The 57,671-nt window shown below is 51.5% G+C and carries 56 protein-coding genes (2 of these 56 running past the window's edge); 13 read left to right on the top strand and 43 right to left on the bottom strand.

Features of this window, described 5'->3' with window-relative positions:
- Positions 1 to 1,884: the 5' portion of an endonuclease MutS2 gene (locus tag EDM59_RS16865; protein ID WP_092274308.1), read on the bottom strand. Its footprint begins 474 nt before the window's first position; 1,884 of the gene's 2,358 nt are visible here — the first part of the coding sequence; it begins with the start codon at positions 1,882 to 1,884; its stop codon lies off the left edge, out of view.
- Positions 1,885 to 2,092: 208 nt separating this feature from the next.
- Here EDM59_RS16865 and EDM59_RS16860 point away from each other — a divergent pair, with 208 nt between their 5' ends.
- A complete protein-coding gene (locus tag EDM59_RS16860; RefSeq protein ID WP_092274311.1) occupies positions 2,093 to 2,467 on the top strand; it encodes a phage holin family protein in 375 nt (124 codons plus the stop codon).
- A gap of 134 nt (positions 2,468 to 2,601) precedes the next feature.
- On the opposite strand, the gene EDM59_RS16855 is transcribed toward EDM59_RS16860, so the two are convergent.
- The 7 genes from EDM59_RS16855 to pheS all read right to left on the bottom strand — a co-directional run bounded on the left by EDM59_RS16855 (position 2,602) and on the right by pheS (position 9,263).
- Complete coding sequence (locus EDM59_RS16855) at positions 2,602 to 3,117, bottom strand: DinB family protein (protein ID WP_122924660.1); 516 nt, start codon at positions 3,115 to 3,117, stop codon at positions 2,602 to 2,604.
- Between the two features lie 29 nt (positions 3,118 to 3,146).
- A complete protein-coding gene (locus tag EDM59_RS16850) occupies positions 3,147 to 3,542 on the bottom strand; it encodes a VOC family protein (RefSeq protein ID WP_122924659.1) in 396 nt (131 codons plus the stop codon).
- 166 nt (positions 3,543 to 3,708) lie between these two features.
- Positions 3,709 to 4,455: a nickel pincer cofactor biosynthesis protein LarB gene (gene larB / locus EDM59_RS16845; RefSeq protein ID WP_122924658.1), complete on the bottom strand. Its 747-nt coding sequence runs from the start codon at positions 4,453 to 4,455 to the stop codon at positions 3,709 to 3,711.
- Positions 4,448 to 5,293, bottom strand: coding sequence for an ATP-dependent sacrificial sulfur transferase LarE (larE, locus tag EDM59_RS16840; RefSeq protein WP_122924657.1), 846 nt, complete (start codon positions 5,291 to 5,293; stop codon positions 4,448 to 4,450). The genes larB and larE overlap by 8 nt, the downstream gene beginning before the upstream one ends.
- 140 nt (positions 5,294 to 5,433) lie before the next feature.
- Entirely contained in the window at positions 5,434 to 5,709 is a 276-nt protein-coding gene (zapA, locus tag EDM59_RS16835; RefSeq protein ID WP_092274322.1) for a cell division protein ZapA, read from the bottom strand.
- 80 nt (positions 5,710 to 5,789) lie between these two features.
- On the bottom strand, positions 5,790 to 8,213 hold the full coding sequence (gene pheT, locus EDM59_RS16830) for a phenylalanine--tRNA ligase subunit beta (RefSeq protein ID WP_122924656.1): 2,424 nt from the start codon (positions 8,211 to 8,213) through the stop codon (positions 5,790 to 5,792).
- A 15-nt stretch (positions 8,214 to 8,228) separates the two neighbouring features.
- Positions 8,229 to 9,263 (bottom strand): phenylalanine--tRNA ligase subunit alpha, encoded by a 1,035-nt coding sequence (pheS, locus tag EDM59_RS16825; RefSeq protein WP_122924655.1) that lies wholly within the window; start codon positions 9,261 to 9,263, stop codon positions 8,229 to 8,231.
- A 545-nt stretch (positions 9,264 to 9,808) separates the two neighbouring features.
- Here pheS and EDM59_RS16820 point away from each other — a divergent pair.
- The gene (locus EDM59_RS16820) at positions 9,809 to 10,519 is read left to right on the top strand and encodes a DUF2225 domain-containing protein (RefSeq protein ID WP_122924654.1); all 711 of its coding nucleotides are present in this window, start codon (positions 9,809 to 9,811) and stop codon (positions 10,517 to 10,519) included.
- Here the strand turns inward: EDM59_RS16820 and EDM59_RS16815 are convergent.
- Positions 10,516 to 11,343 carry a TrmH family RNA methyltransferase gene (locus EDM59_RS16815; RefSeq protein ID WP_122924653.1) on the bottom strand — a complete coding sequence of 276 codons (828 nt, stop codon included), beginning with the start codon at positions 11,341 to 11,343 and terminating at the stop codon, positions 10,516 to 10,518. The two genes, EDM59_RS16820 and EDM59_RS16815, sit on opposite strands and share 4 nt — an antisense overlap.
- Before the next feature lie 4 nt (positions 11,344 to 11,347).
- Positions 11,348 to 12,001, bottom strand: a complete 654-nt coding sequence (locus tag EDM59_RS16810) for a potassium channel family protein (RefSeq protein ID WP_122924652.1) — start codon at positions 11,999 to 12,001, stop codon at positions 11,348 to 11,350.
- A 158-nt stretch (positions 12,002 to 12,159) separates the two neighbouring features.
- On the opposite strand from EDM59_RS16810, the gene sspI reads away from it, so the two are divergent.
- Positions 12,160 to 12,396, top strand: coding sequence for a small acid-soluble spore protein SspI (gene sspI / locus EDM59_RS16805; protein ID WP_122924651.1), 237 nt, complete (start codon positions 12,160 to 12,162; stop codon positions 12,394 to 12,396).
- Positions 12,397 to 12,447: 51 nt separating this feature from the next.
- Here sspI and EDM59_RS16800 read toward each other — a convergent pair whose 3' ends face one another.
- The 9 genes from EDM59_RS16800 to EDM59_RS16760 form a co-directional block, all read right to left on the bottom strand.
- A complete protein-coding gene (locus tag EDM59_RS16800; RefSeq protein ID WP_122924650.1) occupies positions 12,448 to 13,599 on the bottom strand; it encodes a GerAB/ArcD/ProY family transporter in 1,152 nt (383 codons plus the stop codon).
- Between the two features lie 12 nt (positions 13,600 to 13,611).
- Complete coding sequence (locus EDM59_RS16795; protein WP_122924649.1) at positions 13,612 to 14,778, bottom strand: Ger(x)C family spore germination protein; 1,167 nt, start codon at positions 14,776 to 14,778, stop codon at positions 13,612 to 13,614.
- Positions 14,771 to 15,931, bottom strand: a complete 1,161-nt coding sequence (locus EDM59_RS16790) for a GerAB/ArcD/ProY family transporter (protein ID WP_122924648.1) — start codon at positions 15,929 to 15,931, stop codon at positions 14,771 to 14,773. The genes EDM59_RS16795 and EDM59_RS16790 overlap by 8 nt, the downstream gene beginning before the upstream one ends.
- Positions 15,928 to 17,463, bottom strand: a complete 1,536-nt coding sequence (locus EDM59_RS16785) for a spore germination protein (protein WP_122924874.1) — start codon at positions 17,461 to 17,463, stop codon at positions 15,928 to 15,930. Before EDM59_RS16785 ends, EDM59_RS16790 begins: the two co-directional genes overlap by 4 nt.
- Positions 17,464 to 17,588: 125 nt before the next feature.
- The gene (locus EDM59_RS16780) at positions 17,589 to 17,945 is read right to left on the bottom strand and encodes a DUF1294 domain-containing protein (protein ID WP_122924647.1); all 357 of its coding nucleotides are present in this window, start codon (positions 17,943 to 17,945) and stop codon (positions 17,589 to 17,591) included.
- Positions 17,946 to 17,952: 7 nt separating this feature from the next.
- Complete coding sequence (locus EDM59_RS16775; RefSeq protein ID WP_092275999.1) at positions 17,953 to 18,570, bottom strand: DedA family protein; 618 nt, start codon at positions 18,568 to 18,570, stop codon at positions 17,953 to 17,955.
- A gap of 170 nt (positions 18,571 to 18,740) precedes the next feature.
- Complete coding sequence (locus EDM59_RS16770) at positions 18,741 to 19,412, bottom strand: DNA alkylation repair protein (protein ID WP_122924646.1); 672 nt, start codon at positions 19,410 to 19,412, stop codon at positions 18,741 to 18,743.
- Positions 19,409 to 21,187: a B12-binding domain-containing radical SAM protein gene (locus EDM59_RS16765; RefSeq protein WP_122924645.1), complete on the bottom strand. Its 1,779-nt coding sequence runs from the start codon at positions 21,185 to 21,187 to the stop codon at positions 19,409 to 19,411. The genes EDM59_RS16770 and EDM59_RS16765 overlap by 4 nt, the downstream gene beginning before the upstream one ends.
- 191 nt (positions 21,188 to 21,378) lie before the next feature.
- Positions 21,379 to 21,885, bottom strand: coding sequence for a MogA/MoaB family molybdenum cofactor biosynthesis protein (locus EDM59_RS16760; RefSeq protein WP_122924873.1), 507 nt, complete (start codon positions 21,883 to 21,885; stop codon positions 21,379 to 21,381).
- Between the two features lie 158 nt (positions 21,886 to 22,043).
- Here EDM59_RS16760 and EDM59_RS16755 point away from each other — a divergent pair, with 158 nt between their 5' ends.
- On the top strand, positions 22,044 to 23,486 hold the full coding sequence (locus EDM59_RS16755; protein ID WP_122924644.1) for an aminotransferase-like domain-containing protein: 1,443 nt from the start codon (positions 22,044 to 22,046) through the stop codon (positions 23,484 to 23,486).
- Between the two features lie 103 nt (positions 23,487 to 23,589).
- Positions 23,590 to 24,936, top strand: coding sequence for a TrkH family potassium uptake protein (locus tag EDM59_RS16750; RefSeq protein WP_122924643.1), 1,347 nt, complete (start codon positions 23,590 to 23,592; stop codon positions 24,934 to 24,936).
- A 62-nt stretch (positions 24,937 to 24,998) separates the two neighbouring features.
- Here the strand turns inward: EDM59_RS16750 and EDM59_RS16745 are convergent, their stop codons facing one another.
- The 14 genes from EDM59_RS16745 to EDM59_RS16680 form a co-directional block, all read right to left on the bottom strand.
- On the bottom strand, positions 24,999 to 26,414 hold the full coding sequence (locus tag EDM59_RS16745; RefSeq protein ID WP_122924642.1) for a sodium:solute symporter family protein: 1,416 nt from the start codon (positions 26,412 to 26,414) through the stop codon (positions 24,999 to 25,001).
- A gap of 115 nt (positions 26,415 to 26,529) precedes the next feature.
- Positions 26,530 to 27,624, bottom strand: coding sequence for a 3-isopropylmalate dehydrogenase (leuB, locus tag EDM59_RS16740; RefSeq protein ID WP_122924641.1), 1,095 nt, complete (start codon positions 27,622 to 27,624; stop codon positions 26,530 to 26,532).
- Between the two features lie 81 nt (positions 27,625 to 27,705).
- A complete protein-coding gene (locus EDM59_RS16735) occupies positions 27,706 to 29,241 on the bottom strand; it encodes a 2-isopropylmalate synthase (RefSeq protein WP_122924640.1) in 1,536 nt (511 codons plus the stop codon).
- 56 nt (positions 29,242 to 29,297) lie between these two features.
- Positions 29,298 to 30,320: a ketol-acid reductoisomerase gene (gene ilvC, locus EDM59_RS16730; protein WP_122924639.1), complete on the bottom strand. Its 1,023-nt coding sequence runs from the start codon at positions 30,318 to 30,320 to the stop codon at positions 29,298 to 29,300.
- A 57-nt stretch (positions 30,321 to 30,377) separates the two neighbouring features.
- Positions 30,378 to 30,884 (bottom strand): acetolactate synthase small subunit, encoded by a 507-nt coding sequence (ilvN, locus tag EDM59_RS16725; RefSeq protein WP_122924638.1) that lies wholly within the window; start codon positions 30,882 to 30,884, stop codon positions 30,378 to 30,380.
- Position 30,885: 1 nt separating this feature from the next.
- Positions 30,886 to 32,622 (bottom strand): biosynthetic-type acetolactate synthase large subunit, encoded by a 1,737-nt coding sequence (gene ilvB, locus EDM59_RS16720; protein WP_122924637.1) that lies wholly within the window; start codon positions 32,620 to 32,622, stop codon positions 30,886 to 30,888.
- A gap of 592 nt (positions 32,623 to 33,214) precedes the next feature.
- Positions 33,215 to 34,354: a sulfate adenylyltransferase gene (sat, locus tag EDM59_RS16715; protein ID WP_122924636.1), complete on the bottom strand. Its 1,140-nt coding sequence runs from the start codon at positions 34,352 to 34,354 to the stop codon at positions 33,215 to 33,217.
- Complete coding sequence (locus EDM59_RS16710) at positions 34,336 to 35,037, bottom strand: phosphoadenylyl-sulfate reductase (RefSeq protein WP_122924635.1); 702 nt, start codon at positions 35,035 to 35,037, stop codon at positions 34,336 to 34,338. The genes sat and EDM59_RS16710 overlap by 19 nt, the downstream gene beginning before the upstream one ends.
- A 140-nt stretch (positions 35,038 to 35,177) precedes the next feature.
- Positions 35,178 to 35,390: a hypothetical protein gene (locus EDM59_RS16705; protein ID WP_122924634.1), complete on the bottom strand. Its 213-nt coding sequence runs from the start codon at positions 35,388 to 35,390 to the stop codon at positions 35,178 to 35,180.
- A gap of 212 nt (positions 35,391 to 35,602) precedes the next feature.
- On the bottom strand, positions 35,603 to 36,490 hold the full coding sequence (locus EDM59_RS16700; protein ID WP_122924633.1) for a R2-like ligand-binding oxidase: 888 nt from the start codon (positions 36,488 to 36,490) through the stop codon (positions 35,603 to 35,605).
- Positions 36,487 to 37,308, bottom strand: coding sequence for an alpha/beta fold hydrolase (locus tag EDM59_RS16695; RefSeq protein ID WP_183192933.1), 822 nt, complete (start codon positions 37,306 to 37,308; stop codon positions 36,487 to 36,489). The genes EDM59_RS16700 and EDM59_RS16695 overlap by 4 nt, the downstream gene beginning before the upstream one ends.
- A 42-nt stretch (positions 37,309 to 37,350) precedes the next feature.
- Positions 37,351 to 38,598, bottom strand: coding sequence for an LLM class flavin-dependent oxidoreductase (locus tag EDM59_RS16690; RefSeq protein ID WP_122924631.1), 1,248 nt, complete (start codon positions 38,596 to 38,598; stop codon positions 37,351 to 37,353).
- 18 nt (positions 38,599 to 38,616) lie between these two features.
- Positions 38,617 to 39,552 carry an alpha/beta hydrolase gene (locus EDM59_RS16685; RefSeq protein WP_122924630.1) on the bottom strand — a complete coding sequence of 312 codons (936 nt, stop codon included), beginning with the start codon at positions 39,550 to 39,552 and terminating at the stop codon, positions 38,617 to 38,619.
- Positions 39,549 to 40,769 (bottom strand): iron-containing alcohol dehydrogenase, encoded by a 1,221-nt coding sequence (locus tag EDM59_RS16680; RefSeq protein WP_122924629.1) that lies wholly within the window; start codon positions 40,767 to 40,769, stop codon positions 39,549 to 39,551. Before EDM59_RS16680 ends, EDM59_RS16685 begins: the two co-directional genes overlap by 4 nt.
- A 361-nt stretch (positions 40,770 to 41,130) precedes the next feature.
- Between EDM59_RS16680 and EDM59_RS16675 the strand changes: the two genes are divergently transcribed.
- Positions 41,131 to 41,817, top strand: a complete 687-nt coding sequence (locus tag EDM59_RS16675) for a helix-turn-helix transcriptional regulator (RefSeq protein WP_092276049.1) — start codon at positions 41,131 to 41,133, stop codon at positions 41,815 to 41,817.
- 52 nt (positions 41,818 to 41,869) lie between these two features.
- On the opposite strand, the gene EDM59_RS16670 is transcribed toward EDM59_RS16675, so the two are convergent.
- The 8 genes from EDM59_RS16670 to EDM59_RS16630 form a co-directional block, all read right to left on the bottom strand.
- Positions 41,870 to 43,252, bottom strand: a complete 1,383-nt coding sequence (locus EDM59_RS16670) for an MFS transporter (protein ID WP_122924628.1) — start codon at positions 43,250 to 43,252, stop codon at positions 41,870 to 41,872.
- Between the two features lie 167 nt (positions 43,253 to 43,419).
- Complete coding sequence (locus tag EDM59_RS16665) at positions 43,420 to 43,845, bottom strand: hypothetical protein (protein ID WP_122924627.1); 426 nt, start codon at positions 43,843 to 43,845, stop codon at positions 43,420 to 43,422.
- A 315-nt stretch (positions 43,846 to 44,160) separates the two neighbouring features.
- The gene (gene rplT / locus EDM59_RS16655) at positions 44,161 to 44,520 is read right to left on the bottom strand and encodes a 50S ribosomal protein L20 (RefSeq protein ID WP_092276058.1); all 360 of its coding nucleotides are present in this window, start codon (positions 44,518 to 44,520) and stop codon (positions 44,161 to 44,163) included.
- Positions 44,521 to 44,611: 91 nt separating this feature from the next.
- Positions 44,612 to 44,809, bottom strand: a complete 198-nt coding sequence (gene rpmI, locus EDM59_RS16650) for a 50S ribosomal protein L35 (RefSeq protein ID WP_092276061.1) — start codon at positions 44,807 to 44,809, stop codon at positions 44,612 to 44,614.
- A 30-nt stretch (positions 44,810 to 44,839) separates the two neighbouring features.
- The gene (infC, locus tag EDM59_RS16645; protein WP_183192932.1) at positions 44,840 to 45,343 is read right to left on the bottom strand and encodes a translation initiation factor IF-3; all 504 of its coding nucleotides are present in this window, start codon (positions 45,341 to 45,343) and stop codon (positions 44,840 to 44,842) included.
- 266 nt (positions 45,344 to 45,609) lie between these two features.
- Positions 45,610 to 46,629, bottom strand: a complete 1,020-nt coding sequence (moaA, locus tag EDM59_RS16640) for a GTP 3',8-cyclase MoaA (protein WP_122924625.1) — start codon at positions 46,627 to 46,629, stop codon at positions 45,610 to 45,612.
- A gap of 59 nt (positions 46,630 to 46,688) precedes the next feature.
- Positions 46,689 to 48,608: a molybdopterin biosynthesis protein gene (locus EDM59_RS16635; protein WP_122924624.1), complete on the bottom strand. Its 1,920-nt coding sequence runs from the start codon at positions 48,606 to 48,608 to the stop codon at positions 46,689 to 46,691.
- A gap of 59 nt (positions 48,609 to 48,667) precedes the next feature.
- Positions 48,668 to 49,900, bottom strand: a complete 1,233-nt coding sequence (locus EDM59_RS16630; RefSeq protein WP_122924623.1) for a molybdopterin molybdotransferase MoeA — start codon at positions 49,898 to 49,900, stop codon at positions 48,668 to 48,670.
- Between the two features lie 79 nt (positions 49,901 to 49,979).
- Here EDM59_RS16630 and EDM59_RS16625 point away from each other — a divergent pair, with 79 nt between their 5' ends.
- The gene (locus tag EDM59_RS16625) at positions 49,980 to 50,255 is read left to right on the top strand and encodes a ubiquitin-like small modifier protein 1 (RefSeq protein ID WP_122924622.1); all 276 of its coding nucleotides are present in this window, start codon (positions 49,980 to 49,982) and stop codon (positions 50,253 to 50,255) included.
- Between the two features lies 1 nt (position 50,256).
- Positions 50,257 to 50,529 carry a MoaD-like domain-containing protein gene (locus EDM59_RS16620; RefSeq protein ID WP_122924621.1) on the top strand — a complete coding sequence of 91 codons (273 nt, stop codon included), beginning with the start codon at positions 50,257 to 50,259 and terminating at the stop codon, positions 50,527 to 50,529.
- 81 nt (positions 50,530 to 50,610) lie between these two features.
- On the opposite strand, the gene EDM59_RS16615 is transcribed toward EDM59_RS16620, so the two are convergent.
- Complete coding sequence (locus EDM59_RS16615) at positions 50,611 to 52,419, bottom strand: aldehyde ferredoxin oxidoreductase family protein (RefSeq protein WP_122924620.1); 1,809 nt, start codon at positions 52,417 to 52,419, stop codon at positions 50,611 to 50,613.
- 239 nt (positions 52,420 to 52,658) lie between these two features.
- Between EDM59_RS16615 and EDM59_RS16610 the strand changes: the two genes are divergently transcribed.
- Genes EDM59_RS16610 through EDM59_RS16590 form a run of 5 tightly spaced genes read left to right on the top strand, consistent with a single transcriptional unit; the run spans position 52,659 to position 56,954 of the window.
- Positions 52,659 to 53,588, top strand: a complete 930-nt coding sequence (locus EDM59_RS16610; protein ID WP_122924619.1) for a substrate-binding domain-containing protein — start codon at positions 52,659 to 52,661, stop codon at positions 53,586 to 53,588.
- A 30-nt stretch (positions 53,589 to 53,618) separates the two neighbouring features.
- Complete coding sequence (locus tag EDM59_RS16605; protein WP_246011079.1) at positions 53,619 to 54,482, top strand: ABC transporter substrate-binding protein; 864 nt, start codon at positions 53,619 to 53,621, stop codon at positions 54,480 to 54,482.
- Between the two features lie 12 nt (positions 54,483 to 54,494).
- Positions 54,495 to 55,157 (top strand): ABC transporter permease, encoded by a 663-nt coding sequence (locus EDM59_RS16600; RefSeq protein ID WP_122924617.1) that lies wholly within the window; start codon positions 54,495 to 54,497, stop codon positions 55,155 to 55,157.
- Positions 55,158 to 55,161: 4 nt separating this feature from the next.
- Entirely contained in the window at positions 55,162 to 55,902 is a 741-nt protein-coding gene (locus EDM59_RS16595; RefSeq protein WP_122924616.1) for an ABC transporter ATP-binding protein, read from the top strand.
- Between the two features lie 20 nt (positions 55,903 to 55,922).
- A complete protein-coding gene (locus EDM59_RS16590; RefSeq protein ID WP_122924615.1) occupies positions 55,923 to 56,954 on the top strand; it encodes a ThiF family adenylyltransferase in 1,032 nt (343 codons plus the stop codon).
- An 82-nt stretch (positions 56,955 to 57,036) separates the two neighbouring features.
- Here EDM59_RS16590 and thrS read toward each other — a convergent pair whose 3' ends face one another.
- A protein-coding gene (gene thrS / locus EDM59_RS16585; RefSeq protein WP_122924614.1) for a threonine--tRNA ligase crosses the window boundary here: on the bottom strand, positions 57,037 to 57,671 show its end. It continues 1,279 nt past the right edge of the window; the window shows 635 of its 1,914 coding nt (coding positions 1,280–1,914); the start codon falls outside the window, past its right edge; the stop codon is at positions 57,037 to 57,039.

Raw genomic sequence — 57,671 nt, 5'->3', positions numbered from 1 at the left:
CTTCACTTTTTCTTTGTCCAGCTCGAGGACGGCATTGCCGAGGCGCTTCTTGGCATCGATCAGGCGATGCTCTTTGATTTCCACACCTTCTGCCATCATCTCACGCAGCTCGCGGATAATGGTCTCTGCTTCTTCCTTGGCCAGTTGAACGGCGATGCGCGCCTCGTCTTCTGCCCGCTCCATGCGCTTGTTTTTCTCTTCGGCAAAACGCGCGCGCTCTTCTTCCAGCTCACGTTGCAGTCTTTCTGCTTCCCGTCTGATTTCGGCTGCTTTTTGTCGATCTTCCTCCGCTGTCTTGCGGTTGCGTTCCAGGGAGGCAATCATGCTTTCGACCTGGTTGTCTTCTTCGCTGATGGAGCCGCGTGCAGCGTCGATGATCGCTTCCGGAAGCCCGAGACGTCTGGCGATGGCAAACGCATTGGAGCGACCTGGCACACCGATCATGAGGCGGTAGGTTGGCCGTAGCGTCTCCACATCGAATTCCACACTCGCGTTGATGACCTCCGGCTTGTCGTACGCATACGCCTTCAGCTCGCTGTAGTGTGTCGTCGCAACCAGACGAGCACCCGACTCGATGACGTGGTCGATAATGGACATCGCCAAGGCAGCACCCTCTGTCGGGTCTGTACCTGCCCCCAGCTCGTCAAACAGAACCAGGCTTTTCTCATCCATCGTTTCCAGGATGTGAATGATATTTTTCATATGGCTGGAAAACGTCGACAGGCTCTGCTCGATGGACTGTTCGTCTCCGATGTCGGCAAAAACGGAAGAAAATACCGTCATCTCGCTCTCTTCCTCGGCTGGCACATGCAAGCCCGCCATCGCCATCAGGGAAAGCAGGCCGATCGTTTTCAGGGACACGGTTTTCCCCCCGGTATTGGGACCAGTCACGACGATCGCCTGATACTCTCCACCAAGCTCTACATTGACCGGTACGACGACATCGCGGGGAATCAAAGGATGCCGCGCTTTTCGCAAATTCAAATAACCACGGTCGTTCATGCGCGGACAGATCGCCTTCATGCTCCAGGACAGCTGCGCTTTGGCAAACAGAAAGTCAAGCTCTGTCAAAGCCTCTACATTTTCCAGAAGCGCTTCTACAGCAAACGCTACCTGTTCAGTCAGCAAGTACAGGATGCGCTCTACCTCACGCTCCTCGCGCAGACGCAGCTCGCGAAGCTTGTTGTTCATGGAGACGATGACCTCTGGCTCTATGAAGAGCGTAGCTCCCGAAGCGGACTGATCGTGGACGATCCCTCCGAAAACGTGACGGTATTCCTGTTTGACCGGAATGACAAACCGGTCTCCGCGAATCGTCACGATGCTTTCCATCAGCATTTTTTGGTACGAGGAAGAACGGGTCATCTGATCCAGCTTTTCCCGTATTCTCGCTTCCAGCTGACGAATTTCTTGACGGACGGAACGCAGCTCTACGCTGGCACTATCCAAAATGTCGCCGCTCTCATCGACACAGCGGCGAATCTCCATCTCCAGCTCTCGCAAGCCCTCGATCCGCTCTGCCTGATCGCGCAGCAGCGGCAGCTCATGGTCGTCGCACATATCCAGCAGGAAATGCTTGAGCTTGCGTCCTGCCGCAATGGTACTGGCCGTATCCATAAGCTCCAAAGGCGCCAGCATCGCGTTGAGACGAGCGCGTTGAACAGGGCCACGGATATCCCGGATTCCTCCGAGGGGTACGCTGCCTTTCAAACGCAGCACGGTAGCAGCCTCAGACGTTCCTCTTTGGGCGATGCTCACTTCCTCCATACGTGTAAACGGGAGCAGCTCTGCCGCTTTTTCTTTTCCATATGTGCAAGTCGCTTTATCCACCAGGAGAGCAACGATTTTATCGTATTCCAATGTTTTTAACACCCGTTGTTCCACTTACATCCTCCTTACTTTCCGCCAATGGCTCTCCCTACAGGAACCTGCTGATCATGGGGAATGATAAACACAGGCTGTGTGAGCCATTCGTTCTAACCATTATATCATGCTAGCCGTTCCAAGGATAATTTTACACGCCCTTCTGTAGCATAGTTCGACACCCAAAGAGCCAGAATGAGTATGAAACAATTTAAAAGGAGGAGTACACATGACGATCATGCGCCATATCGTCCGCTTTATCGTCGCTGCCGTAGTCCTGATGTTTGTCGGATTTCTCGTACCTGGCTTTTCCGTTAGCAGCTTCTGGACAGCTCTTCTCGCAGCTGTTGTCATTGCCCTGCTGGGCTGGGTCATCGAAGCGATGTTTGGCGATCGTATCTCCCCTTACAATCGGGGGATCGTCGGCTTCATCGTCAGCGCCGTCGTTATCTACCTCACCCAGTATATCGTTTCCGGTTTCCACGTAACGATCTTGGGGGCGCTGCTCGCTTCGCTTGTCATCGGGATTATCGACCTGTTCATCCCGATCAAGACCCATATGGATCTGCACAACGGAGACGCTGGGAACAAGCAAGAGACGTAGCTGAAATGAAAAAAGAGCCAACTCATCATGGGTTGGCTCTTCTTCTGTTATTTCGTGCACTTTCGCCGGCTTATTGAACAAGCGTTTCCCGCTTTGTTTAAACATAAGTGAGTAAAAAGCTTTAGAAAATCTGGCTAGCTTATGCCTGCCTCTGCCAGCTTCTCGTCCAGCTTCGCCTTCTGGCGCAAATGGTGCCTGCTGTGCATACCAACCATCTCAAACCAATCACGCGCGTTGAGCCAACCAAACCAGCCATGGCGCACCTTGCAATCCGGATTCGCCTCATCTACACGACACTCCCAGTGGGCTAACTTCTCTAGCACCTGCTCCAGGCCGGCTATGATTTCATCCTTGCTTTCGGGGTTTTTTGTCGCGCTTGGCGGTTGCTCAAGTTTCACACTGATGTTGGGCCACTCTTTTTCGGCAAGTGCCTTTGTTCCGACTTCCGTCTTGCCTTCAGGCTCTTCGTTTGTTGCCTTGGTACAAGTTTCAATATGCCCGATGTACTCTTTCGCCACATCGATCACGTGAATATACATTTGTCCGACCGACCATACGTCTTCGTCGGAATTAAATCGCAGCTGCCCTATCGAATATCCGTCCAGATCCCGTATGTATTGCTCGATAATTGCCGAAGAATTATTCAACATCCAGATCCTCTCCCCGCTATTTCAATTCATTACAGTACCTGCGCGATCTCCCACACATGCCCGTCCGGATCAGCTAAACAAGCCGTCCGCCGCCCCCAGGAACGCGTTATCGGTCCATTCAATAACGCAGCGCCCCGCGCTTTCAGCTCATCGCATACCCGGTCAACGTCCGGCACTTGGATCGTGAACTGAAACCGCGCTCCATCTCCGCCGCGACCAACCTTCGCGGGCTCAATCAACTCGCGGGCATTCGATTGATTTAACAGATTGATGCATATATTGCCATAATCGAACACCGCGCAGTTCTCATCTTCATACATGACCGCAAGTTTGAAAGTTTCTTGATAGAAGGCTTTCGACCGATGCAAATCTTCCACAAACAATGTGATTTCGGTAATTTTGTTTACCCAATCGGCTGTCGCCATCTGCACACGACCTCATTTTCAATTTTTTTACAATTCTAAATTTGATCATACGAATTGCCAGTTCCATTGTCAATGTTAATAGGAAGGCTACGCACGTCGCGCGAACTGCGCGTAACTGCTCGTTAACGCCCACGCCAGTCTAATCCTATATTTCCCAGTCTAAAACTTATTTCGTCGAGCACCTATGTATCATTCCCGCCATGTAGCCGGCGCCAAAGCCATTGTCAATGTTGACGACAGCCACTCCGGTAGCACACGAATTGAGCATGGACAACAAAGCAGAAACGCCGCCGAAGTTTGCTCCGTAGCCAACGCTGGTCGGCACTGCAATTACCGGGATATCCACCAGCCCCGCGAGCACACTGGCAAGCGCACCTTCCATGCCGGCCACACAGACGACCACGGACGCTCCCCTGATTTCCTCCAATCGCTCGAACAAGCGGTGAATGCCTGCCACTCCTACATCTGCGATGACTCTCGCTTCACTGCCAAAGCAACGTACAGTCCAGGCAGCTTCTTGCGCCACTGACCAATCAGACGTTCCTGCAGCCACCACTGCCACATAACCTTCGCGCACGGGCTTTAGCGGTTCTCGACTGGAAATGAGCAGAGCCGCCTCCTTTTCATACTGAATGTCTGGCCAACGCTCCTGGACATGCTGTGCCTGATTGTCGTTCACTCTCGTCACCAGCACCAGCTCTTGATGTTCGCGAAGCCGCTCCATGATCCCGATCAGCTGCTCCACACTTTTCCCAGCCCCGTACACCACTTCAGGAAATCCGGTTCGCTCGGCACGCTCCAAGTCCAATGTAGCGTAATCAAGCTTACTCGTTGCTTGCAAAAGCTCACTCGCCCGCTCAATATCCAGACGGCCAGCCTGCACTTCCTGCAAAATCCGCTTCACATCAGCCATGCTGTTTTTTCACGTCCGATCCCAATACAGCGTTCATACTACCTGTCTGGTAGCCAAACAAATCCAGCGTCACGTAGGAAAAACCGATATCTCGCAGAACCTTGTTTATTTGTGCATGATGAGACAGCAAGCGGCTAAAATCATCCGGGGCAACCTCAATCCGCGCAATCGTATCGTGATGTCGGACCCGCACCTGATGAAATCCGAGACTGAGCAAATAGCCCTCAGCCTTGTCGATTTGATCGATTTTTTCCAAAGTGATGTGAGAGCCATAGGGTATTCTGGAGGACAAGCAGGCAAAAGACGGCTTGTTCCAAGTGGATAAGCCCATTTCCTTGGAAAGCGTGCGGATGTCTTCCTTATAAAATCCTGCCTCCTGCAGCGGGCTTCTTACTCCCCTTTGTGCAGCAGCGACCCGGCCCGGCCTGTAATCCCCCTGATCATCCATGTTTGCTCCATCGCAAATGATCGCCTGCCACTCGTTTTCCTCCGCCATTTTTCCCAGGTGTTCGTACAAACCGTCTTTGCAAAAAAAGCAGCGATTTACTGGATTTGAGACAAAATTCAGATTTTCCATTTCGCGTATTTCCGTGGTCACAAACCGTGCACCCAGCTGCGCTGCCAGCTGTTTGGCTGCTTCGAATTCTCTTGTCGGAAAGGTCTCGGATGCAGCGGTAACCGCAATCGCTGATTCGCCAAGCTCTTGTACCGCTCTCGCCAGCAAAAAGGTGCTGTCAACGCCGCCAGAGAATGCGATCAAGACAGCTTTCATCTCACGCAAAATACGTCCAAGCTTTTCGTCTTTTTCCGCCAATGCTTCATTCGCAAGCACGCTCATTCCTCCGTCTCCCCTGTTTTCTTATTGGAAAACTTGGCTCCGCTATGCTTTTGTGGTGGAGCCTTACTTCCACTTATATGGGCCAAGAATTTTATACATGCTTTCTGTACAACGTGAAAAGAGGGGCAGCCGCCCCTCTTTTAGTCTATCTCTTTTCCATTTGCATCTTCCTGAAGAATCTTCAGCAGCTCTTCGTACTCCTGACGCAGGCGGAAGTATTCATCCGCAATATTTACTGCCGAAAGTACGGCGATTTTGGCCGTGTCCAAACGATGGTTACCGTTGGCGATTTCGTTCATCTTATCATCAACGAAACCGGCCACCATGCGTATGTGATTGACACTAGCTTTCCCACTGAGCCGGTATTGTTGGCCAAAGATATCCACCGTCAAACGATTTTTCCCATCACCTTGCACGAGGGGTTCCTCCCTACTGCGACCTTTGCTCTACTTTTCCATTTTAGGTTACTGAAAATGTCAGATTTCGTCAAGCTATCTTACATGCGAAGCTCAGCACCTGTATTGACTTTCAGAGCTTCGATAACAGCATTCGTCACCTGCTGGATCTCTTCATCCTGGAGAGTACGCTCGGCATTGCGCAGAACCAAAGCAAACGCCATACTTTTCTTATCCGAAGCAATCCGTTCGCCTGTGTATACGTCGAACAAGGTCACGGACTCGAGCAGCTCCCCTGCCGCCTCGCGGATTGTCGCTTCCAGTGCACCTGCTGGAACAGTGCGATCTACGACAAGAGCAAGGTCGCGGGTCACAGCCGGGAATTTTGGAAGCTGGTTATAGAAGCCCATACCTGTTGCGGCCTCAACCAGTTTCGCTACATCCAGCTGGAATACGTACGTTTCGTTCAGATCGTACGCCTTTTCCGTACCTGGATGGGTTTGACCCACATAGCCCAAACGAAGCTCCTGCGCCCACACTTCTGCCGTACGGCCTGGATGCGTGCCCTTCAGATCGGATACAGCCTTGTATTGCACATTTTGGATACCGAGGCGCGCCAAGAGAGATTCTACAATCCCTTTCGCCTGATAAAAATCTACCGCCTGTTTTGCACCCATCCAGTTTTGAGGAACCCATTGGCCTGTCACGGCACCGCCGACATACAGACGCTCTTCTGGCAACTGTGTTAGTGTTTCTTCTGTGCTGAGGAATACGCGGCCCAGTTCAAAGATCCCTACATCGTGGTTTTGGCGGTTTTTGTTATAGGCGATTGTCTCCAGCAAGCTTGGAATCAAGCTCGTGCGCAAGACGCTGCGCTCTTCGCTCATTGGCATGAGCAGAGCAACCGGTTTTACCTGCTCCTGATGCAAGCCTGCCGCATCCTCTACGCGGTCTGGATGCAATAGCGCGTAGGAGATCGCTTCGTTCAGTCCGACTCCGATCAAATGGCGGCGAATGGTACGGCGCAGCTGCTGCTCAGGTGTCAGGAAGCCTTGACTGGTCATTCCGCTCGGCAAGCTGGTCGGGATGTTGTCGTAGCCGTACAAGCGAGCCACTTCCTCTACCAGATCCTCCGGCAAGGTGATGTCGCCACGGCGGGTCGGCACGGTTACCGTCCAGCTGTCGTTTGCGGTCTCATAAGGGAACTGCAGACGATCAAAGATAGGAGATACCTCAGAAGCAACCATCGATGTCCCCAGATGCTGATTGATTTTTGCCAAAGTAACGCTAACTACGGCAGCTTGCGGTTCCTTTTCAATTGCAGACGCAATTCCTTTGGAAATAGTTGCACCGGACAGCTTTTGAATCAAGGATGCAGCACGCTCGCCCGCTTCCTGTACACGCTTCTGGTCTACGCCTTTTTCCCAGCGAACGCAGCCCTCTGTACGCATCCCGAGCGAACGCGCTGTGCGACGAACGGTTTTCGGCGTGAACCAGGCTGCCTCCAAAATGATCTCGGTCGTTTCACCTGTGATTTCGGAGTTGGCTCCACCCATTACCCCAGCGATCGCCAAGCCTTTGGTCGGATCCGTGATCAACAGGGTTTGCGCGTCCAGCTTGCGCTCCTGATCATCCAGCGTCACCAGCGTTTCGCCTTCCTGAGCAAGACGTACGATGATGGAACGATCTGCTACCTGGCCTGCATCGAAAGCGTGGAGAGGCTGACCGTATTCGAGCAGTACGTAGTTGGTTACGTCCACCACGTTGTTGATTGGGCGTACACCAGCGGCCATCAGACGGTTTTTCATCCATTGCGGAGAGCTCGCAATCTTCGCGTTCTTGAAATGACGTCCATGGTATTGGTAGCACTCTGCACTCGCATCGATTTTCACGCGAAGCGGATTTTGCTCCTCGCTCTCTACGAGGTCGATTTGCGGCAGCAGCACTTCTTTCCCTAGGATCGCGCCTACCTCATAGGCAACACCCAGCATGCTCAAGCAATCGGAGCGGTTCGGCGTGAGGCCCAGCTCCAGAATAGAATCGTCCAGTCCCAGATAAGATACGGCATCCATTCCGATTTCCGCATCTTCTGGCAGGACCATGATGCCTTCTTGCTGATCTTTTGCCAACAGCTTATCGTTGAGGCCCAGTTCCTTTGCCGAGCAAATCATCCCTTGGGATTCTACTCCGCGCAGTTTCGAGCGCTTGATGTTCAAGCCGCCTGGCAGTTTGGCACCGATCAGCGCGACGATTACCTTTTGTCCTTTGTCTACGTTTGGCGCACCGCAAACGATTTGCAGATCCTGCTCTTGGCCCGCATCTACGATACATACGTTCAAGCGATCCGCATCCGGGTGCTTGCTGCGCTCCTTCACATAACCGATCACACAGCCAGAAACACCTGCATTGCGCGATTCAACTGCATCTACCTCTACCCCACTGCGAGTCAGCTTTTCCGCCAGCTCTTGAGGCGTGCAATCACTCAGATCCACGTATTCCGATAACCATTGGTACGATACCTTCATCTTTGCCTCTCCTCTCTACTCTCGATTGAACTGACGCAAGAAACGAACGTCGTTTGTATAAAAATGGCGAATGTCTTCTACGCCGTATTTCAGCATCGCGATGCGTTCTACACCCATACCGAATGCAAAGCCGCTCACTTCTTCCGGGTTGTAGCCCGCCATCTCCAATACGCGCGGGTGGACCATACCGGAGCCGAGGATCTCGATCCAGCCTGTTTGCTTACAAACGCGGCAGCCATGTCCTCCACAGTTGAAGCATTGCAGGTCAACCTCTGCGCTAGGCTCTGTGAACGGGAAGAAGCTCGGACGCAGACGAACCTGCTGATTCTCACCGAACATTTGACGAGCGAAAGTCAGCAAGATGCCTTTCAAATCACTCATCCCGATGTTTTTATCGATGACCAGACCCTCGATCTGCGTGAATTGATGGGAGTGAGTCGCGTCGTCGTCATCACGGCGGAACACTTTACCCGGGCAGATGATTTTCACCGGTGTTTTGCCTTCTTTTTTCAGCATCGTACGCGCCTGTACAGGGGAGGTATGCGTGCGCAGCAGGATCTCATCGGTCACGTAGAATGTATCTTGCATGTCACGGGCCGGGTGATCCTTTGGCAGGTTGAGCATTTCGAAGTTGAAGTGATCCATCTCCACCTCAGGACCCTCTGCTACCTCAAAGCCCAGACCCACGAAAATGTCTTCAATTTCTTCAATGATGCGGGAGAGAGGATGCATGCTTCCTGCTGGGACAGGACGGCCTGGCAGGGTCACGTCTACTGTCTGCGAAGTGAGCTTTGCGTTCAATGCCGCTTCTTCGAGCTGTTGCTGTTTACCAGAAAAAGCAGACTCCAGTGCTTCCCGCACTTCGTTGACCAGTTGGCCTACCAGTGGACGCTCTTCTGCGGAGAGGCTTCCCATGCCGCGCAAAAGCTCTGTCAGCTCCCCTTTTTTCCCCAGGTACTTGACTCGCAATTCCTGAAGTTGTGCACTTTCCGTCACTTGGCCGATCTGGCCCAGTGCGGCGTCTTTCATCTCTTGCAACCGAGTTTGCACTTCGTATCGCTCCTTTATTGGTTTTTGGTAAGTAAACCCTTTATCGAGGCCTATTCAAGGAGGAGCGACCGCGTTTTTGCGGTAAGTTTCCATGCGCTCCGGAATTCATAAGCGTAACGCTTATAATTCCTATACGTTGAAAAAAAAGAAAAACCCGCCCCTCAAAAGGGACGAGTTACTTTTTTTCTCGCGGTACCACCCTTGTTAGACAAGTCCACAAGCCTACTTTCCGGCGTGACTATTGTCTCACTCAAGACCACTGGTAACGGGCGTGACCCGGCTGGCTCCTACTGCGTAAAAACGGTTCAGAGTGCGGCTATGGAGTGAATTCGGCAGCTACAGTGCTAAAGATGCTCTCAGTCTGTGGCATCCTCTCCCTGAAAACATGTAGGACCTGCGTACTATTCTCCGTCATGGCTTTACGTTATAATTAGACGTAGGGAAATTATAGCGCAAGAAAAGCAAACTTTCAATTGCACAAATCGTACATATAGATCAGCATTTCCAGACCGATCGATTTTTATAAGAGAAAGGGGACTTTTGCCATGATCGAAAAGGTTTCCGCATTATACGACAGGTCTTGCACATGCCGGCACTGCCAGACTCCCTTTTCAACCAAGCGAATTCGCGGCGGTTCGCTCGCAATGGCACATCGCGATTCCGATTTTTATACCCGTTTCAAGGAACAGTCACTCAACCCCATTCTCTATACGGTAAACGTTTGCCCGGCATGCGGCTTTGCCTTCACGGACCAGTTCAAGCCCAAGCTCAGCCCGTGGGAAAAGCAAGCGGTGGACGAACAGATCTCGTCGAAATGGACACCCAAAGACTTTGGTTCGATCCGGCAAGTCCCGGAAGCGATCGTCAGCTACAAGCTCGCGATCTACGCGGCAGAAATAACCGATCAGCCCCACTCCGTGAAAGCAGGTCTATACCTGAGGCTGGCTTGGCTGTACCGCTCCCTGGAGAGAGCAGAGGAAGAGCTGCGCTTTCTGGGTATGGCCGTCGATGAGTACGAACTGTCTTACATACACTCCGACTATGCGCAGGGTGACAAGGAAATGTCCGAGGTTCGCCTCTTGTACTTGATCGGTGAGCTGTATCGTCGTCTGGAAAAATATGATCTCGCCATCAAATACTTCGGCAAAGCTCTCGCCTTTCGAAATACGACCATGGAAAGCGGGATTATCCGCATGGCCCAGGATCAATGGCAGCTGGCTCGCGAAGAATATAAAGACAAGCAAAAGATCGGCTAAATGAGCCGATCTTTTCTTTTTCGCTGGGCCTCATACACAAACACACCGGCTGCCACAGCGGCATTCAATGATTCCGCTCGTCCGTAAATCGGGATGTGGACCAGGTAATCCGCCCGCTCTACCATTGCGTCAGATACACCTCGTCCTTCATTGCCGATCACGATAGCTGCTTTTTGCGCGTAGGGAACCGCATCGTATGAAATACTTTGCTCATGGAGGGTCGACACGAGCAGCTGCCCGCCCTGCGCCTGCCACTCATCGGCTACCTCAGGCAAGGAACGTGTGAACACCGGCAGCCGGAATAATGCTCCCATCGTCGAACGCATCACTTTCCCATTGTACAGATCGACACTGCCTTTTCCTAAAACGACGCCATCGACTCCCGCAGCTTCCGCCGTGCGCAAGATCGTCCCCAGATTGCCCGGATCCTGGATTTCATCAAGCAGCAACAGCAGCATCCCCTCTTGCCCTGCCGCCTTTTCCGTCATCCAGTCATCCCAGTTGACCTGCTTCTTTTTTACTTCCGCCACAATTCCTTGCGGGGACTTCGTTTCCGAAAGCTTCGCCAATACGGCAGCGGAAGCAGCAATCACCTGTACGCTGTGCGGATGGTTGTTCAAAGCTTGTCTACAGCCCGCGTCCATATCCCGCTCACTGTCGTACAAAACCGTCAGAACCTCCGCCTCGCTCTTCAGCGCCTCCTCGACCAGATGCGCTCCTTCCACGAGAAAACGCCCCTGCGCTTCTCTCCCTTTTTTCTCCAGCAATTGATGCAGCCGCTTGATCAGCGGGTTTTGTACCGAGGTAATGCTTTCATGTGCCATGTCTCTATGCCCGCTCCTCAAATGCCTTCAAATCCTTGTTGTTCCCGATGACGACGAGGACATCCCCGTACTGGATCACTTCTTCTGGATTTGGTGCGATATTGAATTTGTCACCACTCTTGATGGCGATTACGTTGACTCTGTAATTTTTCCGGATGTCGAGCTGCCGCAGGTTCTTTCCGACAAACTTGGTGGATACCACGACCTCTGCGACGCTGTAATCGTCTGCCAGCTCGATAAAATCCAGGACGTTCGCCGAGATCAGATTATGAGCGACGCGCACTCCCATATCACGCTCAGGGAAGACGACCCGGTCAGCGCCAACTTTGTACAAAACTTGCCCGTGCCGTTCGTTTTGCGCCTTGGCGACGATTTTTTTCACGCCCAGCTCCTTCAAAGTCAGCACAGTCAGAATGCTTGCTTGTATATCTACGCCGATCGCGACGACTACCACGTCAAAGTTGCGGATACCGATTTCTTTCAGCGCCCGCTCGTCCGTGGAATCGGCTGCCACAGCGTGGGTGACAAATTGTATGTTTTCATTAATGCGTTCCTCGTTCTCATCGATACCCATGACCTCATAATCCATTTCGTACAAGGTCCGAGCTACACTGGAACCAAAGCGCCCCATTCCAATAATGGCAAATTGCTTTGACATCCTGATCTACTCCTTCATACCGCTCCCTAAGGGGCTTTTTCCAATACCTTGCATTATAACACAACCCCTTCCCCACCTACAAAAGACGTATGAGGCATGACTGCGGGACAAATACTAAGTGCGATTTCATTTTCCCCAAGAGAGGTGTGCGGTCCGTCATGAACATTGCCTCGCTCAATCTTCGTCAAGCCATCATGTACAAAATGCAGGGCTCAGACCCATCAGCGGTCGAAGAGACGATCACCGATGCGATTACCAGCGGTCAGGAAAAGACATTGCCCGGACTCGGCGTGTTGTTTGAAGTGCTGTGGCAAAACAGCGATTCCTCATCTCGCCAGGAAATGGTGGAAACCATCGCCGGTCATTTGCCGGAGACGACGGAAAAACCGATGTAGAAAAGCGCTGACTGCTTGCGTTGGCAGCTTCTAACAGAAAGGGAGCGACGATTATGTCACTCCCTTTTTGCTGTCTTGCGTCTCATCGACAGTCTTCTTTCGCAGCCAATGAATGATCGCTAAAAGCACAGGAATCAGCACCGTGCTGATATATCCGTAATAGGTCAGGTACCTGGCATAGGCAAAGAACTCCACAATGCTCTGCGGCAAAAGCGTGACGTACAGTAACGGAATGAGCAGTACGAACGAAAGAATTCGCTGAAACCGCATGCTTTTCCCGAGCAACAATCGGATCCCGTACACCGTGGAATAAAACATATTGCCCAACGTCGTAAACACCGATGCGACCCAGATCGCCAGAAACGCAGATTCCAGCCGCTCCAGAAACCATCCGGTGCGGGTTGCGGTCTTGACCAGCTCCAGTGTCGGCCAGATCATATTTTGCAATTCTTCATAGCCAAACACGACGATGCCCGCTACTGCCGTCAGCGCGTAAGAAAGTATCGTGAACACAAGTCCAATCCAGGTAGCCAGTCCGATTTTTGCCCCTGGCATCGCCAACCCAAAAAAGATCATCAACAGCTCATATCCGGTATAAAGCGAGAAGGTATTGATTCCGGTTTCAACGAGCGACTCAAACGAATCCAGATGCAGCGGCAGCAAATTGTTCCAATCCGCGCTGGTCAAAGAGACATAAGGAATCAGGAAAACCGGGATGAGCATGATGGGAAACAGGAGCTCGTTGACCCGAATCAGCACATCCACTTCATGCATACAGAGAAACAATACGATCAAAAATAGGCTGATCAGGATGGCTTCCAACGGCGTTTCCAAGAGAACTGCTGTCACAACGACTTCTCCAAACCCCCTGGCAACCATCCCAGCATTTAAGAATTGGAACGAGAAAAAGAGAAAGAACCACGGGATACAGAGAATTTTCCCCCATTTTACGTGCTTCTCTCCACATAGAACCAAAGGGCTGTACTCAATAAAGGTAAGTCCGGGATACTCCTTGCTTAAGTACACCATCCCAAGCAACGGCAGCAGCGCGATGAGCCCCCCAACGATCGGCCCCATCCATCCCATTTCATTTAAAGTTTCACTGACTGTGCGGGGCATCGACAAGATCCCGACCCCAATCATCGAGCTGATCAGAAAACTGATTAGTTGCCAAGTGCTGACGACTCTCCGTTGACTTTTCATTCTCACTCGCTCCTATTGCATTTCCATACCCAACCGGCGAATCTTGATGGTATAGACAGCCTCGACCGGAAAGTCTTTAAATTCCTTTTTCCAGTCGTGTTTTTCCCAATAATCGCGGTAATGATGGGCACGCAATGCGAGTCCAATTCGCAAGATATCGCTGTTGTAGTCCTTCTGCAGCTGGGTGAACAGTTTTTTCGCCCGATTTTCCATTTCCTTCTTGATCAATGTCTGCATTTTCTTGATGAATTCTTCGGGCGGGATATTCAGGTCTTTTGTGACTTCGACGATATCTCCCTGAAGCTCGCAATAAAACGTGGCAGAATGCTGATGCCCTGATTTCTTTTGCATACCCGCAGCATGACTTTCGTTCAGCTTTAGCTTGGTCTTGACAAAATGCGGGCGAAATGTGACGAAGCCCCCTTCCGTACCTGGTAGCGGGATGATGACATCTCCCCCCCGCTGCCTGTTTCGCAGCTGCAGCAAGGACCAGGATTGGATATCATTGATCGCTCCTATCATTTTGTGACCGCGAAAGACGGCTACGCCCTTCCATCTCACTTCACTCTCGCTGGCCTGTACGTAATTGAGGAACGGCTCCATCGACTTGTTCGAGGTTTGATTAAAATAGTCTCCTAACGTCTGATCCGGGATCGTCCCCATCTTCGCGCCATTTTCGATGAGATCCATCAAAAACACCACCGGGATCTGCGCTAGCTGCGGCTTGATTTTCAAAAGTGTAGCTGCTTCGCCCTTCACAATGATCGGCCACATCAGCCGGCGGATCTGTGGTTCGCGGCGATAGCCGTCCATGATGTCCTGAATCCCTCTTTTTGCCACCTCTTCACTGATGGCAAGAACGCGGGTATGGCCAAGAAACAGCTTTTGGTTGAGCCGCAGCTGCAGATTATTGGCTGCGTCTGTCACAGTCCTGCCTGTCACGCTCATGATTTTGACGGCGTCCGAGTTCCCTCCGCCGCCTTGTCCGCTACTCCCCGCAATCTTGATCGGAATGGGAATCTGGACAGTCATTTTATAAAGATCCTCTCTGCCCTCCACGATATCGACCGCGACGGCTAATACAGAGGTACGCTCCTCCAGCTCCCTCCGATCCCAGCAGCCCGTCAGCATCGTCACGAAAACCAAAAGAACAGCGAATCGGCACCAGTGTTTAGCCACCCGCTTTCCTCTCCTTCGCCTTGCTCCCCATTCCTCGAGCAAATACTACGAGTAAATAGAGAAGCGGAATACCCAGGTTGAGGTAAAGGCTAAAGATCCCTAAATAAGAGCTGGCTCGAAAAATATCGACGATGTTTTGCGGCCACAGCGCAATAAAAAAAAGAGGAATAAAAAGGAGGGCAGAGATAATTCGCTGGAACTGTATCCCTTTATTAAACAGCTGTCGCAAGCTGTACACAAAGGCATAATAGACATTAGCCACCGTAGTGAACACGGCGGCTACCCATACGGCCAAAAAGGCGGATTCCAGACGCTCCAGAATCAGGCCCGGGACTTGAGTCGTTTTCACAAGCTCCAAAGTCGGCCATGAAACTCTCTGCAGCTCCTCGAAGCCAAATACTACGATGCCAGCCAAGACAATGAGCGTATAGACAAACGTAGCAATGCCAATTCCATAAAACCCCGCCTTCACCTTACTCTGGTTTTCATGGGCGTACGCGTAGAAAATCAGCATGATTTCATAGCCGGAAAAGGAGTAAACCGTTTCATAGATTCCTTCAAAAAGCGCTTTCCCCGGAACGCGATACAAAGGGAGCATGTTGTTCCACTCTGCTTTTTGAAAAGACGCGATCGCAATGAACAGGATTGGAAACAAAATCAGAGGAAACAGCAGTTCATTAATACGGGCAAGCACATCGACCTCATGCATACAGAGCATTTGCGCGAGCAGAAACATCGTGATGATGATAACCTCCAGCGGGGTATCCAAGAGGACAGAGGTCACGACCACCTCACCGAATACACGGGCGACAATACCCGTAGATAAATACAGGTAGAGCAAATAGCTGAGCACCCAGGGAAGACTCAGCCATTTCCCCAGCCGCGGATTCTTTGGAGAACCCCAAACAATGGAACTGTATTCGATAAATGTCTTCCCCGGGAATCGATCGCTCAATTTGGCGATCATCCACACGGACAAAAAGACCCATAAGGAACCGATAAGAGGAGCGACCCACCCCGCCTCATACAGCTTGGCGCTTGTCGTCCTCGGCAGTGTCAAGACACCTACTCCAATCAGCGTGCTTGCAATCAGGGAGGTTTGCTGCCACAGCGAAAAGGTATTGATATCGCGGCTCACCTGCTTCTGGCTCATGGTTTATCCTCCTCTCGCATCCGGACTTTATCATGAACATGAAACATGCTAGGGCGCGTTTTCATTAAATGATGCGGAACACGTACGAACAAATCGCGCATGCCGAGCAAATTCAAAGGACTGAGTGGTGACATATACGGGACACCAAACGACTTGAGAGACGAAAGATGCACGAGAATGACAATCAAGAACAGCATGATTCCGTACAAGCCGAACATTCCCGCCAAAAGCATCACCGGAAAACGCAGCATGCGAATGGCGATCGCGGCACTGTAGCTCGGTGACGCGAATGAACCGATCGTGGTCACAGCGACGATAATGACCATGACGGGACTGACGAGTCCTGCAGAAACCGCCGCTTCCCCTACCACCAAAGCTCCGACGATCCCAATCGTAGGACCGATCGGACCAGGCAGACGCACGCTCGCCTCCCGCAGGATCTCAATCGCCAGCTCCATGAATAGCGCTTCCACAAGGGAGGGAAACGGCACGGTGGAGCGTCCGGCCGCCATCGCGATCACAAGCCGTGAGGGGATCATCTCCGGATGAAAGGAGCTGAATGCGATATACAGAGAAGGCAGCAGCAAGGCAATGGAAATACTGATGACGCGGATGAAGCGAATCAATGTCGCAATGTAAAACCGTTCATAGTAATCTTCCGGGCTTTGATAGAACTGAGAAAAGACAGCAGGCGCAATCAATCCGAACGGAGTTCCGTCGACCAAAATCCCCACTTTTCCCTCCAAGAGATTGGCGACAACTTTATCAGGCCGCTCGGTATTTTGGATCTGAGGAAAAGGAGACCACCTGCGATCCTGAATCATTTGCTCGATATAACCGCTCTCGAGTATTGCATCGACATTGATCTTTTCGATCCGGCTCATAATTTCTTCGACGATCGGCTGATGAGCCAAGCCCTCAATATACATGACGTAAATGTCGGTTTGCGTCCTCTGCCCTACGACCATATGCCGTACTCGTAGATTCGGGTCTTTCAGCCGAAACCGAATGAGGGCTGAATTGACACAGAGCGTCTCGCAAAAGCCGTCACGAGGTCCACGCACGACGGACTCTGTCTGTGGCTCTTCTACGCTGCGACGATCCCAGCCCCGCGTATTATTGAGATACGCCTGGCTGTTGCCATCAACCAACAGAACGGCAGTACCGGACAAGATATTGCGGATAACCTGCCTCAAGCTGTCGGTCCCTTCCAGCTCATTCGTAGCCGGTCCCTCATAGGTGACATCCGTCGTCGTCGTATAGCGAATAATAAAGTCGCTGATGATGTTTCGGTCAACCATTCCATCCAGGAAAAAAATCGCGCAATCCTTATTATCTTTGTTTTGAAAGCGGCGAATGACCAGATCGTCGCATTTTCCAAGCTCCTCGCGAATGAGCGAAACATTTTCACTCACATCTTCACTGAGAATCAGGTCAGAGACGCTTTCCATACTTTTATCCGCATGCAGATTCAAGGATTGTGACTGCAGGGTTTCCTTCCGTCTCTGCCACGCCTTCCAAAACTGGCTCAACGCTCTCCCCCCTTGGATTCGCTCTTTTCGATAAAGATGTACGGATAGTGTGCCCAAGAAAGGAAATGAAAACCCAATAAAAAAAGGACCTCGCACGCCATTCATGCGAAATCCTTCGTTATCTCCTAGGTAAGTGACTGTAAAAGCATGAACAGTTGCAAGATACAGAAAACAGGGACGACAATCATAAACGAGATATGCTTCGTCTTGTGGCGAAGCGTCAGCATCCCGATCAAGGCACCTATTCCTCCACCCAAGATCGCCGTCAGGAAGAGACTCGCCTCCGGAATGCGGAAGCTTCGTTTGGGAGCGAGCCGTTTGTCGATTGCCATCAAATAATACGCATACCCATTCAGGAGCAAACCGCCAGCTCCCCATAGCCACAGGATCGACGAGACGCAGCCCGCGATTACCAATATCCACCCTACTACAAGCAGGAGATTGCGGTTTCTCCGATGTGCGTGCAATTGCTTATGAAACATGACCGACCTACTCTCCTTTTGCCCGATAGGCCCGATTCCCCATGACGTATTTGCGAATGACCAGGCCGATCACGAGCAAGGCAACCAAAACGAGCAGCGTGTAGAAGCCGTAATGACGAATCATGACCACAATGGCCTCCACGTGATTCCCAAACACGTAACCCAGCAGGTAAAACGCGATCGTCCATACCAAACCGATCGGGTAGGAGAGCAGGGCATAACGGCGATAGGTCATGCCCCCCATCGCTACCAGATAAGGAACGACATGTCGTACGACTGGAAACAAATAACTAATACAAAGCGCCGAAGTCCCGTACTTTCGCAATAGCTCCGTCGAGCGTTCTACGGCGTGCCTCATTTTCTCGCTTTTCGACAGCCACTGTAAGATAGGCTTGCCAAAAAATTTTCCAAGCAAAAAGCCTATTGTCAATCCGGAGGCCACACCTAGATACCCTGCCAAAAAAGAGTACACCGGGTCAAGCAGGCCAATCGATACCAAAAATCCTCCTGTCGCCACAACAAGCTCGTCAGGAATTGGCAATCCTACGATACCCAGCCAGAGCAAGAAGAAAATGGCCAGGTAACCGTATTGCTCTATGATTGACATCAGCAGGTTGATTTCCATGAGCAACTTCCCCTATCCTCGCCACTTTGCGGCTGTTTCTAGGATTGCATGTGAATCATTGTCCTTCCGATCGTTACCCCTTCTAATACGAAACAATCCTCCAAAAAGGTACTCGTCTATTTTGCAATAGAAGCCTTCTTTTTATCAAGCGAAGAAAATATGTCTGCGAGCTAGAAATGCTTGAGCGCTTCTCTTCTGCTCAGACTCGCCAGCGGCGTCTGCTCGACAAAACGGAGCACCACATCGGCATCCGTTTTTGCATACTCCCTTAATGACCAGCCTATCGCTTTTTGGATGAAAAATTCCTGGGAGTCTTTATAAATTCGAATGTTGCTGAAGAGCAGCTCCTGATCCGTCTTTTCCTTGTAAGAAAGCTGAAACAGGATCGTCGCCCGTTGCAGCCACAGATTCCCGCTGGCGATCCATCCTTCATTTGTCGGAGCGATCAGTGCAGGAAACAGACGAAACAGAGTCCCGACGGAATGAGCTGCCAAATAATCGACGGTGTCCCACCAGGATTTTGTCGTGATCAGCTCTTCCACCAGTCTCAAATGGCCCGTTTCGAGCCTTTTTTTCACCTTTTCAAGCAGGTCCATGGCCGCATATTGAAACTCGCGCTCTGGCATCGTCCAAAGCTGCCGGACGACCGTCTCCCAGTCGTCCGGAATTCCCTGCTCTTTCAACAGCCTTTTGCTCAGTTCTTTTCGCAAGGGAGCCTTGATCCCCAGGAAAGGAAAATGGTCCTTCATATATTTTCTCATCGGCCCAGCAAGCTCCGGGTTTGCATGCTCATGGAACAGACGGAGCGCTGCCTCTACGAATGGATGGAACCTGGTTGTCATGCGCTTGCAATCGTATTGGCATCTACCATCGTAAAGGCATTGTGCTCGCCCTCCACGTATGGATAGTAGACGACCAGTGTATAGTCTCCCTCGATCACGTCTCCGGTTTTGATCCAGGTCTCAATGTCAAAGGATACTTTGGCTGTGAGCGTATGCTTGAAATAATCCTTTTCTAAGGAAGCATGGCGGGCGAAGTCTTCCCGCAGCTGGTCCCTCTGTTCAAAGACCGCCGTGAATGTAGCCTGCATCTCCTGCTTCTCCATGACATCTTCCCACCATAGCTTGCGCGGCCGATGCTTCTGGTTGTGCAGGAAGTCGAATTTCATCAGGCTGATGACATGCTCGAGCTTCTCCACCTGCTGCGTTTGCAAAAAGCTTTGCAGGCGGGTGAACAGGTCCTCCAGCTGGTGTCCAATCCGGCTCCAGCCTTTTGATTCCCAGTAGTCGCCAAATGACTGGAAGAAGTCGAACGGCGATTCGAACACGTGCTCCAGCAACCATTCCAGCGTATGGTCCATCCGATGGGCATTCCAGTATTTCTCAAGTACGTCTTCTACGCGTTTGATTTTTTGCATGTCGCCAAATGACAGGACGTTGTTTCCGAGAATCTCATACGGGGATTCATCCATGAAGACGTAGCCATGATCTTTTGCACGAGCACGCACACCGGTTCCGCGCAGCATTTTCAAAAAGCCCAGCTGGAGCTCTTCTGGCCGCAGGGCGAATACATCGTTGAACGTTTTTCGGAAGGACTGATAGTCTTCTTCCGGCAGTCCGGCGATCAAGTCCAGATGCTGATCGATTTTGCCGGAGTTTTTGATCTGCGTAACCGTCCGAGACAATCGGTCGAAGCGCTGAATGCGTTGAACGAGTCGGTTGGTCTCGTCATTGGTCGACTGTACGCCGATCTCAAAACGGAAAACTCCCGGTGGGGCATTCTCAGTCAAGAAGTCGAGGACATCCGCGCGCAAAATATCAGCGGTAATTTCAAATTGAAAAACCGTTCCATTGTGATTGTCGATCAGAAATTGAAAGATCTCCAATGCATACTTTTTATTGATGTTAAATGTACGGTCAACGAATTTGATCGTCTTGACCCCGTGGTTGATCAAACGCAGCAAATCTTCCTTTACCCGCTCCAGACTGAAGTAGCGAACCCCGTCTTCAATGGACGACAGGCAGTACTGACATTTGAACGGGCAGCCTCGGGACGCTTCGAAATACACGACCCGGTTGTTTAGCTCATCCAAATGATCCTGATACGGAGAAGGAATGGTGTCCATCTCCTCGATCTGGGCACGAGGCATGGAGAAACGGACGTGCTCCTGGTCCCGATAGGCGATCCCGGCTACGTCCCGCAAGCGCGGAGGCTGTCCCGTCTCTTTCGCCTCCTGATAAGCCTGGAGCAGCTCCAGGAAGGTCTGCTCCCCCTCACCGATGGCAATGACATCAATCTCCGGATGCTTTTTCATCCAAAAATCAGCGTCGTACGTGACTTCCGGTCCCCCTAAAATGACAGGTACATCCGGGCAAACCTTTTTCAGATTGCGAATCACGTCCAACGTTTCACGGATATTCCAGATGTAACAGGAAAACGCCACGACATCCGGCTCACGCTTGTAGATGTCCGCCACAATGTTTAACGTCACATCATTAATGGTATATTCGACCAGCTCAATTGTAGGAAAGGAAGCCTGCGCATAGCTGCGCAAATAGCGTAGGGCCAATGAAGAATGGATAAACTTTGCATTTAACGTCGATAACAAGATATTCATGTTTCTGTCTACTCTCCTTGCACGATCTGGCTCATGCATTACTTGTGTTTTGACTGCATGAGTCATATTCCTTTGGTAACAGTACCATAAGCGGACAGAATACGGCAAATCCCGTCCACTCTCCCTGCGAACCATCTGCATGAAAAAAGGGCAACATGCGCGCATCGCCACGTCGCCCCACTCCCTATCTTTTAGCGGTTCAGCTCTCGTACCACATGGCCAAGCTCGGGTACGATCAGCTTGTTCATCGCCAATCGAACTGCTCCCGTCGATCCCGGTGTGGAAAAGATCGCCTTGCCGGCTCTCGTTCCTGCGATCGCTCTGCTGAGCATTGCGGCAGGCCCGATGTCTTCGGTGTAGCTCAGCATCCGAAACAGCTCGCCAAAGCCTGGCAGCTCTTTTTCCAGCAAAGCAGAAACGGCCTCAAACGTGTTGTCGCGCGGTGAGATACCTGTTCCTCCGTTTAACAAAATCACTTGTACGTCAGCATGATTCATGCCGTTCTCGATAGCAGCGCGTACCTCAGCAGGTTCGTCCTTGACGATTTGATACAGAGCGATAGCATGTCCCGCTTCTTCAAGCAGCGCTCTCATCAGCTGACCGCTTTTGTCTGTCTCCTCTGTTCTCGTATCAGAGACAGTGATGACCATGCACGTTACCTGTTTGGGCGATAGTGCTTTATGTTCCTGCGTACTCATGTCCCTTTTGTCAGCTCCCATCCGTAATCTCTTTGGTTATCATACCATGCACGCGAATGGCAACGGGAGTTTTTCTAATTGTTCGCTACCTACATCCGCTTCTTTTCCTATATAATTCTTTTGACTGCTATTTTTGACAGACAAGGAGGCGCAGCCGAATGGCAAACCGCCCTTTTTTCGCGTTTCACTTTCACAAACAAGCACATACGCCCATGTACATACAGCTTGCCGAACAATTACAGACAGCGATCCTCCACGGCGCTTTTCTCGTAGACGGGCAGCAGCTGATTTCCTTGCGTGACATGAAAACCGTCAGTGGCTGCTCGCTGGAAACTGTAAAAAAAGCCTATGATCATCTGGCTGAAGAAGGCTGGCTGGAAGCGGTCCACGGCAAAGGCTACTATTTGACGCAAAGGGCCAAGGAAGCTCGGCTGGAGAGCCGGCTGCCGCTCACCGATATCCCGATCGCCTCGCTCGCCGACTCCTCTCCCCGCCCTGGCGAAGAGCTGGTAAAGCGGCTGCGCAGTGCTTTTAACGACAGCCTTGCTGTATTGGATGAGCCATCTGCCCAAAAGAAAGTCCGACTCGCTCATGCCGCCAAAGTGTTTGCCGACCATTTGAGCCGCAGAGGACTCCCCCATTTCCCGGAGCGTGTGCTGTCATTTAACCGCAGCACCAGCGGCTTTGCTTTCCTGGCACAGCGAGTCATGAATCCTCGGGATGTGGTTTACGTCGAAGAATACAGCTATCCGGTATTTTTGCGGCTGCTCAGTCAATGCGGCATTACCGTCCGTCCCATTCGCATGGATGAGGAAGGCATCTCCATGCAGGCGCTCGACGAAGAGCATGAGCATTACCCTGCCAATTGGCTGCTCATCAACCCGCACTATCACTTCCCTACAGGGATCAGCTATTCGCACCAGCGAAAGGAAGAGCTGCTGCAATGGGCCGCGCAAAAGAACGTGCGCATGGTAGAAAACGACCACTACGGAGACCTGTGGTTTTCTGAGCCCAGCACTCCCCTGTACCAGATGGCCATCGATGCGAAAATCTCCGTCCAAGTCTACTATCTGCACTCTTTGTCCAAAACACTCGCGCGGGATCTGCAGCTCGGTGTCCTGATGCTGCCAGCTGAGCTTAGCAAGGAAGAGCTGGAAAGATTCCGTCAAATCGTATCCATGACAGGCGCTGAGCCCTCCCTGGTCGTAGTTGAGGCTGCGATCAAGCTCCTGGATGATCCGTGGTTTTCGGATGTGTACCTATCTGACAGGCGCGCTCTTTTTCATTCGCGTTTTCAACGTCTGTGGGAGGAGCAGCGCCACTCTCTGCCTGCCCATGCCCGCATGTATCCGATCTCGGGAGGCTTAAACACGTGGATCGAATGGGGAGTAGCATCTGCCAGAGCGGCTGAAAACGAGGACAGAATCGTCGCCATCCTGCTCGAGGAAGGCCTGGAGCTTACCCCTGGGCACGCTTTTCGGGTAGCCGACGAGCCGGACGACACTGTGCGCCGCCCCGCCGTGCGCTTCCCGCTCGCTCCCATGGAGGAACGCGAGCTCAAGCACTGGCTGTCTCGTTTGGGAGCAGCCTTGATCCGGTAAACGCATCTCGTTATATTTCCAAGCATTCCTACCATACTAACTGGAAGCGAACGCCTAGATCGTCCCTACTTTGAAGCATCGAAAAGTCGAGGTCATCCCTATTATGATACGGAAAGTCGTTGAGAAGCTCCGTCTGGACCCGCCCAAGACACTTGTCATCGGGTTTGCTCTCATTATTCTGATCGGCTCCTTCTTATTAACCCTCTCTTCTGCTACTGTGGATGGCAGGGGGCTAGATTGGCTGGATGCCTTGTTTACCGCCACTTCTGCTACCTGTGTCACCGGATTGGTAGTCGTAGATACCGGTACTACTTTTACCGTTTTTGGACAGATCGTCATTCTTGCGCTCATCCAAATCGGCGGACTCGGATTTATGACACTCGCCACTTTTTTTGCCTTACTCATGCGAAAAAAAATCTCTTTGCGTGAGCGCCTCATCCTGCAGGAATCGTTGAACCAGCTTTCCATAGAAGGAGTCGTGCGGCTGGCAAAAATGATTCTGATCTTTACTGCTTTAGCTGAGCTCATTGGCGGGATTTTGTTGTCCATCCGCTTTGCTTTTGATTTTCCTTTGGGGAAAGCCATTTACTTTGGCTTCTTCCATGCGATCTCCAACTTTAACAACGCCGGCTTTGACTTGATGGGGGATTACGCTAGCCTGACTGCCTACGTAGATGATCCCCTCGTCACACTCGTCGTCTGCGCCCTGATTATCGTAGGCGGGATCGGGTTTATGGTCGTAAGCGAGGTATATGACTATCGCCATACACACCGGCTATCCTTGCATACAAAAGTCGTTCTTTCTACGACCGCCCTCCTCGTCGTCTTAGGAACGGTACTGATTTTCGCACTGGAATACACGAATCCAAAAACGCTTCAGCCGCTGTCCATGCTAGGAAAAGTACTCGGCTCCCTCTATCAGTCCGTGACGGCGAGGACAGCCGGCTCCAATACGCTCAGCATTGGCGATATGCATCAATCTTCCTTGTTCCTCATCATCTTGTTGATGTTTATCGGGGCTTCTCCCGGATCAACAGGCGGCGGGATCAAGACGACCACCTTTGCCACCCTGATAGGTGCTGTTGTGGCCCAAATCAAAGGGAAGGAAGATGTCATCTTCTTCCGTCAGCGCATTCTGCCTCACATGATCTACAAGTCTTTGACTGTTACGATGATCGGGCTGTTCATCGTGATCGCCGTCACGATGATCCTTGCCATTTCGGAACCTGGTGCACCGTTTCAGATGATCTTGTTTGAAGTCACCTCTGCCTTTGCTACTACTGGCTTATCGATGGGGTTAACGCCTGAGCTATCGCCTTTTGGCAAGATTCTGATCGTGCTCACGATGTTTGCAGGCAGATTGGGGCCACTGACGATCGCCTTTGCCCTGGCTCAGCGCAAGCAGAAAGAATACATCCGCTATCCAAAAGGCAAGATCACAATTGGATAGCATCGTGCGAAAAACCCCGTACTTCCTTCGTGAAAGGCAAGTACGGGGTTCGCTTTTTTCCACTAATGTGTATCCACGTGCCGTAAAGACATGTCATTTTGCCGCGGCTCTTTGCGCACTAGCCACCAGCCAATGAGCAGTGCCAAAGCGCTCCAGAAGCCGCTGATGACAAGCGGGTCAATCCCGGTGATCGGCAAGAACCATCCGCTCCACACCAGGGAAAAGATGGGCGCTCCCCATATCGCAGCAACTGCCCATTTGGATTGAACAGGAGAGATCCGCAGCAAGTAAAAAATGACGGGGAAAAAGATCGTCACACCGCGCAAGGTCATGGCCAGGAATGCCCAATGCAGGATTTGCCCTCGATCGTCCCAGCACACTATCGCGTAGGATATGCCGATAACGGCCAGGATCATAAGCCTTGATACAGCCAGCTTGCGGGTCTCTTCACCAAATCGGGTAGAATAGCGCTGGAGCACGTCCCGATTTAAAATCGTTGCAATACTGAGCGTCAAAGCAGCTCCTGTCATGACGACTGATAGCAGGATAATCGCATAGGCAGCACCCGCCAGCCATGCAGGTGAATGCATCAGGAAAAACTGCGGAATCGCTTCACGCGGCAGCAATTCCGGGTGAACATCATGCATGAACATCCCGATCCACGCACTGACCAAACCGATCAGAATGATTAGGACGCCCGCTGTGATCGCACCGGTTTTCGCTGCATGTGTGCTGCGGCTGGCAAAGATCGGCTGCAGGTAGGTTTGGGTGGAAAAGATTCCGATGAGCATGGATAACCCTTGCGCCCATCCCATCCCCGCTTCCGGGACGATGAGCTGAAAGCGCCCTTCCTGCCACCATTTCACATACGTCACACCATCGATAGTAGCCCAAAGCCAAACGCCCGTCCCAAGCAAAAGCGCCACGAGCATCACAGTCTTGAGCGTGCCAACTAGGCTCGCCCCCATAAATCCTCCAGCGAAGACGTACGCGATGATCAAGAGCGACGGGAGCAAAGCGAGCACAGGCAGATTCGTCTGCCAAAAGACAGAGACGAACGGCAAGGCGGCGAGAATCTGCGCAATCACCTGAATAAACATTCCCAGTGACAAAAACAGGCTGCTCCCTAGCTGAGCCTGCGGTCCATACTGCAGCCCGATCAGCTCTGGCAGCGTCTCCACCTGCATTTGACGAAAGCGTCGCGCTGTAAATCCGAGCAGGATCACCGCAACACCGCCACCCAAGGTAAACCAGAGCGAAGCGAGTCCATGCGAAAAGGCCAGCTCTCCTGTACCTACGATCGACGTCCCGCCGACAAATCCGCCTACCAATGCCCCCGCGACCATCCCTGACGTCAAGGAGCCGCTTGCGTTGGTAAAATCACTCGCTTCCTTCACTCTTCGTTTTGCAGCCAATCCGGCAATCACCGTGAGGAACAGAATGAGTAAGAAACAGATGAAAAACGGTATGGAAGCCACAGCTTGTTCCCTCCAAGATTACCTATCTATAGTATATTATAATACTCAGTACAGTTATTTGGTCAAACAAAAACCCTGCCATTCTTCCCGAGGGAAAACGGCAGGGTTTGCTTGTTTACTTCTGTACCAAAGTTTTGGACAGCTCGTCGCGAACCAGTTGCCCCATCTCCACTGTGCCGATAGCTTTGCTGCGATCGCTGGCGATGTCACCTGTACGATGACCAGCTTCCAGAACCGACCAGACAGCATTTTCCACTGCATTAGCTGCCTCATCCATCCCGAGGGACAGGCGAAGCATCATCGCTACAGACAGGATGGTTGCCAATGGGTTGGCAATTCCTTTTCCTGCGATGTCAGGCGCAGAGCCGTGAACAGGCTCGTACAGCCCGAAGCTGCCTGCAGCCAGGCTTGCAGAGGACAGCATACCGATGGATCCGGTCAACATCGCTGCTTGGTCACTGAGGATGTCCCCAAACATGTTCTCGGTCACAATGACGTCGAACTGCTTCGGCTCACGTACCAGCTGCATCGCGCACGAGTCAACCAGCTGGTGCGACAGCTCCACATCTGGATAATCCGCAGCGACACGCTCAGCAACTTTGCGCCAGAGGCGGGAGCTTTCCAGAACGTTTGCTTTGTCAACAGAAACGAGGCGCTTTTGACGCTTGCGAGCAATGTCAAAGCCGACGCGAACGATTCGCTCGATTTCTGCCTCATGATAAATGCATTGATCTTCCGCTACTTCCCCATTCGGGCCATCGTAGCGTTTTTTCTCTCCGAAATAGATACCGCCTGTCAGCTCACGAACGACGATCAGATCCACACCCGATACGACTTCAGGCTTGAGCGAGGAAGCTTCTACCAGGGAGCTGTGCATCGTTGCTGGGCGGATGTTTGCAAACAGTCCCAGCGCCTTGCGGATACCCAAGAGACCCGTCTCTGGACGCAAATGACCCGGATTTTGATCCCATTTCGGCCCGCCAACAGCTCCCAGCAATACAGCATCTGCTTGTTTTGCCAGCTTCACCGTTTCTTCCGGCAACGGCGTTCCGTCCGTATCGATGGCGATCCCACCGATGCGGCCTTCTTCACACGTAAAGGTGACTCCTTCGCGTTCTCCTACAAGAGTGAGGACTTTGACCGCTTCCTGCATGATTTCCGGTCCAATACCGTCTCCTGGAAGAACGGCAATACGATACTCTTTTTTCATCGTCTATCCCGCTTTTCTATTCTGTAATGGTTTCCGTTCTCTACTGGTTCCCTCATCCTACCCAAAGGGGGAATGCGGACGTTAGTTGACACCTACTGGCACGGATTCGCCCCGACGCTCCAGAATCTTGTTGATGGCACGTACATAGGCGATCGCACTCGCTTCCAAAACGTCTGTGCTCACACCGCGGCCAGTCACCGTGAGTTCACCTTGCTGCAGACGGACGAACACTTCACCTAATGCGTCCTTCCCTTGTGTAACGGAAAGGATCTTGTAGTCAACAAGCGTCACATCTTCGCCTGTCGCACGGTCAATGGCTTTGTAGATCGAATCGACGGAGCCATTCCCGACCGCTGCTTCTTCCACTGCGGAGCCATCTGCGCACATCAGCCGCACACTCGCTGTTGGCACGGAGAGGTTTCCGTAAGTGAGCTGGACAGATTCCAGCTGGAAGGCTTCCTGGCCTTTTACCATTTTGGTATCGACCAGCGCGAGAATATCGTCGTCGCTGATTTCTTTTTTCTTGTCGCACAGTACCTTGAAGGCAGCAAAAGCTGTGTTTACTTCTTCCTGCTCCAAATGGTAGCCGAGCTCAATCAGCTTCTCTTTAAACGCATGGCGACCCGAGTGTTTACCGAGCACCAGTTTGTTCGACTTGAAGCCGACCGACTCTGGACGGATGATTTCGTACGTGGTAACTTCCTTCAGCACGCCGTCCTGGTGAATGCCAGATTCGTGTGCAAATGCGTTTGCTCCCACGACGGCTTTGTTCCCCGGAACGATCATCCCTGTCAAACGGCTAACCAGTTGGCTGGTACGTGCGATTTCTTTCAAATGAAGCTTGGTCGTCGCCTGGTAGTAATCCTTGCGCGTTTCCAGAGCCAGTGCGACTTCTTCGAGGGCCGCGTTACCGGCACGCTCGCCGATCCCGTTGATGGTTCCCTCTACTTGCGTTGCTCCTGCTTCGACAGCAGCAAGGCTGTTGGCTACCGCCATACCCAGATCGTCATGGCAGTGGCAGCTCAGGCGAATGCCTTCCGTTGCCGGTACGAGGCGTCTTAAGTCACTGAAGATCTGTCCGTACTGGATTGGCGTCATGTAGCCAACCGTATCCGGAATATTGACCGTAGTAGCCCCGGCCTTGATGACTGCCTCGACGACCTGTGCCAGAAAGTCGATTTCTGTACGAGCCGCATCCTCTGCGGAAAATTGTACCTCTGTGAAGTACTTTTTCGCGTAGGTGACCGCTTCGACGGCGCGCTCCAGCACTTGCTCCTTGCTCATATTCAGCTTGTACTGACGGTGAATCGGAGATGTTGCAAGAAAGACGTGGAGGGATGCGTTTTGCGCGTCGCGAAGCGCTTCGTATGCTTTATCCATGTCGTCTTTAACGGCACGTGCCAGGCTTACGACAGTCGAGTTTTTCACCCGCTTCGCCACTTCGGCCACCGACTTTTGGTCACCAGGGGAGGCAGCTGCAAAGCCTGCCTCGATCCTCGTTACGCCCAACTTTTCTAGTTGAAGGGCAATCTCCACCTTTTCGTTCGTGCTGATATTGACGCCAGGAGACTGCTCTCCATCCCGCAGGGTCGTATCAAAAATCTCAATGGTCCGCATGAACTTTTCACCTCCACTTTTTTTCCTACATTATATATTGTCTGTGCGCAGGCCAATTATTGACCGATTTTCGCTTCTTCTTTTTTCGTTTCTTTATTCAGCCAAGACATCATGCCACGCAGCTGCTCACCTACTACTTCGATACCGTGTTCTGCTTCCAGACGACGGCGGGAAGTGAAGCCAGGACGGTTTGCTTGGTTTTCCAGGATCCAGTTGCGAGCGAAAGTACCATCTTGGATTTCAGCCAGTACTTTTTTCATTTCTTTGCGAGTTTCGTCAGTGATGATGCGGCGGCCTGTGCTGTAGTCACCGTATTCAGCTGTGTCGGAGATGGAGTAGCGCATACGAGCCAGGCCACCTTCGTACATCAGGTCAACGATCAGCTTCAGCTCATGCAAGCACTCGAAGTAGGCGATTTCTGGAGCGTATCCAGCTTCTACCAAAGTGTCGAAGCCAGCTTTTACGAGCTCGCTCGCGCCACCGCAAAGGACAGCTTGCTCACCGAACAGGTCTGTTTCGGTTTCTTCACGGAAGGTTGTTTCGATAACACCAGCTTTGGTGCAGCCGATTCCGCTGGAGTATGCCAGAGCCAGGTCTTTTGCATTGCCAGTCGCATCTTGGTAGATAGCGATCAAGCCAGGTACGCCAAAGCCTTCTTGGTACACGCGGCGAACCAGGTGACCTGGGCTTTTTGGAGCTGACATGATTACGTCAACGTCAGCTGGTGGAACGATTTGCGCGTAGTGGATGTTGAAACCATGGGAGAAGCAAAGAGCTGCGCCGGATTTCAGGTTTGGAGCTACTTCATCGCGGTACACTTGTGCTTGACGTTCGTCTGGCATCAGGATTTGAACTACATCAGCGCGTTTAGTAGCTTCTGCTACTGTCAAAACTTCGAAGCCGTCTTTTACCGCAACGTCCCAAGATTTTCCTGGGCGCAGACCTACTACTACTTTATATCCGCTATCGCGCAGGTTTTGTGCTTGCGCGTGTCCTTGGCTTCCATAACCGATGATCGCGATTGTTTTGCCACGCAGTACCTCTTGTTTTACGTCTGCTTCATAATACATTTTTACCATTTGTGTAGCCTCCCTAAAATGTTGTTTAGTATGAATTTCTATTCAGAATTTTGCAATTTAAACCGTTGCAGCGGCTGTTGCTGGAACAATACTGCGAGCCATCGCTACTGAGCCGGTTCTCGTCAATTCGAGTACACCATAGCTTTGCAGCAATACGAGCAGCGCGTCAATCTTTTCAGAATCACCTGTCACCTGAACGATCAAGGAGCTTGGCCCCACGTCGACGATCGCTGCACGGAACGGTTCAACAATCCCGTTCAGCTCAGCCAATTGGCTAGGTGATGCGCTGACCTTAATGAGCGCCAACTCCCGAGACACGTACGGGTTTGCACTGAGATTGGTCACGGAAATGACGTCGATCAGCTTATGCAGCTGTTTCATCAGCTGGTCGATCTGACGGTCATCTCCCCCGGTGGTGATAATCATCCGGGACAACCCTGCCTCTTCTGTGCCCCCTACCGTGATGCTGTCGATGTTGAACGCGCGTTGACCAAACAAGGTGGATACGCGGGTCAACACCCCGGGGTAGTCGTTGACGAGTACGGCAATCGTGTGTTGCTGCATCTTACTCTTCCCCCAATTCCATCTGATCTAGTGTGTCTCCAGCAGCTACCATTGGATAGACGTTTTCTCCCTGTGCGACACGGAAGTCAACCACGACTGGACCGTCATGCGCCAGCGCTTCTGCCCACACTGCTTCGGCTTCTTGCGGAGTTGATGCCCGCAAGCCTTTGACGCCGTATGCTTCAGCCAGCTTGACGAAATCCGGGCTGCAGGTCAGGTCGATTTGGCTGTAACGGTTGTCGTAGAACAACTCTTGCCATTGACGAACCATCCCCAAGCACTGGTTGTTGACGATTGCGACCTTCACCGGAATGTTGTATTGGGATACGATTGCGAGCTCCTGATTCGTCATCTGGAAGCCGCCATCTCCCACTACAGCAATGGTCGTGCGTTCCGGGTGAGCGATTTGCGCCCCGATCGCAGCCGGGAAGCCAAAGCCCATCGTGCCAAGACCACCGGAAGAGATGAAAGAGCGAGCGTTTTTGAACTTGTAGTATTGTGCTGTCCACATCTGGTGCTGTCCTACGTCCGTAGTGACGATCGCTTCCCCATCTGTGGAGGTGTACAGCAGTTCAATGACAGCTTGCGGCTTCAACGTATCTCCGTCTGTCTTGTACTTGTACGGCTGTTTTTGCTGCCAGTCTTTCAGCTGCTTGATCCATGCCTCTGATTCACATGCAGTCACCAGCGGAATCGCTCTTTCCAACGTGTTTTTCACATCGCCAGTGACGGTCACCGCTGTGGATACGTTTTTACCCAACTCGGCCGGATCGATATCGACGTGGACGATGCGGGCATTTGGTGCGAACTCCTTGGTGCGGCCCATGGTGATCCGGTCGTCGAAGCGGACACCTAAGCCGATGACACAATCGGCGTTGAGCAGCGCTTGGTTCGCCGTGAAGTTACCGTGCATCCCCGGCATTCCGAGAGACAGCTCATGTGTTCCCGGGAAACCGCCCAGACCCATGAATGTATTGATAACCGGGATTCGTGTTTTCTCTGCAAAAGCAAGCAGTTCCTTGTCGGCACTGGCTGCGATGATACCGCCACCTGCCATGATTACGGGACGCTTTGCCGATTTGATTGCATCGATAAACTTTTGAACCTCTTCATCCTCTGGAACTACCTCAGCTCGGTAGCCGCGAATTTCTACATGATCTGGATAGGTGAACGGTGCAATGGCATTCGCGACATCTTTCGGGATATCGATCAACACAGGGCCCGGACGGCCTGTCGTAGCGATGTGGAACGCTTCTTTTACGATGCGTGGCAGATCGCGCACGTCCCGAACGAAGTAGCTGTGCTTCGTAATCGGAACCGTGATCCCCGTGATATTTGCTTCCTGGAAAGCGTCTGTCCCAATCAACGACTGGGCGACGTTACCCGTGATACACACCAGCGGAACCGAGTCCATTTGCGCAGTCGCAATTCCTGTTACCAGGTTGGTTGCCCCTGGACCGGATGTTGCGATACAGACTCCCGGTTTGCCCGTAGCTCGAGCGTACCCGTCAGCTGCGTGGATCGCGCCTTGTTCATGGCGGGTCAAAATGTGTTTGAAGTAGCTCCCGTACAAGGAATCGTAAATCGGAAGTACTGCCCCACCTGGATAGCCGAAGATGTATTCTACTTCTTCGAGGAGTAAACACCGAAGCAATGTTTCTGCCCCCGTAACCTCTTCGCCGAACTGAATCGGTGGAATACTGTTCTTTCTCTGCATTTCGGCCATTTCAACACTCATTTCCTCTCCTCCTCCCACTTTCCAACAGGTATTGAAAATAACTATAACAACATAGAAAAACCCTTTCGCCCCGACACGGTTCGATTTCCATGTCTTTTGGGGCGAAAGGGTTCGCGGTACCACCCAACTTTATCGGCGCCTCACGGTCAGCCGATCTCAGCCAGTCACAACGTATTGTGGACTGTAACACGCTAACGGGTGTTAAACGGTTCTGCCTACTACCTACTTGCGCAAGTTTCAGCGAAACAGCTCGGAGGCGAGCAATGCGAGCGCTCTTTACCCGGTTCTCAGCAATCCGGGCTCTCTGGAAAAGAGTTGACGCGCATCCTCCTCGTCATAGCCTGCTATTATAACAATATTTTCAATATTGTTGTTGTCAGAATATAAAGTGTTACGTCTGATTATAGCTAGGCACCTAGGGGGTGTCAACGAAAAGAACGACATTTTTTTAGACTTTCGTCCGAACGAACGTTCAATAAAAATCGGCGACATAGCAAGGGTTTTGGATGAAAGCGCATACAAGAACAAGCTGGCTCGTCCTAAAAAAAAGAGAGGAAAACGGAACGGCACAACCCGTTCCGCACTCTCTCACTCACGCTCTTCGTACCTTCTCACTCAATCCATCAATCAATATTTTCGCCACTTCCGGTCTACTGAATTGCGGAGGCGGGACGATACCGTTTCTCAGCATTTCACGTACCTTGGTTCCAGATAACGTCACATGCTGACTCTTCTCGTGCGGGCACGTCTTGGTCGTGGCCATCCCTTCGCAGCTCTTGCAATAAAAGCTGTGCTCGAAAAACAAAAGCGATATCCCCAGCTCTTCTGGCTCGAATTCCGAGAAGATATGCTGGGCGTCATAGGTTCCGTAATAATCGCCTACCCCTGCATGATCGCGTCCCACGATAAAATGAGTGCAGCCGTAATTTTTGCGCACCATCGCGTGGAAAACGGCTTCTCTGGGGCCTGCGTAGCGCATCGCAGCGGGAAAGGCAGCGAGCAGGACACGATTGGCTGGGTAGTAATTTTCCAAGAGTGCCAAGTAGCTTTCCATTCGCACGACAGCCGGAACGTCATCTGATTTCGTTTCGCCCATCAACGGATTTAAAAACAGGCCATCGACGGTTTCCAATGCTGCTTTCTGGATGTATTCATGTGCCCGGTGCACGGGATTGCGCGTTTGAAAGCCCACGATGGTTTTCCAGTTTTTTTGCTGAAAAATCTCTCGCGTCTGAGCCGGAGTGAGGTAGTAGTCAGCGAATTGCTCAGGTACTGGCCGCTGTAAATATTCCAGCGGTCCGCCCAAGTACACCTCGCCTTTTTGCATCAGTTTTTTTACCCCTGGATGCTCCAAATCTGTCGTCCGAAAGACCTGCTGGGCTTCCCGCCTTTTGTCTGGACGATAGCTGCTTTCCACGTGCAAGATCGCGTAATCGACACCTTCTTCGCCACGCAACAAGACACGCTCGCCGACCTGAATGGTGCCATGCTTTGCCTCGTCAACAGCCAGTGTGACCGGCAACGGCCAAACGGCTCCACTCGCCAGTCGCATCGTCTCGACAACAGCGTGATAATCTTCTTCTCCCATGAATCCGGCAAGGGGTGCAAATGCGCCAATCGCAAGACAATCAATGTCAGATAGCGTCCATCTGTCGATGAGAATGGTCTTTGTCGGCAGGTTTGTCTGTGTCATTTTTTCGCCTCCCCTGCCACTCATTTGTGCAGTCCGCATTCTGTTTTTTCGTGACCTGCCCATCTTCCCGAGCGAGGGTCCTGACCCGGCAGTACCGCACGCGTACACACGCTGCAGCCGATGCTGGGAAAGTTTCGATCGTGCAAGGGATTGTAGGGGACATCATTGGCATGTATATATTCCCAGACTTGGGACTCGGTCCAATCTGCGAGTGGATTGAACTTCACCAGGTTGAACTTTTCATCCCATTCCACTTTTTTTGCGTTTGCCCGGGTAGGCGCCTGCTCTCTGCGGATTCCCGTCACCCAAGCCTGATACTGGGAGAGCACCCGCTTCAACGGCTCTACCTTGCGAATCTCACAGCAGAGATTCGGTTCTCGCTCCCACAGCTTGTCGCCATGCTGCTGGGCTTGCTCTTCTAGCGTCAGTTGGGGTAGCACCTGAATAAATGCCGTCCCGTACCGCTCCTGCAGCCGATCACGTGTATCGTACGTCTCGTTAAAATGTTTGTTCGTGTCCAAATAAAAGACAGGAATCGTGGGTGCCAGCTTGTGCAGCATGTCGATCAATACGACGTCTTCCGCACCAAAGCTAGATGCGAGAACGAGTCCGCTCGCATAATTTTCCACCGCTGTCACCAAAACGTCCATAGGCGCCTTGGCTTCCAGTCGGTATGCCCACACCTGCAGATCCTCATCCGCCATCATGTGGCGATCGCTCATCAGCCAAACTCCTTTCTTGCATTGATTCACCCACCATCATATGTGTGAGGACAGCAACTGGCGATTCGTCCTGCGAAAAGAAAACAGCCGCCAGACTCATTTCAAGTCTGACAGCGTATGTCCATCAACCGTTCCCTGCTTTAACGATCGTTGTTCTCATTTTCTGGTGGTGCAAAGAAATGGGCAGGACCGTATGTCGGCAGCTTCTCCTCTCCAAACAAAACCTGCGTGCCAAAGACGCTGGAAGGCGCTACATACGAATCGTCCTTCTCTTTTGCGAAAGCACCGGGCACAAACAAAGCGGCAGCTACCAGCATAGAAGCACCTGTCATCATCCATTTTTGTTTTCTCATCTAGTCTCTCTCCCTATCCAATGTTTTCCTGTAACGCTTTTTATTGTATGGCGACAGGAAGTCAACTCGACACAGACGTTTGATGGTTTTTTCTTCCGACTTGGGTCGGAGCTGCAGTTTCCGCTTTTTCCTGATGACTAACACACGCAAATGAAAAAGCACTCAGGAATTCCCGAGTGCCTGCAGTATTTTATCCTTCAAGGAGGCTATTCCTATAGATCCACCGCTGCTCTTGTCTGCTTATACAGCTCTTCCATCGTCTGGCCCTTTGCTCTTGCCAGCACTTCCATGCGCACCGCCAATTGCTTTTTGGCAAATTGCTGGACTTCCTCTACACGGACGCCGTATGCGCTTGCCTTTCTTTCCGGATCGACTCCCTGGTAGAGCTGGGTCGCTAACGGAGCTAGCTCTGCCATCTTTTTGACGATCACGTCGTGGACATGCGGATGCTCACAGATCAGTCGCTGCAAGAGAAAGGTGCCGTAGCTGATATGCCGGGCCTCATCGGTCTTGAGGTAGCCAATCCCTTTCATCAGTCCGGGCATGACTCCCGCTTTGTTCAGACCTTCATAAAAGGCGTAATATCCCGTTTCCGCCAAGACCCCTTCTACGAACATGTTGTACACAGTCGATGCTTCTGCAAGCGCTTCCGGTGATTCATCCGTCAGCAGCCGGTTCAATGCGGTAGGGAGTATATCGTGAAAGATCTTTTTATAGACATCCCCATGATACTGGCTTAAATCTCGTTTCTCTCCAATTTCATCTACAACCAGCCGAAAAAATTCGGTATGCTTCGCTTCTTCGAACAGGAAGGTGGTCAAAAACATCTCTTCCTCAAGTCGGCCCTGCTTGGCTATTACCATGATCAAAGGCAGCAGATCCAACGTAACGGCTTCTTCTCCTCCTAAAAATCCGGCGATTCTGCCCAAGGTCTCGTTTTTCTGCTCCTCTGTCATCGCGGCATAGTCTTCGCGATCCTGAGAGAAGTCGATATCTTGGGGGTCCCACATGCCAAACCGCTTCGCTTTTTGATACAGCTGGTAAGGCAGCAGCTCTGTACGCAATCCTCGCTGCTGGGTCGAAATGAACTCCTGTCTCATCCGTTTACCCTCCCGTAGGCATCGTCCTGATAAGCTCCCACAAACCCTTTGACCGCTTCTAAAACCTGCTCCGTCTGCTCCAACGTCACGAGATGTGCCGCCTGATTGATCACCACCAGCTCGGAATGGATGATGCCCCTGCAAAAATCCTCCGCGTACGAAACAGGGATGAAGCGGTCTTGCTGTCCCCAGATCAGCAGTGTCGGCGCTTTGATTCGGTGCATTCTGCGCCCCAGACCTTTATCTGGAATGGGCCATAGAAATTTTGCTGCTGCCTGCATATTTTGCATGCGCTGAATCGTTGCTTCGATCCGTTTTTCCGTCTCCCTCGGCATATACCGCAGCATCTCAGCTACAGGTGAAGCCGTGTCAACAACCATGATAGTTGCTACCTCATTTGGCAGCATAGCGAACAAATCCGGTATGGGCTCTTCCTCTTTAAACAATCCTGTTGGTGCGATCGCGACAATTTGTTTCACACGGCTTTGATCAGAGGCAGCCAGCTCCAGGGCTATCATCCCGCCCAGCGAATGCCCAATCACTGTAGCGCTGTCCAATCCCAATCCGTCAAATAAATCGTAATAGCAGAGAACCAAATCCCACAAATCCCGTATGTTTTCCAGCCCGGAGGAATTCCCTGTTCCCGGGATATGCGGCGCGATTACCTGGTAATGATTGGACAACTCATCGAGAAACGGATCCCAAGTAAGACCTCCTGCACCGTGCAAGTAGACCACAGGCTCCCCTTGCCCCGCTACCTTCACAGCAAAGGTGACGCTCTCATTTGCCACAATCAGCTGCTCACTTGGCTGTGCCACCCCTTTTCCCCCCTCTTCTTCCTGTCCATGACGATCCAAGCTCTATTTGGTCATCTCCACCTCCTGCTCCTGTGCATACCCCTTTGGCCAATACGGGGAATGATCCCACTCGCTGTAGATATCGCTCAAATACGGTTTGACTTCCTCTGCAAACAGCTGCATATTCTTTTGAACGAGCCAGTGTGGCATGGAGCCGATGTGGAACAGACAGACGACATTGCCGACTCTCATATCTTGCAAGCTCTCCCGCATGATGTCTCGAACAGTGGCAGGAGACCCCGCTACGATAAACCCGTGATCGATCAAATCTTGCCAGCCCATGCCGTCCTTCAGCATCTGGCTTGCGCTTTTCTGAGTCCCGTCAAACTGGGAGGTAAGACCCGCGCGCAAGCTCTTCACCGTGCGGTACCCAGGTGCTTCCGCTACACGTCTGTCAACATGCAAGCATTTGTTGAAAAAATAGCGCACATGCTCCTCGTAATCGATCTGCGCCCTTTCATCCGTTTCCGAGAGGCAAATCATCTGGCAATAGCCTGCCTTATACGGGTTTCGATCAGCCCCTAGCTCATCATTGCGCTCCCAAAACGGATCCATGACTTTTTTGGCATACTTGTGGCCGAAATAGCTCAAATAGGAGAAAGAGTAGTTGTGCGTAATGGAAAAATCGTAGGTCTCGACGCTTCCCCCACCGGGAATCCAGACAGGCGGATGCGGTCGCTGCGCGGGACGAGGCCAAGGATTGATGTACCGGAATTGATTGTACTTGCCGTTGTAGGTCAGGATCTCATCCGTCTTCCACGTCTTCATGATGAGGTCGTGTGCCTCGTAGTAGCGCTCGCGAAGCTCGGCAGGATTGATCCCGTACGCGTAGTTTTGATCCATGGACGTCCCTACCGGAAAGCCAGCGATAAACTTGCCACCCGAGAGCACATCCAGCATCGCCATTTCCTCCGCCACCCGAATCGGTGGATTGTACGAAGCCAAACTGTTTCCTAGGACGATCAGGCTTGTTTGATCACTGTGCCGCACTTTACGGGAGAGAATGGCACCCATCAGATTGGGCGAGGGCATCAGACCGTACGCGTTGCTATGATGTTCATTTACGCCTACAGCGTCAAACCCGAGGTCCACCGCAAACTCCAGTTCATCCAAGTAATCGTGGTACATCCGATGACCTTTTTTCGGGTCATACAGCTTCTTGGGAGGAGTGACCCAGACGCTTGGGTACGTTTCCTCAAAATCGGCAGGCAGCTCCCGATAGGGCATCAAGTGAAAGGCGACAAACTTCATCGACGATTCCCCCCTATTTTACAGCCGCTCAAAAACCGACCGTAAGCGACTCGATACCTGAGAAATAGCCTGGGCGCCTTGGTCCATAATGCCCGCCATCCAAAAAAATCCGTGAATCATTCCATCATACCGAGTGAGCTCGACCGATACCCCTGCCTGCTTCAGTCGTTTTGCGTACATCTCTCCTTCATCCCGCAGCGGGTCGTATTCTGCAGTAATCACCAGGGCAGGCGGCAGCCCGCTCAAATCTTCCGCGAGCAGTGGGGACACTCGCACGTCCGTCTTCTCTTCGTCCGTATTCAAATACTGCTGGAAGAACCACTGCATGCTATCCGCCGTGAGGAAGTAGCCCTCTCCATTTTCGCGATAGGACTCGGTGTCACACCCTACCTGTGTGACCGGATAGATGAGCACCTGGAGAGAGATCTCTGGACCTTTGCGTTCTTTTGCCAGCTGGGAGACGACCGCTGCTAGATTTCCTCCCGCGCTGTCTCCTCCTACAGCGAGACGCGAGGCATCTGCTTGCAATTCCTGCGCATGCGAAGCTACCCACTGCACAGCCGCGTAGCAATCTTCTACAGGTACTGGAAATTTATGCTCCGGTGACAAGCGATAGTTGACAGAAGCCACCACACAATCGGACTCGTGCGCAATATTACGGCATACCGTGTCCACCGTCTCTACATCCCCGATGACCCAGCCGCCTCCATGAAAATAGACAAGCAGCGGAAAGGATCCTGAGCCTTCCGGCGTGTAAATGCGCAGCTCAATTTCGGCTCCCTCTACAGGAATCATCCGGCTCTCCACTTTCGCTACCGGCTTGGGCTCCCCCGACAGTGCCTTCAAGCCCGCTGTGCGCTCTCGGTTTTGCTCTGGGGTCAGTGTGCTCATAGGCGGGTCCCCAGCCGCTGCCCCCATGTCCAGAAATGCTTTTGCTTTCGGATCTAGTGTCATCGCGAGCTCTCCTCCTGTACGGATAATGGTGCACCTGCTACCTCTTGGCAGATTTGCACGATCGTATCTGCTGGGATTTTGAAGGCGAGTGCGGTCGGATCACTCAGCACCGCCGGAACCATATCGGCGATCCTTTTCTCATCGAAGCCAAATTCAGCGAATGTGTCTGGCAAGCCAATTTCCGAGCGCAGCTCACGAATACATGCAATGACCTGCTGCAAGCATGCCTTTGGTTCGACATCGTGGACCGATAGCCCGAGCGCTTCGGCAAACCCGTTGATTCTAGGCAAGTACAAGTGAGGGAGAGCAGCCATCACATTTGGCAGCAATACGGCATTTGCCAAACCGTGCGGGATCCCGATTTTCGCTCCAAACGCATGAGCCATATTGTGAACGGGGATGGCAGTGATCGCGAGGCTAAAAGAAGTGATGGCCATCGCGCTTGCCATCAGCATGTTTGATCGTGCCTGCAGATCGGTTCCCGTGGATACCGCTTTCGGCAAATTCTCGACAATGATCTTCGTCGCATGCAAGGCGAAGGCATCCGTCATGGGATTTGCTCTCGGGGAAAAGTAGGCTTCGACTGCGTGTGTGAGCGCATCATATCCGGTGAAGGCAGTAATTCGCGGGGGAAGCCCGACTGTAAGCTCAGGGTCCAGCAAAGCAATATCCGCGCTGATGTACGGGCTCGACAAATTCGTTTTTATTTGCAACCGATCATTGTACACCACTGCGATCGGGGATACTTCTGAACCTGTCCCCGCTGTGGTCGGAATCGCGATGTGAGGAATGGGAATCGGCTGTACCTGCGGCCACGTCTCTCTCGTGGAGCCCTGCATCAAATCGCGGATGTCAGAGTGATTCTTGTGCAGCAACCACTTTGTCGCCTTGCAGGCATCCAGAACACTCCCGCCACCCAAAGCGATCAACGCATCCCCCTGACATTCCTTTACAAACATCGCTGCCTTGTTTATGTTTTCTGCCTTGGCGTCCTGCTCGATTTCGTCGAAGACGCCTACCAGCTGAACCGATTCCGGCATTTCCTGAAACAGCTCTGTAATTTTTTCTGTAATCCCGGCACGATTTAATCCTTGATCCGTGAAGAGTACAGCCCGCTTCGCTCCCAGCCCTCGCAATAGCTCAGGCAGCATGCTGCGCACCCCAGCTCCGTTGATCACTTCCGTCCTCACACCGAAACGCGATGATGCAATCGTCATAAACTCACCTGACCCCCTCTATGCTTCTTTAAAAAAATCCATGCCCATAGGTGCTTCCTTTGCTCGGATACCAGTGTCGTGTGGACAAGCTTGGTCCAGCACGTAACTCCCAAGCTCACGGCAAAATTCACTCGGCTACGATCTGCCAAGTGTTCGCGCTGGATGTGTGCCAGCTTGTAGTCGTTTTCGTGAACACCCCTTTTATTGTCGAATTATTCCGATAATACTTTCTTTACGCCTAGATAAGCCTTTTGTTAAAATGAAAGCGCTACAATTCTATTATATTTCGTGATAAAAAACGGATATATCCCCTAAAAACAGGTAGTGCACGACCCCTAAAATGGAGGGAGGATACCACTCCATGGTCAGTCCGGCATTGCGAGCGTATATCCAGCGTATTGAAACGGCTGCTTATCACGAGGAAAAATTAGTGCTAACCGTCCGCGGATTCATTGATTTGTTCCCATTCATGGGTGCTGTCCTGTACAACTATTCGATGCTGAGCCATATGGGGGAAGGATTACTCAGGGCAAATGCGCAGGGACTGTATTCCGTCAACGATCAGCGTGAAGACATCCGAAACATGCCCCCTATCTATTCAGCTATTCGTGAAAAGCGGGCCGTCCTGCTCGATTCAGATCTGATCAGACAAATTCCAGCGAAGTATGTACATGGTACCACCTACGCCCTTATCGTCCCTATCTTTCACGGCTCTAACGTCATTGGTTACGCAGGCATTTCCGGACATCCAGATGGCTGTGATGGGATCAACAGAAGCTTGATCGACGCTCTCAGCCAATACGGCGAGCAGGTAGGAAAGGCGCTAGCCACTGAATTTCCACTATCCAAAGCAATCAAGCTGACCAAGCGCGAAGTAGAGGTATTGCAGCGAATGTCTTGGGGAGAGAGCATCAAGGAAATGGCTGATCACATCGGCATCAGTGAATTCACCGTTCAGGACTACGTCAAGTCTGCCCTAAAGAAATTAGGTGCTCAAAATCGGACACAAGGTGTCGCCGATGCCCTTCGACGACGAATCATCAGTTAAGTAAAAAGAACATCCGGCGTCCGCATCAGGGAACCGGCTGTTCTTTTTCTGTTTATGAGTCGATTGCAGTCGGTACACTCTTGGTCAATGGCCGCTTGAACCAGGGGCCTTTGCCCATACAGAGAAGAGGGATGTAAAGAATCGCTCCCATCATCGTGATCCATAGCCACGTATCCCAACCGTAGCGCACGGCGATCAGATTAAGCGGAATCGCGGAGATGATCGCGTAAATACGCAGGACGAAGCTCCAAACTGCCCAGCCCGATGCCTGAATTCCGCCATGTATGTCTTCGAGGTTTTCTGAGTAGAGGGCCATCCAAGGACTATAAGCAAATCCCAGACATCCCCCCATCAAAGAAATCAGGAAGATCATGCTCGATTCTGATATCGGACTGTGTATCGTCATGATCCAAATGCCCATCACCACAATCATTCCGATCACACCGATCAGTGACATCAGTTTTCTCAGCTGGAGCTTATCGGATATGTAACCGCTTACAAGTAAAGTAACAAGACTGAACAGCCAGAAAAACTGGGAAACAAACGCTGCTCGAGCAGGCGTGTAACCAAAAGCTTGAACCAGGATCAACGGTCCGTAGGAAGCCAGCGTCAGATAGAGCATCAGGAAAAACGTACAGCCAATAGCCAAGGCCCAAATATGCTTTTGCTTCATAGCGAGACGGAGACTCTGCATCGGTGTCATGGCGTCTGCTCTTTCTATCGATCCGTCTATTGCCGATGCGGATGCCCGCTCTCGATGAACCCCCTCCTCGTTCACTTGTTCGACCGTGGCGCTGCTTTCAATCACTTTTTCTCGAAGTCTGGGAGATAAATCATGTATCGTAAACAAGACAAATACAGCGACAATCAGGCTTAAAAAGCCCGCGATGTAAAATTGGGATTGCCAGGTTCCAAAATAAGGGAGGGTATAACCGGCAATCAGGGCTGCAAAAAAATTAGAGCCCGATGTCCCGTAGCTCCAAAAGCCAAATGACAGCGCCCTGCCCATCCGTGGTGAAAAATCCCGTACGAGACCCGCCGTAGCACCGATAAATCCACCTTCAATAAAGTTGAGCAGCAACCGCATAAATAAGAGAGAGCCAAAAGAATGGACAAAGGCCATGCCAAATACGCAGAGAACGGTCAGTAACAAGCCTGGAACCAGAATCAACGTACGACCATAACGATCTGACAGAGGTCCTCCGAGTAAGGCACCAAATGCAGCCGCTACGACTGACAAGGAGACGATTAGGCCGTACTCAGGGTTTGAGATTCCGATATCTTTCAAAATTAAGGAAAGCACCGGAGCTATCTGCGACTCGTAGTTGGCAACAAAATTGGCTAATATCACAACGAACAAAAGAAAAACCCTTCTTTTCCCCGTCGGATACGCATCCAGCTCCCTTACGAAAAACATCCATTTCGGCCGCCTCATTTTACCTGCCCTCCCTTTTCGTTAAATGACGGAATATTCAAATTAATTATAGCTCGACTCATGACATGGCGATATTCCACCTAAACAGGGGAGGGCACCCTTATTTCGGGGAATGCTTCGCACCCCCCAGATACATGTAAAAGCTCAGAGAAATTCCTGAGCTTCTTTCATTTTCCTTGCCTTGTTTTATTTTTTATGAGGCTTTCCACAATTTTTGCAGCAGTGCTCTTTCCGTTTCTTTTCTTTTTTGCATCTGCCGCAATTACATTCATCATCATCTTCATCTTCGTCTTCATCTTCTTCTTCGTCCTGATCTTCATCATCATCTTCATCTTCGTCATCGTCTTCTTCGCATTCATTAGGCTTGCACTTTTTATGCTTTCTTTTCTTGTCACACTCGTCTTCCTCGTATTCATGCTCCCAGTCGCATTCATCCTCGCCCACTTTTCGGCAGCAACAGCAGCACTCACACTTGCGCTCCCGCTCCCTGCAGCAGCAACAGTATGCATGTTTCCGTTCCCGCTTTTTCCTGCAACAGCAATGGCACGCATATCTTGGCTCTGGCTTTTTGCAACAGGAGCAGCGGCATTCATCTATTGACTCCGGCTTTTTCCAGCAGCGGCATTCGTAGGCATACCTCGGTTCTGGCCTTTTGTAGCAGCAGTGGCACCTATGGTTCGGCTCACGATTTTTTGCGCTGTGATCGTAATCCTCATAGTCATGCTTACAGCAATGTTTGAACATCCTCTCTCCCCCCTTCCTTTCGCGTCATTATTATCCATATGGTTTGTCCGCCAAATTGCTTGTACGGAAGCCCCCCATGAAACGCCTCTTTTTGCTCTTTGTACCGGTTCAAACAAAAAAAACCGACCCTCCCTTTTGGGGAAGATCGGCTTCATCGGCAAATCTTACGCGTTCAGTTTGCCTTTTGCAACTGTAGCCAGCTCGTTGAAAGCTGCTTTGTCGTTCACAGCCAGGTCAGCCAGCATTTTGCGGTTAACTTCGATGCCAGCTACTTTCAGGCCGTGCATGAGACGGCTGTAGGACAGGCCGTTCAGGCGAGCTTGTGCGTTGATACGAGTGATCCACAGTTTGCGGAAATCACGTTTCTTTTGACGACGGTCACGGTATGCATACAGCAGGGATTTCATTACCTGCGCATTAGCGGATTTAAACAGGCGATGTTTGGAACCGAAGTAACCTTTCGCCAGCTTCAGGATTTTCTTATGACGACGGCGTGAAACAATGCCACCTTTTACTCTTGGCATACTAAACTCCTCCTGGTCTTTCCAGCATGGCGGCCTATCACTAGGCGCTTAGGGAGCTCATGCTGCGTAATGGTGTGTAATAAAGAAAAACTTACAGGTAAGTGAGCATTTGCTCCATACGTTTTTGATCGCCTTTGGATACCAGTGCAGCTTTACGCAGGTGGCGTTTCGCTTTCGTGGATTTGTTAGCGAACAAGTGGCTACCAAACGCGCGGTCGCGTTTCAATTGGCCGCTTCCGGTTTTTTTGAAACGTTTCGCAGCAGCCTTGTTGGTTTTCATTTTAGGCATCTGAAAAATCCTCCTGTCTAAACTACTATCTTACTTTTCCGCTTTCGGAGCCAGAATCATGATCATGCTGCGGCCTTCGATCTTTGGCTTGCGCTCAGGCGAAGCGAGATCTTCACACTGGGCTGCAACACGTTCCATAACGGCAAGTCCGATTTCGGAGTGGGTGATTTCACGTCCACGGAAACGGATCGTACACTTCACCTTGTGATGATCCTCCAAGAACTTACGGACGTTACGAAGCTTTGTTTGGAAATCGTGTTCCTCGATGTTGGAAGAGAAACGCACTTCTTTGAGCTCGATGATCTTCTGGTTTTTACGTGCTTCTTTTTCCTTTTTCGCCTGCTCGTACTTGAACTTTCCATAGTCCATAATACGGCATACAGGCGGCTTGGCTGTAGGAGCAACATTTACCAGATCCAATTCAGCTTCCTGGGCGATGCGCAAAGCTTCCCTAAAGGGTACGACTCCCAATTGGCTCCCGTCAGCACCGATCAATCGGACTTCACGGGCACGGATCGCTTCGTTAATCAACATTTGATCCTTGCTAATACTTGCCACCCCCGTCAATTTCGAGAAGGAACAAAAATGTGCGAACGCATTATGCGCCCGCACATATCTCACCTAGCAAATTCATCAGATCGAAGGATCTTTGCGTAAGAGTTACCTGTCAACAGTCGTGTAAGACGTCGACCCAGGTGAGAAGCTGGGCGCCTCTGCTTGTTCTCGAAGTATGAAGTGTTTATACACGCTCTTTATAATACAGGGCGCATTTCCCTTTGTCAAGCACTCTTATGGATTCGTCAGCCGCCGATATGGGACATTTCCACCTTGTCGGGCTTGTTTAGTCCTGGCGTATCGTTCAAGCGCACTTCCGAGTACCGGTCATCGCGTTTCCCCCAGATCGTGCGGATCTGCTCCCGGATTTCCTCATCGCTTTTCCCTTCCCGCAGCGGCGCCCGCAAATCATCCCCATCGGAGGCGAAAAGACAGCTGTACAGCTTGCCTTCTGCCGACAGCCGCGCTCTGGTGCACGTCGAGCAAAACGCCTGTGTCACGGACGAAATCAGCCCGATTTCCTGATCGGTCCCCACGTAACGGTAACGGGAAGCCACTTCCCCGAAATAATTCGGATCGATCGGCGCGAGAGGCATTTCCTCGTGAATTCTCTGCACAATTTCGCTGGAGGGAACTACTTGATCCAGCTTCCATCCGTTACTGTTCCCTACATCCATGAATTCGATGAAACGAAGTGTATGCTTTTGCTCACGGAAAAAGCGGGCCATCGGCAAAATATCCTCATCGTTCACACCGCGCTGCACGACCATGTTCAGCTTGATCGAAAGCCCTGCTTCCGCTGCGGCTTCAATCCCTTTCAACACGTCAGACACGTGATAGCCTCTGCCGTTCATCCGTCCGAACCGCTCATCGTCCAAGCTGTCCAAGCTGACAGTTACCCGGTCCAGCCCCGCTTCCTTCAGCGCTTTTGCGTGGCGGGCGAGGAGAGAGCCATTGGTCGTCATCGCAATATCTTGGACACCTTCTACCTGTCTTATCATTTCAATTAATTTTGGCAATTCTTTTCGCATCAACGGCTCTCCGCCTGTGATCCGGATCTTGCCAACACCAACGGAAGTAAAGATTCGAGTCAAGCGCGTAATTTCTTCAAATGACAGCAGCTTGTGCTGAGGAAGGAATTCGAAGTCTGGACCAAATATTTCTGCGGGCATACAGTATTGGCAGCGAAAATTGCATTTGTCTGTCACGGAAATGCGCAGATCTCGGAGAGGGCGATTTCGTGTATCAAGAATTTGCTCAGACATTGGTGATCACTCTCCTTTTCCATGATGGGCCTGCCACCCGTTTCGTCTCTATCTCATTTTTATATTTCTAACATTGCCGTTGAAAAAAAGACTTTTCCTGAATCACGACAGCTGTATCCACCCAAAGCTTCCATTTCCGAAGCGAATTCTTCAGAACGAATGCAGGCGAGGAGCTCCTTACCTTGACTGCTATGATAAAACGCCTGACTCATCAGTAGGTCATAGCGTTCCTCTGCTACGGGAATAAAATCCAGATCCATGGCTGCTGCCGCTGAATAAATCCCGAGGCCCACATCTGCGGTTCCTCCTGCGACAGCTGCTGCCACACTCAAATGAGAGACTGCTTCTCGAGAATAGCCGTAGATGCCATCTCTGTCCACCTCTTCTTGCTTGAGCAGATAGTCAAAGAGGAGTCTTGTTCCTGCCCCTCGTTGGCGATTGATATACGTAATGCCTGGTTGGACGAGATCACGTACAGACGATATCCCAAGTGGATTGCCTTTCTTCACAAACCACCCTTGCTGTCGATAGACCAATTGGACAAGCACGACTTCTTTGTCTTTCATGTATTTTTCTACATAACTCTGATTATACTCTCCTGATTCTTCATCGAAAAGATGGACTCCCGCGATATGTGCTTCCCCTTTTTGGATAGCCAGGATACCACCCATACTGCCTACATGCGAAGAAACGAGGAAGCGCTCTGGATTCTTTTTGCGCAGAAGCGAATGCAGCACGTCCATCGATAGATCGTGACTGCCTGTCGAAACAATCGTATTTTGTATCTGCTCCAGAGGTCGGTACAGCTCTACCTCCACAGTCTCTTCCTGCTCGTAGCCAAGGTTTCCCGGTGGTATACGCAACAGCCCATCCGCACGTACCATCGACATCGTGACACCAGCAGAGCGAGTCAAAGGATTGGCAATGAATTGTCCATCCATACAGCCTATGGTAACACGGATGAAGTCTTCCGCTCCCATGACAGATACGATACGCCTTCCGACTGTGGCTTTGATCCGCTGCCTTTCTGGCTGAAGCAGTCCATAATAATGATAAACGAGGGAACGTGCGAACCATTCCAGATTCAAATACGCGGAGACCGGATAGCCGGGCAGTCCAATCACCGGCTTTTCCTCGATGACACCGACTACAACCGGCTTACCTGGACGAGTAGCTACGCCATGCGTCAGCACTTCTCCCAGCTCTTCTACCACATGGACAGTGAAATCTTCCCGCCCTGCGGATGAGCCTGCATTTAAGAGTACCATATCGGCACTCTGGAGAGCGGTCTTAACTGCCCTTTTGATCAGCTCGTAATCGTCTTGCACGATACCGTGGTACACGGGCTCAGCTCCCCACTCCAGCAAGTAGGCGGCAAAAACGGTGCCATTAAATTCGATAATCTGCCCTTCTGCCACATTCTCCGAAGGCTCGATAAGCTCCGTACCTGTGGGAATGATGGCGACACGCGGCTTGCGAAAAACCGGCACCGTGACATTGCCACCCGCCAGCAATGCACCCAAATCCACCGGACGCAGCCGATGACGGTCTGGGACAATGACCTCGCCGATCACGACATCCTCTCCGATTGGCCTGATATGCTGCCAAGGGGCGACTGCTTCCAAAATCTCGAGAGTCTCCTCGTCAATCTGATGAACGTTTTCGATCATAATCACCGCATCAAAGCTATTCGGGATCGGATCACCTGTATCAACCTCCACGTAATCCACGAGATGGCGCAATCGAACAGGGTGCTGCTCATCCGCCCCGTACGTTTTTTCTGCTTTTACCGCAATCCCATCCATCGCCGAAGCGTGGAAATTCGGCATCGATACTTTCGCGTAAATCGGCTGTGCCGTGACTCTCCCCAGCGCCTCTCGCGTCGGAATGATCTCCACTTGCGGCTGGAACGAAATCCGATTCGCGATTCTTCGCTGCGCTTCGTTCAGGGGTGTGTCTTCCAGGTAGATCTTGCGCATCGTTCTCCTCCTGCCATTCCTTCTTCTTTATCTTTTTCCTTGCTATCTCAATTCCGAATTTATTGAAATAAATGGACGTACACAGCTTCGCCTTCCAGTATCCCTTCCTTGTTTGCTGATATTTCCACCATTCCATCGCTTTTCACTAATGTCGAGATCAAACCCGATTTGCCGAAGACAGGTACAGCCCAAAGCCCGTCCTCTCTCTCCTCCAGCTTAACACGGATGTAGTCCGAGCGTCCCACCGCCGATGCAATGTTGCGAGAAATTCTAGCCGAAATCCGCGAAACGTATGCGGCTGGCTTCTGTCCCTGCAGCCTTTGGATCAGGGGTGCTACAAACAGATGGAAAATAATCAGAGCAGATGCCGGGTGACCAGGCAATCCCACGACGGGCTTTGCGCCTGCTTTCGCGATGATTGTCGGCTTGCCTGGCTTAATCGAAACACCGTGGACCAGAACGCCCGGATCTCCCAAAGACTGCATCACCTGTTCCGTATAATCGCGAGTCCCGACAGAGCTTCCTCCCGACAAGAGCAGCAGGTCGGATTGTTCAAACAGGTCTTTGGCTCTTTTCGCGAACGACTCATAGTCATCCGGGACGATCCCCCCGTAAATGACGTGCGCCCCGCATTGTCGTGCTGCCGTTGCCACTGTAATGCTATTGATGTCGCGTATTTCTCCTGGCGACAGTACCTTCTTATCTGCCGGAACGATTTCATCCCCCGTCGATAAGATCGCGACAATCGGCCTGGGATACACGCGTACGCTTGTCTTGCCAATCGCTGAAAGGACTCCCAGGTCTTGCGGGCGAAGCCGCTGTCCTGCTGCTATCACCCGATCTCCCTTTTCCACATCGTCCCCCGCGCGAATTACATTTTCGCCCGGTGCCACCTGACGATAGACATTGAGCAGATCATCTACCTCTTCTACATGTTCGATCATGACAACACTGTCTGCCCCATCTGGTACCATCCCACCTGTCGGGATTGACTGTGCCTGTCCTTCCTTGACAGGCTGCACAGCGGACTTCCCCATATCGATTTTTCCTGTCACATCGAGGAAAGCCGGTAACGAGTCAGAGGCGCCGTACGTATCGCGCGCACGCACCGCGTAGCCATCTACGGTCGAACGGGCAAAATGAGGAACCTGCTCCTCGGAAAACACGTCTTCAGCCAGCACCATATCCAGCGCATCGATCAACGATACCTCGATGGGAGGCCTATTTGGTTTGAATTCGCCTGCAATCACTTCTAACGTTTCTGCAACTGTCTTTACATGGAAGAATTTCATGATTGCCTCCATCCATTTCCTTCATTTTGCTTCTTTGTTAAATTCAGTATAATAAAAAGAAAAAGGAGAATATTCAAATATGAAAGTAAAAGTCTTTGCCAACTTTCGTGAGATCTGTCAGGCCAAATCTGTGGAAGTTCCCATGGACAGTGGCAATCGAGTCATTGATATTCTCGAAGCCTTGATTCAGATGTATCCTGCTTTGGATGAAGAAATCTTTACACCGGAGCGAACATTCAAACCGTTTGTCCATGTGTTTCTAAACGGGCGCAATGTCATTCATGCAGAAGGACTCCAAACCCGCGTGCTAGAAGATGATCAATTTGCATTGTTCCCGCCGGTGGCAGGAGGATAAGATGATCGAAGAAGTTATGGAGCTGCGCGGGATTCCCTTGTCCCATCTCGTTACCTATTTGACCGAGTGCGGGGGCGAAGCAAAATCGGAAAGCTTGCCGATCCAGGTTGTGGGCGATCAGTGGCAAGCAGAGATTTTGCGAGAAGAGCAAGTGAGGATTACTTCCCGCTTTCATGTCAACGCCGTCTTTATCCGCATGACAGCGCTTGAACCGGAAAGCTTTGAAAGGCTCATGGCTCAATTTCGCCTCAAGGTCTTGAGGGTCGGAGGCTAATTACGCGATCCCGGAATAGAAAGAGTGCAAAAAGGTGGAAAGCAGGTTTCCACCTTTTTGGCTTTGCCGCAGGAGGCAAATTTACACGATCTTGAGTTCTTTTAGTTTTTCCTCAGGAACGACACCATCTACCCAGCCGCGCAGCTGATAGTAGTCGTTCAGCATGACTTCAAGCTGGCTAACGTGCCCCGCGCTGTTGCCGCTTGCAGGCTCTTGCATAAAACGTTTTGGCAAATAGTCATCCTCGCGTTTGTCAAAGCCCGCCAGGTTATTGTAATGTCGCTCCAGATTGTAAATGCGTTCGCCAATTTTCATAACGTCATCTGCGGTTACAGTAACGCCTGTCATCGTCGAATACTGTTCTGCGTAATTCTCCGCGTTTTCCGAGAACGACGAGAACTTGCAAATATTCATGGAATCGGAGAAAGCCAAGAGGTCCTGGAATATTTTGAGCAGCTCACCTTTTCCTTCTGGCACCAGGCGATCTGTCGGTACCGGGATTCCTGCAATCTCGCTCGCAACCGTATAGCCGCGCAAGTGACATGCGCCGCGGTTGCTGGTCGCATATCCGAGACCGATTCCCTGGATTCCGCGCGGGTCGTACGCAGGGATCGCTTGCCCTTTGACGCACATCGCCAGATTTTCATCGCCAAATGCTTTGGCAGCACGAGCTGTTCCCTCTGCCAGGATATCTCCCACGCCTTTGCGGAAAACCATCATCTCCGTCAGCTCGATCATGCGGTCAGCATCGCCCCAGTCGACCTTTTCCTCTGTCAAGCCTCTTTCGTAGGCCTCCATCATACAGGACAAGGTGTTGCCGAGCTCAATCGTGTCCATGCCGTATTCGTTGCACAGATTGATCAGGAACGAGATCGGCGCAGCATCACTCACGCCGCAGTTGGCACCGAGCGCCCAGCCTGACTCGTATTCAAAGCTCTCTACCCGCGTCTTGTACTTGCCTTCTCTCACTTCAACTTCCTTCTTGCATGCCACCGGACAAGCATGGCAGGTGTTATCTGCTACCAGCAGCGTGGCATTCACGGTTTCTCCGCTATGCCCTTCTGCTCCGTCCCAATGCGTATATTTGGAGTTCATGGTAGGAAGAGCTCCTACTTCATTAATGATGCTGGTCAGTACATTGGTACCGTAGACGGAGAGTCCACCCTTTTTCGGTGCTGTCAAGCCGCCCTCCATGATGGCCTTGAGCGCCTTTTGATTGGCCTTTTTGTACTCCTCATCTTGAGCAGGCTGTGGCATATTGCCTTTTTGCGCAGCTTTGATGACAATCGCCTTGAGCTTTTTGGACCCTGCGACAGCCCCTGTACCGCCACGGCCAGCTGCACGGTCATTCTCGTTCATAAAACCCGCATAGCGAACGAGATTCTCTCCCGCTTGTCCGATACAGATGACACTCAAGTCCTCTTTCCCGTATCGCTCCTGCATGGCTGCTACCGTCGCGCGGGTTCCTTTTCCCCACAGCTCACTGGCATCCCGCAGCTCGCCTTGGCCATTCTCGATATACAAATAGACAGGCTTGTCACTTGCACCCTTGAAGATCACGTTGTCAATGCCGGACCATTTCAGGCGCGCCGCAGACCATCCGCCCATATGCGAGTCCGTAACGGTACCCGTCAAGGGAGATTTGGTAACCATACAGAGACGCCCGCTCATCGATGAACGGGAGCCTGTCACCGGCCCTGTCATCATACAGAGTATGTTGTCCTCCGAAAATGGCTCTACCTGCGCTCCGTTGTCATAGACGTACTTGACTCCCAGCCCGCGGCCACCGATGTATGTCCTCGCCAGGTCTTCGTTAATCGGGCGATAATCAACTGCACCTGAAGTGAGATCGACCAGCAATTCACGGTTTTTGAATCCCCCCAAAGCCATCGCTCTTTCCCTCCCCAATCTTCATTCACATTGAACTCACAAAATATACCTACTATTACGACTATTATATGGGTAATCCTTCCTGAATACCACGAAAATCCAGCAAAATTGCTAATTTTTCGATTATTTTCTTGCCTATCCACCGGCTGGTAAAGTATGTTATTTATAGACCAAAACATGTAAAACAAACTAAAACTAACTAGAACCAATTCAACCAAACTGAAAAAGAGGGTGACACTTTGGAAAGCGATTACCTGACTCCAGACGAGGTTGCTGCGGAGCTAAAGCTTACCCGGTATACCGTCTACGAGTTGATCAAACGCAAAGAATTGCCAGCCTCCAAAATCGGGCGCACACTGCGCATTTTACGCACGGATCTCGACTCCTTCATGCACAAGAGCAAGGCTCGGGACGATCAGCTCCCCTCCAGCGGCTTTTTCTCCCCCCAGAGACAGGTAACCCAGCCCTACGAAATCATTTTTGCAGGGAGCCATGACCTCACCATCGACCTCTTGACGAGGAAGCTAGCGGAGCGCGGGATCACGCTTCTGCCTGCTTTTTCAGGAAGCTTGGACGGGCTGATCGAGCTCTACAAAGGGCGAGTAGAAATGGCTGGCACCCATCTGCTCGATCGAATGACAGGCGAGTACAACCTGCCTTACATTCGCTGTCTACTCCCGAATGAAGGAGTCACTGTCGTCAATCTGGTCAGCCGCTGGCAAGGCTTCGTCGTGCCAAAAGGCAACCCGCGGATGATCACCAGCTGGGAGGAATTGTTCAGCGGAAAACATCGCATCGTCAATCGCCAGCGCGGATCCGGGACTCGGGTACTTCTCGATTTCAGCATGCAGCAGAAGAAAGTATCCGCGCAAGCCATTCCTGGTTACGATGTCGAGCTGACGACGCATTACGCTACCGCCTCAGCCGTTTTGCAAGGTACGGCAGATGCAGCACTGGGCATAGAAAGTGTGGCCCGCGGACTGGGACTAGACTTTTTTCCAATCCAGGAAGAGCGCTACGACCTCGTAATTCCTGAGCGCTTCGTCAAGCAAGAACGCTTTCGCGAGCTTCTCTCCCTCCTGCGCGACCCTTCATTCAAGCAGGAAGTCGTAGCTCAAGGCGGCTACAACGTCTCTCAAACCGGCAAGGAAATAGACAGAATGTATTGACGAATCCCATCCATTTGATTAGGAGTGATCATGATGAAGCATCTGCGTTTTGCCAAAGTCTTTTTGTTATTTTCGCTAATCCTGTTACTCGCTTCCTGTTCTCAATCTAGCTCTGCTCCGGCACAGCCTCCTGCAGCTGCTCCCGCTCCTGAAACGAAGGAAGCCAAGGAAATTACCCTCGCTACTACAACGAGCACCCAGGATTCCGGCTTGCTCGACTACCTGCTGCCAATCTTTGAGCAACAATCTGGCATTAAAGTAAAAGTAGTCGCTGTCGGAACTGGACAAGCCATCAAGCTTGGGGAAGACGGAAACGCGGATGTTTTGCTCGTTCACGCTCGCAAGTCCGAGGATGAATTTGTCGCAAAAGGATTTGGCGTCAACGCTTTTGATGTCATGTACAACCAGTTCTACATCGTAGGTCCAGCAGACGATCCTGCCGGAGTCAAGCAAGCGAAAACAGCCAAAGAAGCGTTTGGCAAAATCGCCGAGAAAAAAGCAACCTTTATCTCGCGAGGGGATGACTCGGGTACAGATAAAAAAGAAAAGGGCATTTGGACAGAAGCCAAGATCAAGCCAGAAGACAGCTGGTATCTCTCGTCAGGCCAGGGAATGGGCGAGACGCTGCAAATGACGGATGAGAAAAAAGCCTATACTCTGACCGACGAGGCTACCTTTCTCTCTCGAAAGCTCAATCTCGATGTGGTCATGCAGGGTGACAAGTCGCTTTTGAATCCATACGGGATCATTCAAGTCAAGTCTTCTGCCAAGCAAGAAGAAGGCATGAAGCTTATCGAATTTTTCACAGGGGCTGAAGGCCAAAAGCTGATTGGAGAATTTGGACAAAAGGACTACGGAAAAGGACTGTTCGTGCCTGATGCCAAGAAACGCTAGGAGACTCTTTTCATGATGCTCACACAGGATGTCTGGGAGGTCATCTCGCTCTCCCTGAAGGTAACGACTTCTTCTGTTCTGCTCGGGATGCTCATGGGAATACCTTTTGGCGCTTTACTCGGGCTGTATTCCTTCCCAGGAAAGCGACTGATCGTCGCCCTGATCTACACCTGCATGGGACTGCCTCCCGTTTTGGTCGGTGTGATCGTTTACCTCCTCCTCTCCCGGTACGGTCCACTCGGTTCGCTCGACCTTTTATTTAGTGACGAAGCCATGATCATCGCCCAGGTCGTACTTGTAACACCCATTCTGGCCGGCTTAACCATGGCAGCTGTGCACGGAAAGGAACGCACCTATTGGGAAACAGCGAAAAGCCTGGGAGCTACTCCCCTGCAGATGATGTTGACCATTATTCGTGAGGCGCGCGGGGGGATTTGGTCAGGAGTTGCCGCTGCTTTTGGCAGAGCGATTTCCGAGGTCGGTGCAGTCATGCTGGTTGGAGGGAACATTGAGCACCACACACGCGTGATGACAACGGCCATTATTTTGGAGACGCGAACAGGGAATTTCACAGCAGGCCTGCAATTGGGGCTCGTCCTTTTGGCAATCAGCTTCTTGTTCAACAGCTTTCTGATGGTTGGCATGATGAATCAAATGAAATCCAGGCGGAGATGAATAGATGAACCGATTGAAGCTCAAAGATCTCGAAGTCTCTTACGAAGGAAGAACCGTTTTGCAGGTCGAGCAGGCCATTTTTGAACGCGGTCGAATTTACGGTATCGTCGGTCCGAGCGGTGCGGGGAAAAGCACGTTATTGCGCGTCATGAATCTGTTGGAGAAGCCAACTCGCGGGAGCATGCAGCTGTTCGGAACGGATGTGGAGCTGCCTTCCCTCACCTATCGCAAGGGGGTGCCGATCCAGCGCAAAATGGCTTTCGTCGCACAAAGACCCTCCATGTTTCAGGCGACCGTTTTTGACAACGTAGCATTAGGACTGCGGTATCGGAACCTAGATAAGTCTACTGTCCAAAAAAGAGTAGAGCATGCCCTCAGGCTGGTGGAGCTGTCAACCCTCGCGAGACAGCGAGCCCAGACCCTATCCGGTGGAGAAGCACAGCGAATCGCTTTGGCACGCGCACTCGCCTGCGAGCCTGAGCTCCTGCTGCTCGATGAACCGACCGCGAGTCTCGATCCGTACAATATCTCTATTTTTGAGCGCGTGATTTTGGAGGTCAATCGCCAGCAGCACACGACGGTTCTCATGATCACTCACAACCTTCCCCAGGCAAAAAGACTCGCGGATGCGTGCCTGTTTTTGCACAAGGGGAGAATCGTCGAGTCGGCTGACAACCATGCCTTCTTTCACCGCCCTGCAAGTGCAGAGCTGCAGGATTTTGTATCAGGACGAATGATTTGCTGATCGACGGAAAGGAGTCAGCTATGGATTCCAGCACGCGTTATTCTAGGCAATTGTTATTTTCCCCTATTGGACCACATGGGCAAGAGAAACTGACGACTAAAAAAGCTGTCATTGTCGGGATGGGGGCTTTAGGGACAGTACTTGCCAACCATCTCGTTCGCGCAGGTGTCGGACACGTCCGGATGATCGACCGCGATTTCGTGGAGCCAAGCAATCTGCAAAGACAGATGCTCTACGATGAAGCAGATGCGAATCAACATACCCCAAAAGCGATCGCTGCTGCCGATAAGCTGCGGACGATCAATTCCACCGTGAGCATTGAGGGCATCATAGCCGACCTGCATGCAGGAAATGCCGAAAGCCTGCTTTCAGATGCTGATGTCATTCTCGATGGATCCGATAATTTTCAAGTACGTTACCTGATCAACGATGTCGCCATCAAGTATGGAAAGCCGTGGGTGTACGGAGGTGCTGTAAGCTCTCGCGGCATGTTTGCAGTCATTCGCCCAGGCATCACTCCATGTTTTCGCTGTCTGTTCCCCCATGCACCGGCAGGAAGGGGGGAAACCTGCGACACGGTCGGCGTACTCGGTCCCCTCGTCTCCATCATCGCTTCCTATCAGGCGACAGAGGCAATGAAGCTTTTAATTGGGGATCTGGAGCATCTCAACCCACATCTGGAGCAATTTGATATTTGGCAAAACGACCATGACCAGCTCCCTATTTCCGCAGGGCAAAATCCAGAATGTCCTGCCTGCGTCAAAAAGGAATTTGAATCGTTAACGTCTGGGGCGGACGCTACGGAAGAATTTGCCACGCTATGTGGTCGCGACACCGTGCAGATCCGACCCAGCTCCCCTGTGGTAGTCGATCTGACTCTGCTCGCCAAACGGTTTGCGCCTTTAGGAGCAATCGAACACAATCGCTTCTTGCTCCGTTTTCATACGGATGGATACACCCTCGTTTTTTTCCAGGATGGTCGCGTACTCGTGCAAGGAACTGATGACATTACCATTGCACGCTCTCTGTACGCCCGGTACGTCGGGCATTAGAAAGCATGTAAAAAAGGGGCAGCCCCTTCAACACGGAAGGAGCTGCCCTTTTGTTTGGTTATTATTTTGGCATCAGAGCCTCTTACTTCATTTCATTGATTTCGGCACGAATTTTTTCAACGAACGCATCCACGCTCATGGCACCTTCATCCCCTACTCCGCGTTTGCGCACGGACAGAGTGCCGTCTTCCATTTCTTTTTCCCCAATGACGAGCATGTATGGGATTTTTTGGACTTGGGCTTCACGGATTTTGTAACCGATTTTCTCATTGCGCGCATCCAGCTCTACGCGGATACCTGCTTGCTGCAGCTGTTCCTTCACTTTTTCTGCGTAAGGAATGTGCACTTCGCTGATGTTCATCAGGCGAGCCTGGATTGGAGTGAGCCACACTGGGAATGCCCCTGCATAGTGCTCGATCAGGATACCGATGAAGCGCTCCATGGAACCGTACATCGCACGGTGCAGAACGACTGGACGATGCTTTTCGTTGTCTTGGCCGACATAAGTCAGGTCAAACTTCTCTGGCATTTGGAAGTCCAGCTGGATAGTACCGCATTGGTGACGGCGTTTCAGCGCATCTGTGATGTGGAAATCGATCTTCGGTCCATAGAAGGCACCGTCGCCTTCTTCGATACCGTATGGCATACCGGATGCCTCCAGCACTTTTTTCAAAGCACCTTCAGCTGTTTCCCACAGTTCGTCGGAGCCCATGGAAT

The sequence above is a fragment of the Brevibacillus nitrificans genome (assembly GCF_003710965.1).
GTDB lineage: Bacteria > Bacillota > Bacilli > Brevibacillales > Brevibacillaceae > Brevibacillus > Brevibacillus centrosporus.
This window is presented reverse-complemented; position numbering and strand designations above follow the sequence as displayed.

Bases quoted from the DNA above. Each gene is read 5' to 3' on its own strand.
- leuB (WP_122924641.1), bottom strand. From the start codon at position 27,624: ATGAAAAAAGAGTATCGTATTGCCGTTCTTCCAGGAGACGGTATTGGA.
- EDM59_RS16770 (WP_122924646.1), bottom strand. From the start codon at position 19,412: ATGACAACCAGGTTCCATCCATTCGTAGAGGCAGCGCTCCGTCTGTTC.
- EDM59_RS16750 (WP_122924643.1), top strand. From the start codon at position 23,590: ATGATACGGAAAGTCGTTGAGAAGCTCCGTCTGGACCCGCCCAAGACA.
- EDM59_RS16735 (WP_122924640.1), bottom strand. From the start codon at position 29,241: ATGCGGACCATTGAGATTTTTGATACGACCCTGCGGGATGGAGAGCAG.
- EDM59_RS16705 (WP_122924634.1), bottom strand. From the start codon at position 35,390: ATGAGAAAACAAAAATGGATGATGACAGGTGCTTCTATGCTGGTAGCT.
- ilvC (WP_122924639.1), bottom strand. From the start codon at position 30,320: ATGGTAAAAATGTATTATGAAGCAGACGTAAAACAAGAGGTACTGCGT.
- EDM59_RS16690 (WP_122924631.1), bottom strand. From the start codon at position 38,598: ATGAAGTTTGTCGCCTTTCACTTGATGCCCTATCGGGAGCTGCCTGCC.
- EDM59_RS16800 (WP_122924650.1), bottom strand. From the start codon at position 13,599: ATGAAAAGTCAACGGAGAGTCGTCAGCACTTGGCAACTAATCAGTTTT.
- sspI (WP_122924651.1), top strand. From the start codon at position 12,160: ATGAACATTGCCTCGCTCAATCTTCGTCAAGCCATCATGTACAAAATG.
- EDM59_RS16760 (WP_122924873.1), bottom strand. From the start codon at position 21,885: ATGAGTACGCAGGAACATAAAGCACTATCGCCCAAACAGGTAACGTGC.
- rpmI (WP_092276061.1), bottom strand. From the start codon at position 44,809: ATGCCTAAAATGAAAACCAACAAGGCTGCTGCGAAACGTTTCAAAAAA.
- EDM59_RS16685 (WP_122924630.1), bottom strand. From the start codon at position 39,552: ATGACACTAGATCCGAAAGCAAAAGCATTTCTGGACATGGGGGCAGCG.
- infC (WP_183192932.1), bottom strand. From the start codon at position 45,343: ATGTTGATTAACGAAGCGATCCGTGCCCGTGAAGTCCGATTGATCGGT.
- larE (WP_122924657.1), bottom strand. From the start codon at position 5,293: ATGAGCGTGCTTGCGAATGAAGCATTGGCGGAAAAAGACGAAAAGCTT.
- EDM59_RS16775 (WP_092275999.1), bottom strand. From the start codon at position 18,570: ATGGAAATCAACCTGCTGATGTCAATCATAGAGCAATACGGTTACCTG.
- EDM59_RS16605 (WP_246011079.1), top strand. From the start codon at position 53,619: ATGATGAAGCATCTGCGTTTTGCCAAAGTCTTTTTGTTATTTTCGCTA.
- EDM59_RS16630 (WP_122924623.1), bottom strand. From the start codon at position 49,900: ATGAAATTCTTCCATGTAAAGACAGTTGCAGAAACGTTAGAAGTGATT.
- EDM59_RS16670 (WP_122924628.1), bottom strand. From the start codon at position 43,252: ATGAGGCGGCCGAAATGGATGTTTTTCGTAAGGGAGCTGGATGCGTAT.
- EDM59_RS16755 (WP_122924644.1), top strand. From the start codon at position 22,044: ATGGCAAACCGCCCTTTTTTCGCGTTTCACTTTCACAAACAAGCACAT.
- moaA (WP_122924625.1), bottom strand. From the start codon at position 46,629: ATGTCTGAGCAAATTCTTGATACACGAAATCGCCCTCTCCGAGATCTG.
- EDM59_RS16600 (WP_122924617.1), top strand. From the start codon at position 54,495: ATGATGCTCACACAGGATGTCTGGGAGGTCATCTCGCTCTCCCTGAAG.
- EDM59_RS16860 (WP_092274311.1), top strand. From the start codon at position 2,093: ATGACGATCATGCGCCATATCGTCCGCTTTATCGTCGCTGCCGTAGTC.
- EDM59_RS16815 (WP_122924653.1), bottom strand. From the start codon at position 11,343: ATGGCACATGAAAGCATTACCTCGGTACAAAACCCGCTGATCAAGCGG.
- EDM59_RS16790 (WP_122924648.1), bottom strand. From the start codon at position 15,931: ATGAGCCAGAAGCAGGTGAGCCGCGATATCAATACCTTTTCGCTGTGG.
- EDM59_RS16595 (WP_122924616.1), top strand. From the start codon at position 55,162: ATGAACCGATTGAAGCTCAAAGATCTCGAAGTCTCTTACGAAGGAAGA.
- EDM59_RS16700 (WP_122924633.1), bottom strand. From the start codon at position 36,490: ATGAGACAGGAGTTCATTTCGACCCAGCAGCGAGGATTGCGTACAGAG.
- EDM59_RS16780 (WP_122924647.1), bottom strand. From the start codon at position 17,945: ATGTTTCATAAGCAATTGCACGCACATCGGAGAAACCGCAATCTCCTG.
- EDM59_RS16820 (WP_122924654.1), top strand. From the start codon at position 9,809: ATGATCGAAAAGGTTTCCGCATTATACGACAGGTCTTGCACATGCCGG.
- EDM59_RS16615 (WP_122924620.1), bottom strand. From the start codon at position 52,419: ATGGCTTTGGGGGGATTCAAAAACCGTGAATTGCTGGTCGATCTCACT.
- EDM59_RS16635 (WP_122924624.1), bottom strand. From the start codon at position 48,608: ATGCGCAAGATCTACCTGGAAGACACACCCCTGAACGAAGCGCAGCGA.
- EDM59_RS16620 (WP_122924621.1), top strand. From the start codon at position 50,257: ATGATCGAAGAAGTTATGGAGCTGCGCGGGATTCCCTTGTCCCATCTC.
- ilvN (WP_122924638.1), bottom strand. From the start codon at position 30,884: ATGCAGCAACACACGATTGCCGTACTCGTCAACGACTACCCCGGGGTG.
- rplT (WP_092276058.1), bottom strand. From the start codon at position 44,520: ATGCCAAGAGTAAAAGGTGGCATTGTTTCACGCCGTCGTCATAAGAAA.
- EDM59_RS16710 (WP_122924635.1), bottom strand. From the start codon at position 35,037: ATGAGCGATCGCCACATGATGGCGGATGAGGATCTGCAGGTGTGGGCA.
- EDM59_RS16675 (WP_092276049.1), top strand. From the start codon at position 41,131: ATGGTCAGTCCGGCATTGCGAGCGTATATCCAGCGTATTGAAACGGCT.
- pheT (WP_122924656.1), bottom strand. From the start codon at position 8,213: ATGAAGGTATCGTACCAATGGTTATCGGAATACGTGGATCTGAGTGAT.
- EDM59_RS16665 (WP_122924627.1), bottom strand. From the start codon at position 43,845: ATGAATGCCGCTGCTCCTGTTGCAAAAAGCCAGAGCCAAGATATGCGT.
- larB (WP_122924658.1), bottom strand. From the start codon at position 4,455: ATGGCTGATGTGAAGCGGATTTTGCAGGAAGTGCAGGCTGGCCGTCTG.
- EDM59_RS16765 (WP_122924645.1), bottom strand. From the start codon at position 21,187: ATGAATATCTTGTTATCGACGTTAAATGCAAAGTTTATCCATTCTTCA.
- EDM59_RS16590 (WP_122924615.1), top strand. From the start codon at position 55,923: ATGGATTCCAGCACGCGTTATTCTAGGCAATTGTTATTTTCCCCTATT.
- ilvB (WP_122924637.1), bottom strand. From the start codon at position 32,622: ATGAGTGTTGAAATGGCCGAAATGCAGAGAAAGAACAGTATTCCACCG.
- EDM59_RS16625 (WP_122924622.1), top strand. From the start codon at position 49,980: ATGAAAGTAAAAGTCTTTGCCAACTTTCGTGAGATCTGTCAGGCCAAA.
- EDM59_RS16680 (WP_122924629.1), bottom strand. From the start codon at position 40,769: ATGACGATTGCATCATCGCGTTTCGGTGTGAGGACGGAAGTGATCAAC.
- EDM59_RS16855 (WP_122924660.1), bottom strand. From the start codon at position 3,117: ATGTTGAATAATTCTTCGGCAATTATCGAGCAATACATACGGGATCTG.
- EDM59_RS16850 (WP_122924659.1), bottom strand. From the start codon at position 3,542: ATGGCGACAGCCGATTGGGTAAACAAAATTACCGAAATCACATTGTTT.
- EDM59_RS16810 (WP_122924652.1), bottom strand. From the start codon at position 12,001: ATGTCAAAGCAATTTGCCATTATTGGAATGGGGCGCTTTGGTTCCAGT.
- sat (WP_122924636.1), bottom strand. From the start codon at position 34,354: ATGCGGACTGCACAAATGAGTGGCAGGGGAGGCGAAAAAATGACACAG.